At 44.6% G+C, this 57671-nt stretch carries 57 protein-coding genes and 1 riboswitch (2 of these 58 running past the window's edge); of the genes, 23 read left to right on the forward strand and 34 right to left on the reverse strand.

Annotated features, from left to right (window positions below; all coding sequences use genetic code 11):
• On the forward strand, window positions 1-15 hold the end of the coding sequence (locus C9I43_RS17405; RefSeq protein ID WP_181317927.1) for a hypothetical protein. The gene continues 342 nt to the left of window position 1, outside the view; 15 of the gene's 357 nt are visible here — the last part of the coding sequence; its start codon lies off the left edge, out of view; its stop codon occupies window positions 13-15.
• A gap of 174 nt (window positions 16-189) precedes the next feature.
• On the opposite strand, the gene C9I43_RS19125 is transcribed toward C9I43_RS17405, so the two are convergent.
• The 3 genes from C9I43_RS19125 to C9I43_RS17415 form a co-directional block, all read right to left on the reverse strand.
• Window positions 190-450: a hypothetical protein gene (locus tag C9I43_RS19125; RefSeq protein WP_258192026.1), complete on the reverse strand. Its 261-nt coding sequence runs from the start codon at window positions 448-450 to the stop codon at window positions 190-192.
• 17 nt (window positions 451-467) lie between these two features.
• A complete protein-coding gene (locus C9I43_RS19130; RefSeq protein WP_258192027.1) occupies window positions 468-707 on the reverse strand; it encodes a hypothetical protein in 240 nt (79 codons plus the stop codon).
• A gap of 130 nt (window positions 708-837) precedes the next feature.
• Complete coding sequence (locus tag C9I43_RS17415) at window positions 838-1656, reverse strand: hypothetical protein (protein WP_107884831.1); 819 nt, start codon at window positions 1654-1656, stop codon at window positions 838-840.
• A 345-nt stretch (window positions 1657-2001) separates the two neighbouring features.
• On the opposite strand from C9I43_RS17415, the gene C9I43_RS17420 reads away from it, so the two are divergent.
• From C9I43_RS17420 to C9I43_RS17430, 3 genes are all read left to right on the forward strand, one after another.
• Window positions 2002-3333, forward strand: a complete 1332-nt coding sequence (locus C9I43_RS17420) for a M16 family metallopeptidase (RefSeq protein WP_107884833.1) — start codon at window positions 2002-2004, stop codon at window positions 3331-3333.
• Window positions 3330-4808, forward strand: a complete 1479-nt coding sequence (locus C9I43_RS17425; RefSeq protein WP_107884835.1) for a M16 family metallopeptidase — start codon at window positions 3330-3332, stop codon at window positions 4806-4808. The genes C9I43_RS17420 and C9I43_RS17425 overlap by 4 nt, the downstream gene beginning before the upstream one ends.
• Before the next feature lie 123 nt (window positions 4809-4931).
• On the forward strand, window positions 4932-5513 hold the full coding sequence (locus tag C9I43_RS17430) for a hypothetical protein (RefSeq protein ID WP_107884837.1): 582 nt from the start codon (window positions 4932-4934) through the stop codon (window positions 5511-5513).
• A 44-nt stretch (window positions 5514-5557) separates the two neighbouring features.
• Here C9I43_RS17430 and trmL read toward each other — a convergent pair whose 3' ends face one another.
• Complete coding sequence (gene trmL, locus C9I43_RS17435) at window positions 5558-6022, reverse strand: tRNA (uridine(34)/cytosine(34)/5-carboxymethylaminomethyluridine(34)-2'-O)-methyltransferase TrmL (RefSeq protein WP_107884839.1); 465 nt, start codon at window positions 6020-6022, stop codon at window positions 5558-5560.
• A gap of 159 nt (window positions 6023-6181) precedes the next feature.
• Here trmL and C9I43_RS17440 point away from each other — a divergent pair, with 159 nt between their 5' ends.
• A complete protein-coding gene (locus tag C9I43_RS17440) occupies window positions 6182-7039 on the forward strand; it encodes a DMT family transporter (protein WP_076497227.1) in 858 nt (285 codons plus the stop codon).
• A 27-nt stretch (window positions 7040-7066) separates the two neighbouring features.
• On the forward strand, window positions 7067-8002 hold the full coding sequence (locus C9I43_RS17445) for a LysR family transcriptional regulator (RefSeq protein ID WP_107884841.1): 936 nt from the start codon (window positions 7067-7069) through the stop codon (window positions 8000-8002).
• 296 nt (window positions 8003-8298) lie between these two features.
• Here C9I43_RS17445 and C9I43_RS17450 read toward each other — a convergent pair whose 3' ends face one another.
• Complete coding sequence (locus C9I43_RS17450; RefSeq protein WP_107884843.1) at window positions 8299-9240, reverse strand: LysR family transcriptional regulator; 942 nt, start codon at window positions 9238-9240, stop codon at window positions 8299-8301.
• A 126-nt stretch (window positions 9241-9366) separates the two neighbouring features.
• Between C9I43_RS17450 and C9I43_RS17455 the strand changes: the two genes are divergently transcribed.
• Window positions 9367-11367: a ligand-gated channel protein gene (locus tag C9I43_RS17455; RefSeq protein WP_107884845.1), complete on the forward strand. Its 2001-nt coding sequence runs from the start codon at window positions 9367-9369 to the stop codon at window positions 11365-11367.
• Between the two features lie 79 nt (window positions 11368-11446).
• Here the strand turns inward: C9I43_RS17455 and C9I43_RS17460 are convergent, their stop codons facing one another.
• Window positions 11447-11692, reverse strand: a complete 246-nt coding sequence (locus tag C9I43_RS17460) for a hypothetical protein (RefSeq protein WP_107884847.1) — start codon at window positions 11690-11692, stop codon at window positions 11447-11449.
• 132 nt (window positions 11693-11824) lie between these two features.
• A complete protein-coding gene (locus tag C9I43_RS17465) occupies window positions 11825-13162 on the reverse strand; it encodes a coproporphyrinogen III oxidase family protein (protein ID WP_107884849.1) in 1338 nt (445 codons plus the stop codon).
• Between the two features lie 572 nt (window positions 13163-13734).
• Here C9I43_RS17465 and C9I43_RS17470 point away from each other — a divergent pair.
• On the forward strand, window positions 13735-14658 hold the full coding sequence (locus C9I43_RS17470) for a bile acid:sodium symporter family protein (RefSeq protein WP_181317935.1): 924 nt from the start codon (window positions 13735-13737) through the stop codon (window positions 14656-14658).
• A 128-nt stretch (window positions 14659-14786) separates the two neighbouring features.
• On the opposite strand, the gene C9I43_RS17475 is transcribed toward C9I43_RS17470, so the two are convergent.
• From C9I43_RS17475 to C9I43_RS17530, 12 genes are all read right to left on the reverse strand, one after another.
• On the reverse strand, window positions 14787-15764 hold the full coding sequence (locus C9I43_RS17475) for a formate dehydrogenase subunit gamma (protein WP_076497499.1): 978 nt from the start codon (window positions 15762-15764) through the stop codon (window positions 14787-14789).
• Window positions 15765-15840: 76 nt separating this feature from the next.
• A complete protein-coding gene (fdh3B, locus tag C9I43_RS17480) occupies window positions 15841-16410 on the reverse strand; it encodes a formate dehydrogenase FDH3 subunit beta (protein WP_076497220.1) in 570 nt (189 codons plus the stop codon).
• Between the two features lie 29 nt (window positions 16411-16439).
• Window positions 16440-19292 (reverse strand): molybdopterin-dependent oxidoreductase, encoded by a 2853-nt coding sequence (locus C9I43_RS17485; RefSeq protein WP_107884853.1) that lies wholly within the window; start codon window positions 19290-19292, stop codon window positions 16440-16442.
• Window positions 19293-19309: 17 nt separating this feature from the next.
• Window positions 19310-19510: a twin-arginine translocation signal domain-containing protein gene (locus tag C9I43_RS17490; protein WP_076497218.1), complete on the reverse strand. Its 201-nt coding sequence runs from the start codon at window positions 19508-19510 to the stop codon at window positions 19310-19312.
• Window positions 19511-19891: 381 nt separating this feature from the next.
• Complete coding sequence (locus C9I43_RS17495) at window positions 19892-20920, reverse strand: formate dehydrogenase subunit gamma (RefSeq protein WP_107884855.1); 1029 nt, start codon at window positions 20918-20920, stop codon at window positions 19892-19894.
• A 49-nt stretch (window positions 20921-20969) separates the two neighbouring features.
• The gene (fdh3B, locus tag C9I43_RS17500) at window positions 20970-21566 is read right to left on the reverse strand and encodes a formate dehydrogenase FDH3 subunit beta (protein ID WP_076497216.1); all 597 of its coding nucleotides are present in this window, start codon (window positions 21564-21566) and stop codon (window positions 20970-20972) included.
• 26 nt (window positions 21567-21592) lie between these two features.
• Window positions 21593-24445: a molybdopterin-dependent oxidoreductase gene (locus tag C9I43_RS17505; protein ID WP_076497215.1), complete on the reverse strand. Its 2853-nt coding sequence runs from the start codon at window positions 24443-24445 to the stop codon at window positions 21593-21595.
• A 15-nt stretch (window positions 24446-24460) separates the two neighbouring features.
• On the reverse strand, window positions 24461-24658 hold the full coding sequence (locus C9I43_RS17510; protein WP_076497214.1) for a twin-arginine translocation signal domain-containing protein: 198 nt from the start codon (window positions 24656-24658) through the stop codon (window positions 24461-24463).
• A 140-nt stretch (window positions 24659-24798) separates the two neighbouring features.
• The gene (locus C9I43_RS17515) at window positions 24799-25476 is read right to left on the reverse strand and encodes a TorD/DmsD family molecular chaperone (RefSeq protein ID WP_076497213.1); all 678 of its coding nucleotides are present in this window, start codon (window positions 25474-25476) and stop codon (window positions 24799-24801) included.
• A gap of 10 nt (window positions 25477-25486) precedes the next feature.
• Entirely contained in the window at window positions 25487-27148 is a 1662-nt protein-coding gene (locus C9I43_RS17520; protein WP_181317936.1) for a 4Fe-4S binding protein, read from the reverse strand.
• 189 nt (window positions 27149-27337) lie between these two features.
• Window positions 27338-28009: a DUF3306 domain-containing protein gene (locus C9I43_RS17525; protein ID WP_107884859.1), complete on the reverse strand. Its 672-nt coding sequence runs from the start codon at window positions 28007-28009 to the stop codon at window positions 27338-27340.
• Window positions 28009-28473 (reverse strand): DUF3305 domain-containing protein, encoded by a 465-nt coding sequence (locus C9I43_RS17530; protein ID WP_076497211.1) that lies wholly within the window; start codon window positions 28471-28473, stop codon window positions 28009-28011. Before C9I43_RS17530 ends, C9I43_RS17525 begins: the two co-directional genes overlap by 1 nt.
• Before the next feature lie 358 nt (window positions 28474-28831).
• On the opposite strand from C9I43_RS17530, the gene C9I43_RS17535 reads away from it, so the two are divergent.
• From C9I43_RS17535 to C9I43_RS17550, 4 genes are all read left to right on the forward strand, one after another.
• The gene (locus tag C9I43_RS17535) at window positions 28832-29704 is read left to right on the forward strand and encodes a formate dehydrogenase accessory sulfurtransferase FdhD (protein ID WP_107885211.1); all 873 of its coding nucleotides are present in this window, start codon (window positions 28832-28834) and stop codon (window positions 29702-29704) included.
• A 70-nt stretch (window positions 29705-29774) separates the two neighbouring features.
• Window positions 29775-30680 carry a substrate-binding domain-containing protein gene (locus C9I43_RS17540; RefSeq protein ID WP_076497210.1) on the forward strand — a complete coding sequence of 302 codons (906 nt, stop codon included), beginning with the start codon at window positions 29775-29777 and terminating at the stop codon, window positions 30678-30680.
• A 203-nt stretch (window positions 30681-30883) separates the two neighbouring features.
• A complete protein-coding gene (locus tag C9I43_RS17545) occupies window positions 30884-31396 on the forward strand; it encodes a DUF1993 domain-containing protein (RefSeq protein WP_076497209.1) in 513 nt (170 codons plus the stop codon).
• A gap of 380 nt (window positions 31397-31776) precedes the next feature.
• Complete coding sequence (locus C9I43_RS17550; protein WP_076497208.1) at window positions 31777-31986, forward strand: hypothetical protein; 210 nt, start codon at window positions 31777-31779, stop codon at window positions 31984-31986.
• A 66-nt stretch (window positions 31987-32052) separates the two neighbouring features.
• Here the strand turns inward: C9I43_RS17550 and C9I43_RS17555 are convergent, their stop codons facing one another.
• The 3 genes from C9I43_RS17555 to C9I43_RS17565 all read right to left on the reverse strand — a co-directional run bounded on the left by C9I43_RS17555 (window position 32053) and on the right by C9I43_RS17565 (window position 34730).
• Window positions 32053-32520 (reverse strand): GNAT family N-acetyltransferase, encoded by a 468-nt coding sequence (locus C9I43_RS17555; RefSeq protein ID WP_076497207.1) that lies wholly within the window; start codon window positions 32518-32520, stop codon window positions 32053-32055.
• Between the two features lie 160 nt (window positions 32521-32680).
• On the reverse strand, window positions 32681-34030 hold the full coding sequence (locus C9I43_RS17560; RefSeq protein ID WP_107884861.1) for an ATP-binding protein: 1350 nt from the start codon (window positions 34028-34030) through the stop codon (window positions 32681-32683).
• 13 nt (window positions 34031-34043) lie between these two features.
• Window positions 34044-34730 (reverse strand): response regulator, encoded by a 687-nt coding sequence (locus tag C9I43_RS17565; RefSeq protein WP_076497205.1) that lies wholly within the window; start codon window positions 34728-34730, stop codon window positions 34044-34046.
• Between the two features lie 291 nt (window positions 34731-35021).
• On the opposite strand from C9I43_RS17565, the gene C9I43_RS17570 reads away from it, so the two are divergent.
• The 4 genes from C9I43_RS17570 (at window position 35022) to C9I43_RS17585 (ending at window position 38065) form a co-directional block, all read left to right on the forward strand.
• Window positions 35022-35519, forward strand: a complete 498-nt coding sequence (locus C9I43_RS17570) for a Spy/CpxP family protein refolding chaperone (RefSeq protein ID WP_107884863.1) — start codon at window positions 35022-35024, stop codon at window positions 35517-35519.
• Window positions 35520-35570: 51 nt separating this feature from the next.
• The gene (fieF, locus tag C9I43_RS17575; protein ID WP_107884865.1) at window positions 35571-36449 is read left to right on the forward strand and encodes a cation efflux pump FieF; all 879 of its coding nucleotides are present in this window, start codon (window positions 35571-35573) and stop codon (window positions 36447-36449) included.
• Between the two features lie 62 nt (window positions 36450-36511).
• On the forward strand, window positions 36512-36862 hold the full coding sequence (locus C9I43_RS17580) for a hypothetical protein (RefSeq protein ID WP_107884867.1): 351 nt from the start codon (window positions 36512-36514) through the stop codon (window positions 36860-36862).
• 43 nt (window positions 36863-36905) lie between these two features.
• Window positions 36906-38065 (forward strand): IS3 family transposase gene (locus C9I43_RS17585; protein WP_107884330.1). Its coding sequence is split into 2 segments (ribosomal slippage): window positions 36906-37167 and window positions 37167-38065, totalling 1161 coding nucleotides; the frame shifts between segments, so codons are not numbered across the junction.
• A gap of 165 nt (window positions 38066-38230) precedes the next feature.
• Here C9I43_RS17585 and glnG read toward each other — a convergent pair.
• From glnG to ovoA, 9 genes are all read right to left on the reverse strand, one after another.
• Window positions 38231-39643 (reverse strand): nitrogen regulation protein NR(I), encoded by a 1413-nt coding sequence (glnG, locus tag C9I43_RS17590; RefSeq protein WP_107884869.1) that lies wholly within the window; start codon window positions 39641-39643, stop codon window positions 38231-38233.
• 38 nt (window positions 39644-39681) lie between these two features.
• Window positions 39682-40728 (reverse strand): nitrogen regulation protein NR(II), encoded by a 1047-nt coding sequence (gene glnL / locus C9I43_RS17595; protein ID WP_107884871.1) that lies wholly within the window; start codon window positions 40726-40728, stop codon window positions 39682-39684.
• Window positions 40729-40881: 153 nt separating this feature from the next.
• Window positions 40882-41388: a DUF4124 domain-containing protein gene (locus C9I43_RS17600; protein WP_107884873.1), complete on the reverse strand. Its 507-nt coding sequence runs from the start codon at window positions 41386-41388 to the stop codon at window positions 40882-40884.
• Between the two features lie 207 nt (window positions 41389-41595).
• Window positions 41596-42222, reverse strand: coding sequence for a glutathione S-transferase family protein (locus C9I43_RS17605; RefSeq protein ID WP_107884875.1), 627 nt, complete (start codon window positions 42220-42222; stop codon window positions 41596-41598).
• Between the two features lie 123 nt (window positions 42223-42345).
• Window positions 42346-43038, reverse strand: a complete 693-nt coding sequence (locus C9I43_RS17610) for a type 1 glutamine amidotransferase domain-containing protein (protein WP_107884877.1) — start codon at window positions 43036-43038, stop codon at window positions 42346-42348.
• Between the two features lie 72 nt (window positions 43039-43110).
• The gene (locus C9I43_RS17615) at window positions 43111-44262 is read right to left on the reverse strand and encodes an iron-containing alcohol dehydrogenase (RefSeq protein ID WP_107884879.1); all 1152 of its coding nucleotides are present in this window, start codon (window positions 44260-44262) and stop codon (window positions 43111-43113) included.
• Between the two features lie 153 nt (window positions 44263-44415).
• Window positions 44416-45000: a TetR/AcrR family transcriptional regulator gene (locus C9I43_RS17620; protein WP_076497195.1), complete on the reverse strand. Its 585-nt coding sequence runs from the start codon at window positions 44998-45000 to the stop codon at window positions 44416-44418.
• Between the two features lie 297 nt (window positions 45001-45297).
• A complete protein-coding gene (gene ppnP / locus C9I43_RS17625; protein WP_076497194.1) occupies window positions 45298-45609 on the reverse strand; it encodes a pyrimidine/purine nucleoside phosphorylase in 312 nt (103 codons plus the stop codon).
• Window positions 45610-45859: 250 nt separating this feature from the next.
• Window positions 45860-47974: a 5-histidylcysteine sulfoxide synthase gene (gene ovoA / locus C9I43_RS17630; protein ID WP_107884881.1), complete on the reverse strand. Its 2115-nt coding sequence runs from the start codon at window positions 47972-47974 to the stop codon at window positions 45860-45862.
• A gap of 383 nt (window positions 47975-48357) precedes the next feature.
• Here ovoA and C9I43_RS17635 point away from each other — a divergent pair, with 383 nt between their 5' ends.
• On the forward strand, window positions 48358-48753 hold the full coding sequence (locus C9I43_RS17635) for a hypothetical protein (RefSeq protein ID WP_107884883.1): 396 nt from the start codon (window positions 48358-48360) through the stop codon (window positions 48751-48753).
• A gap of 18 nt (window positions 48754-48771) precedes the next feature.
• Here C9I43_RS17635 and C9I43_RS17640 read toward each other — a convergent pair whose 3' ends face one another.
• The gene (locus C9I43_RS17640; protein ID WP_076497191.1) at window positions 48772-48954 is read right to left on the reverse strand and encodes a hypothetical protein; all 183 of its coding nucleotides are present in this window, start codon (window positions 48952-48954) and stop codon (window positions 48772-48774) included.
• A 349-nt stretch (window positions 48955-49303) separates the two neighbouring features.
• On the opposite strand from C9I43_RS17640, the gene C9I43_RS17645 reads away from it, so the two are divergent.
• From C9I43_RS17645 to C9I43_RS17655, 3 genes are all read left to right on the forward strand, one after another.
• Window positions 49304-50158 carry a PfkB family carbohydrate kinase gene (locus C9I43_RS17645; RefSeq protein WP_107884887.1) on the forward strand — a complete coding sequence of 285 codons (855 nt, stop codon included), beginning with the start codon at window positions 49304-49306 and terminating at the stop codon, window positions 50156-50158.
• Window positions 50159-50441: 283 nt separating this feature from the next.
• Window positions 50442-51134 carry an MOSC domain-containing protein gene (locus tag C9I43_RS17650; protein ID WP_107884889.1) on the forward strand — a complete coding sequence of 231 codons (693 nt, stop codon included), beginning with the start codon at window positions 50442-50444 and terminating at the stop codon, window positions 51132-51134.
• 40 nt (window positions 51135-51174) lie between these two features.
• Window positions 51175-51531 carry a DUF4870 domain-containing protein gene (locus tag C9I43_RS17655; RefSeq protein WP_076497188.1) on the forward strand — a complete coding sequence of 119 codons (357 nt, stop codon included), beginning with the start codon at window positions 51175-51177 and terminating at the stop codon, window positions 51529-51531.
• Window positions 51532-51616: 85 nt separating this feature from the next.
• Here the strand turns inward: C9I43_RS17655 and C9I43_RS17660 are convergent, their stop codons facing one another.
• Together C9I43_RS17660 and C9I43_RS17665 are read right to left on the reverse strand one after the other, a co-directional pair.
• On the reverse strand, window positions 51617-53533 hold the full coding sequence (locus C9I43_RS17660; protein ID WP_107884891.1) for a methyl-accepting chemotaxis protein: 1917 nt from the start codon (window positions 53531-53533) through the stop codon (window positions 51617-51619).
• Between the two features lie 345 nt (window positions 53534-53878).
• The gene (locus tag C9I43_RS17665; protein ID WP_107884893.1) at window positions 53879-55528 is read right to left on the reverse strand and encodes an electron transfer flavoprotein-ubiquinone oxidoreductase; all 1650 of its coding nucleotides are present in this window, start codon (window positions 55526-55528) and stop codon (window positions 53879-53881) included.
• Window positions 55529-55775: 247 nt separating this feature from the next.
• A riboswitch (molybdenum cofactor riboswitch) is annotated at window positions 55776-55909 on the forward strand.
• On the opposite strand from C9I43_RS17665, the gene moaA reads away from it, so the two are divergent.
• From moaA to moaD, 3 genes are all read left to right on the forward strand, one after another.
• Window positions 55897-56877, forward strand: a complete 981-nt coding sequence (gene moaA, locus C9I43_RS17670; protein ID WP_076497185.1) for a GTP 3',8-cyclase MoaA — start codon at window positions 55897-55899, stop codon at window positions 56875-56877. Its footprint overlaps the riboswitch before it by 13 nt.
• Window positions 56878-56974: 97 nt before the next feature.
• Window positions 56975-57451 carry a cyclic pyranopterin monophosphate synthase MoaC gene (moaC, locus tag C9I43_RS17675; protein WP_107884895.1) on the forward strand — a complete coding sequence of 159 codons (477 nt, stop codon included), beginning with the start codon at window positions 56975-56977 and terminating at the stop codon, window positions 57449-57451.
• Between the two features lie 23 nt (window positions 57452-57474).
• Window positions 57475-57671 carry the 5' portion of a molybdopterin synthase sulfur carrier subunit gene (gene moaD, locus C9I43_RS17680; protein ID WP_076497184.1) on the forward strand. 55 nt of this gene lie beyond the right edge of the window, so 197 of the gene's 252 nt are visible here — the first part of the coding sequence; it begins with the start codon at window positions 57475-57477; its stop codon lies off the right edge, out of view.

The raw sequence follows: 57671 nt of genomic DNA on the forward strand, positions 1-57671 counted from the left end.
ATTCCTAAACCGTAACTATCACGTATCGGGCACAAGAGCAGGCAGTATTTGTCAGTTCGTATTATAAAAGCCGTTGAGTCATATTGTTTTTTGCAACCACAACCTTTTAATTGCTCATGCATCACTATAGTTAGCGACTCTAATTATTGGTAAAACGTCTTAATTTTGCATAAATAGGCTATTAGCGAGCTAGTGCGATTGCTGTTTTTGATAACGTAGATATGTCGGTATCTGTAAATCATTTACATCGTAGTGATGTTGCGATGGCAAAATAAAAGGATAGGGTTCAGGTAATTGTGCCACCCGGCAAGCCCAATATAACCATGGATTTTCAGGATCGCTGGCTAATACTTTATCGGCCCGCTCAAAATAAGGCTGTAACTGTTGTAAGCTTTGCGGTGGCATCAGCTGGCTTGCACTGCGTTTCAATGTGGTGAGCGCCAATGCCATATGTTGATCCATCAAGTCTAGATTAAGGCCGCGCCAACAAGATTCAATCGACCAACCATAGGGCTTACTTCTGTTATCAAGACGTAACCCAAGGTGCCCATTTCATACATAGCTTTAAGATCACGCTGCACTGAGCGTTTACCTGCATCTTGGGTGCGGTTTACGAGCCGTTCGACTAATTCATTGACGGATATTTTTCGTGGTGCGCGCGGAATTAGGCTGAGTAAGGTGGCTTGACGCTGAAAATTAGGCTGCATATTAGGCCAATAGTCTGACAGGGATAGCAGTATGATAATCAAAAGCTGCGACAACATGTGTCGCAGATTTTTTATATTAGAAATTTAGTCATGGAAGAGGGGTAACGCTTTATCAGCATTTGAAGATTATTTATAGGGTGCTGACTTGAAGATCGGCCCACTTGGTGCCTGGTGCATTATGGTAAAGAGTCGCTAGAACATCGAACGCTCCATCAGACCAAGAACCAAACTGAGGCTCAAAATGTTGGTACATGCCCATACCGTGCGCTAACTCATGCATTACTGTTTGTGTGTTCCATTTGCAACCGTGGTTATTTCCCATATTGGTCCAAATCAGATTTTCTTTGCTGTAGGTATAACCGGTCTTGTCCCACAGGATTTGTAAAGCACCACTGAAAGGCGCTATGGATGAGTTAGCGCACATATTCTGGGCATTGTTGGAATATTGCTTATCATAGTAGCCAGAATCAATTGAAAGAATCATACCGCCTTCTGATAAGTTATTTTGTGCCATGAAAAAGGCTTTATCAAAAGTATCATTACCCATATTTTCATCGGACGCATTTGTGTCCCGATATTGCTGTACGTCCCAGGTCAGTAGTTTAAAATCGGTGAAAATATCACCTAAACGTGACTCTAATTGAGCGACACCATCAATCAATGTTTGAGGTGGATTAGCACCGTCAATGGAGACAAAGTATAAGGGGATTTGAGTTTCTGTAGACCAACGCAAAACACCATCACCTAGATAGTAAGTGACTGCCTCAGGTGTTTTCATTAACAGTTCATTGGTCGCACTGTCAGGGTAATTTTGATTGGCTGAATTTGTGTTCCTAGCCAATGAGAGTACCTGTTCAGTCGTTAGGTTCTCTGCATTATCATCGCCACCACCACAAGCTGTTAAGGCGATAATGGAGGCTGATAAAAAAGTTAGTGCTAATGGTTTCATTATTTTATTTCATGTCGTTCAATGATTAAGATGCGGGCAGTGTATATTTTTATTTTATAAAAACAAGTGGTTAGATTTTTTAAAGCTATCATTATAACTATTGTTGTTTTATAACAGCCTAATGATAATGTTCATTTTTTAGGCTGCACCTAAAATAGATGCTATCGATTACACCCATTTTTGTTAATGCTGCCTTCAAACCCTAGGTGAAAGATAAAGACCTCACTAGCTTGAGCTTACGAAAGCTTTAGCTTACAAAAAATCAGCTTGAGCTGAGCTATTTGTACTTGATTTGTTAAATGATTTGCTTTCATATGTGGATATTTACAGCAAGGAGCGAACAAGATGAAGCGCACGCTATCGGCTCTTGTATTGGCAATGGGACTTTTGAATCCCTTAAGCCAAGCACAGGCCACCACGGCAGAAGACATTAAGAGTTTCACGCTAGATAACGGCATGAAAATCATGGTGCTAGAAGATGCCTCAATTCCCAATGCCAACATGTATTTGTTTTGGAAAGTCGGTTCACGTAACGAAGCGCCCGGCATTACCGGTATTTCACATTTTTTCGAGCACATGATGTTTAACGGTTCAAAAAAGTATGGCCCGAAAATGTTCGACCGTACTATGGAAGCCGCAGGTGGCGCGAACAATGCGTATACCACTGAAGACATGACGGTTTATACCGATTGGTTCCCCGCTAATGCGCTCGAAACTATGTTCGATCTTGAAGCCGACCGTATCGCTAACTTAGATATCAACCAAACTATGGTCGATAGTGAGCGTGGCGTAGTGCAGTCTGAGCGTTCCACTGGTTTAGAAAACTCTAACTGGAATGCCCTTGAAGGCGAAATTAAAGGCGTGGCATTTTTAGCTCATCCTTATTCTTGGTCGGTGATCGGCCATGAGTCGGATATCGCCGCTTGGACGCTGGAAGATCTCGTGCAGTACCACAAAACCTATTACGCGCCGAATAATGCTGTGGTGGTGATTGCGGGTGATGTAAAGCTTGCCCAAGTTAAAGCTTTGGCCGACAAGTACTTTGCGCCTATTCCTGCACAAACTCCGCCTAAAGCGATTCGCACCGTTGAACCTGAGCAAAAGGGTGAGCGTCGTACTTTTGTGCAAAAGGCGTCGGTGAGCACACCTAATGTCATGTTGGCTTACCATATTCCGGCGGCGACTCACGCAGATTTTTATGCGTTGGATTTATTAAGCTCTATTTTAAGTCAAGGGAATAGCTCGCGTTTTTATCAATCACTGGTTGATAAACAAGTGGCCTTAGAAGCGCAAACCTACATGCCGATGTCGGTCGATCCTAACCTCTTCTATGTGATGGGCGTTGCCACGCCCGAGGTGAAAGCTTCGACATTGGAACGCGCGCTGATTGAACAAATTGATGCGATTGCGACGAATGGTGTTACTCAGCAAGAACTAGATAAAGTTAAAAATATCAAGTTGATGGATTTTTATCGTTCGATGGAAACCATTAATGGTAAGGCCAATACTATAGGCACCTATGAGATGTATTTTGGCAATTACGATAAGTTATTTAATGCGCCAGAAGCCTATAATCAGGTGACAAGCGCGGATATTCAACGTGTTGCCCAAACCTATTTACGTAAATCGAATCGCACTGTAGCTGTGCTGGCGGCAACCGAGGAGTCTTCTCAATGAAATCAACGTCAGCGAAATCGACAGCAATGAAATTACTTAAGATGGCATCACCTAGGAAACCCTCTAAGTTAATGGCCGCATTAGCCCTAGGCACAAGTTTAGCTTTAGCAGGTTGTGCTACGACATCGGCGCCAAAACGTGTTGATACTGGCAGCTTTGTGATGCCAAGTTATGACAAGTTCGTACTAGATAATGGCTTAACCGTGTATTTAATGCCGCAGCGCGAAGTACCATTAATTACTTTAAATGCCGTGGTGCGTGCGGGTGCTGTCAATGACACTACCGCAGGCGTAGCGCAAATGACGGCGGAAGGCTTACTGTTAGGTGCGGCGGGTAAATCTAAGGCAGATATCGAGCAACAAATAGATTTTCTCGGTGCAAGTTTAGGTGCTGAAGCGGATAAAGAAGGCAGCTATCTTAGCGCCGATTTTATGGCGAAAGATACTGATGTCATGCTGAGTTTATTTAGTGCGGCGATGTTAACGCCAGACTTTGATGTCGCCGAGTTTGATAAACTCAAACAGCGCGCCATTGCGGGTTTGCAGCAAGATAAAGAAAGCCCGCGTGCGGTGATTGGGCGTTACTTCGATAAGCTAGTGTTCGGCGCCCATCCTTATGGGAATGCGGCTTCGGGTAATAGTGAATCGCTTGAACAAGTAACAGTGTCGCAACTGCGTGCTTTCCATAAGAGTTACTACCAACCAGCCAATACTGCGATTACTGTGGTGGGGGACTTTGATATTGCCGCCATGAAGGCCAAGCTGACGCAAACCTTTGGTCAGTGGCAGGGCAGTGAAAAGCTAGTGCAGCCTGACTTAAACCAAGGCTTACCTCAGTTGACTACAGCTAAAGTTTTGCTGGTGGATAAACCCGATGCCATCGAAACCACGTTCGTGATCGGCGGTTTAGGTATTAGCCGTGACAACCCAGACTATGTGGGTTTAACCGTAGTGAACACTATTTTAGGTGGCCGTTTTACCTCTTGGCTTAACGATGAGCTGCGGGTGAATGCCGGGTTAACTTATGGTGCGCGCTCAGGTTTTACGCCGTATACCGATGCAGGTGTGTTTACTATTAGCACTTTCACTAAGACGGAAACCACCCAAGAAGCAATGGATTTAGCTTTAAAAACCTATGCTCGTTTGTGGGAGAAAGGCGTTGATCAAGCCACCTTAGATTCAGCTAAAGCTTATGTGAAAGGCCAGTTCCCACCTAAGTTTGAAACATCAGGCCAGCTGGCGGGACTCTTGTCAGGCATGTATCTGTATGGTTTTGATGATAAGTTTATCAATGAGTTTCAGGCTAAGGTCGATGGCTTGACCTTAGAAGAAACCCAAAGGTTAGTTAAGGCTTACTTTCCGCAAAAAAATCTACAATTTGTGTTGATTGGCAATGCCGCTAAAATAGCACCCATCGCCGCTAAATACGGCACAGTACATACAGTGGATATTAATGCCACAGGGTTTGGTCAGTAAACTAAAGCTGCGTGCGCAAAACTTAAGTCTTTGCCTTAGTTATCAATTTAAAAGGTCTGCATTGCAGACCTTTTACTTTTTGCCCATAGTAAGGATATTAACCATAGGCGTTTAGGTGGGGAAATGCGGTTTAAGCAAAAAGATGGTCCACAAAGGCGGCATTTAAAAATAAGTCATACAAGAATCAACATCTACTTAGGCGTAGCACTAACTCTTTTTGCCCTACTGCCGACTTCGGCTTTAGCGGCTAAGGTCAGTTTTAAGGATTTTTGCCCTCAATTTGTCGGACAGTGGGCGGGTGATTCTGCCAAAGTTGGGGAAATTCCTAAAAAAGTCACAGTCAATGGTTTTTGCTCCCAAGATCAGCGGCAGTTAATCTTATCTGTGAGTATTGGCACGAGGGCGCCTTTTAGCGAAACTTGGTGGTTTCGGGAACAAGGTTCACAAGTGCTGCTGACCTACTACGACGGTGTAGCAGAAGATAAACAGCAAGTGTTTAGCTTATATCGTCAAAATGGCGATTATTCACTGCTAGGAGAAGGGATTGTCAGCACACGACCCGCATTGATCCAACTACTCTTTGATACCAAAACGCCTGCTGGCGCATGGCTGTGGACGCAAAATATTCAGTATTTAGATGATGATATTGACCGCTACCAGCTATTTCGCGGCATAGAGATGACACCTGTCGCGCCATCTCCTTAATCGTTAATTCAGCTTACCCTCAATGGTATTTAACTGAAGTTTGCTTACAGTGCGCCTGTAAAATCTAGCTGACGCCAAGCTTCATAGCTGATAATCGCCACCGCATTAGAGAGGTTTAAACTACGACTCGTGGCGGCCATAGGGATACGTAATCTTTGTTCGGTAGGAATCGACTCGATAATGGCCATCGGTAAACCGCGGGTTTCTGGGCCAAATAGCAGTACATCATCTTTTGCAAAACGAAGTTCTGAATGTGGGCGACTTCCCTTAGTGGTACAGGCCATAATGCGCTTGCCCGCCATAGCATCGAGAAAGGCATCAAAGTTTTTATGCCGAGTGACGTTAGTTAAATCGGCATAATCTAAGCCGGCTCGACGTAATTTTTTTTCTTCTAAATCAAAACCTAAAGGTTCAATTAAATGCAGTTGGCAGCCATTGTTAGCGCATAAACGAATAATATTGCCTGTATTAGGTGCGATTTCTGGCTCATAGAGTGCGATATGGAACATGCTTGCCCGCCTGTAGAAAATGACGGCTGATTATACGGTAAACTACGCCCAAACGCAGTGTTTGTCATGCTTATGTTGTTAGGATTCAGACAATGCTTGCTAGTTTATTCGCCTCAAGATAACATATCTCTACATCAAGATACTTCTTAAAGACTCATTATGCCTTTTGTCATAGCCTTACTCGCCCCGGTATTTTGGGGTACGACTTATGCGTTAGTTAATTTGTATTTACAAGATATGTCGCCTTACTGGGTAGCCGTATGGCGCGCTTTACCCGCAGGGATTTTGCTGCTGATGCTGCGCCCTCGTTTGCCGACTCTGGCATGGTCAAAGTTATCTTTACTTTCTTTTTGTAATATCGGTGCCTTCTTTGCTTTGTTGTTTATTGGGGCTTATCGTTTACCTGGCGCAGTGGCGGGCACATTAGGTGCCACTCTGCCGTTAATTTTCATCATCTTAGCTTGGGTTATTGACAAAAAGCGTCCGGGAATGAAGTGGTTACTATTGGGGTTAATGGGACTTGGTGGGGTAATGTTACTGCTCAACCCTTCAGCGGATCTTGATCCTATCGGCGTGCTCTGCATGTTGGGGGCGACAACCCTAGTGGCTTTGTCATCCCGCTGGATGCAACGATGGGATGTGGGTGACTACTTAGTGCTGACCGCGTGGCAGTTATTCTTGGGGGGATTGATGTTAATTCCGCTGGCGTGGTTTATGTCTGGTGCGCCACAATTACCAGCGATGCACGTGGTGCCTTCACTTATCTGGTTAGTGATAGCCAACACCGCGCTAGCCTACTGGGCTTGGTTGTGGTCGATGCGACATTTAGGGCCAGACATTATGGGTATGGTGGCATTAGTTAACCCTGTGGTCGCGGTACTATTGGGGGTATTAATCGTCGGTGAAACCTTTGATTTTCGCCAATGGGCGGGGATTGGCGTAATTTTATTGTCGCTGGTGTTGATGAAGTTGCCGCCGAAGTTCAGCATCTACCCATTTAAAAAAAATCGTCCGTAGTAATATGTTGAGATAAATGAGAAGTAGATGTTAAAACGACTAGATCTGAATTTACTGCCCGTGCTTGAAATTCTACTAGAAGAGCGCAGTGTTACCGCTGCGGCAGCTCGTTTGCATTTAAGCCAATCGGCGGTGAGTAAACAGCTGACTCGTCTTAGGGAAGTATTTGATGATCCGTTGTTTGAGCGAACCGCCTATGGTCTTAAACCCACACCTAAGGCGTTATCCCTTGCGCCTGAGTTACGCCAATGCCTACAACAATTAGCCCAATTTACGCGGCCAGATAGTTTTGAACCCGCCTTAAGTCAGCGCCAATTTAGAATGCATTTAGTCGAAACGACTTACTCGCTCACTCTGCCTTATTTTATGCCTGAGTTGTTGGTACAAGCCCCGAGTGTGAGTATTAATTGCCAAACGTGGCGCCTTGATACTATGGACAGATTACTGCGTTGTGATATTGATTTGGCGATTGGTTGCCGTGAATGGGATGAGCGTTCGCCCATGCATGTGAATGATATATCAGACGATCTCTCTTATGTCGAATTAGTACAAGATTACTCAGTATGTTTAATGCGCCGCGATCATCCTGCGTTAAAACAGGAGTGGAATTTAGAAACTTTTTTGAGTTATCGTCAGTTACAAGTGGCTTTTGGTGGCCTAGAGCATTGGCTGCTGGATGATGTGTTGCAGCTTGAAGGGCGTAAGCGCGATATTGCAGTGAATATGACCGATTTTCAGAGTGCGCTCTCCTTATGTGAACAAAGCGATTTAATTCTCTGCGCGCCTTCCCGTTACGCCTTAGCCTTGATGAAATCCTTTGATCTGCAATATTTACCTTCGCCTATTCACTTAATCCCCGGCGCTTACTTGCTGATGTGGCATAAACATTTTGAACACGATCTGAGCCATAAATGGCTGCGAGAGTTGATCATTAGCCGAGTTCAGCAGTCACTTATCGTTTAGGCATAGTTAGTGTGTTAACTAACTCGAACTCGATAAGCCTTGCGACTCTACAGATTATTCCCTCTTTATTTGCATTAACGTTGCGACTACTCGCTCGCCATTAGTCGCAACGTTGTTTTGATAACGAAAAAATGACCTCTGAAGCATTAATTTTGTGGATAAGGCCATAAAGTTAATCAGTTACCACAGCCACAATTCCGAGTTTAGGTTAACTAGAGTAAGCACGAAGTTCGCGCCTAAATATTTCCTTTATGTTTTTACTAAAAAAATTAACTCAGCGTTTATGGTATTAAATCTTAAGCGGCGCCGCGTTTCACGGGTTGGCAAAAACCACTCTGACCAAAATATTGGCTGAGGGTGTTTAAAGCTTCTTTCACTTTTGCGGGCTGCTTATCCCGCGCCGATGTCACGCTGTAAACTTTATAGGTACTGAGTGACCATTCTGGTAATAGAGTCACAAGCTGGCCGCTTTTTAGGTATTTGTAAATTTCAGGCTCTGGCAGGGCGGCAAACCCTAGGCCATCAAGAGTGAACTGAATTAACGCCTGCATGTTGTTAACCGCAATTCGTGAGCTTGCAAGCTCAAAGCGCGCTTGGCTGTGATTATGGGTTAATATTTCGCTCTTAGTGCAGGCATGATTTACTCTGGCATAAGTATGGTTAACTCGATTAAAGGCTGCTAATTCAGTTGGATGGTGAATATTTTTATGCATGGGTAAGTAATCGGGTGAGACACACAGCAACATACGCCAATCAGCCAAATGGCGGGCAATTAAGTTGGAATCAGATAAAGGGCCGATGCAAATCGCCAAATCAATACCGTCGTTGACTATATCTATCGGGCCATCCTGTAGCAGTAAATTCAAACTAATTTGTGGATGGGCTGCTAACAGATACTTAAAGGGCTCGCTCAACAGGCCGCCGCCAAATCCTATGGGCGCGGCAATTTTCAATTCCCCCGAAGGGATCCCTTTCAAGTTATTAAGTTTCTGCTCTGTGGTTTCAACTATCGCGATAACTTTGCAGCAATTCTTATAGAACAAACTGCCAGCCTCAGTAAGCGTGAGGTTACGAGTATTACGGTGCAGCAGGCTGATCCCCATGTCCATTTCAAGTTTAGTCACCTGTTGGCTCACCGCTGACGAGCTAAGATTTAACTGCTGCGCTGCGGCGCTCATTGAGCCCCTTTCTACGATAGTCGTAAAAACGATCATCCCTTTAATCATGTTTTTATTCATTGTTAAGTCGCTCTTACAAGTGAATACCTAAAGTCTAACTTGAGCTGATTGTAACATAGGGATACATTGCCGTATTGAAAACTATTCTCATTTAAAAGATGTTAACTCAATGGAGACTTGTCGGTTATGTTGTTAAGTCGTAAGAAATACCTCGCCCAAATGATCACTGCTTTATGTTTGTTACCCGCAGTACCTGTAACAAGTGTCCTTGCCGATACCGCACCAGATAAAGAAAAGATGATGGAAAGAATCGTGGTGACCGCCTCGGGTTTTGAACAGCAAATTCGCGATGCACCCGCTTCTATCAGCGTGATCACCCGTGAGGATTTAGATAACCGTTTTTACCGCGACTTAACCGATGCCATGTTAGAAGTCCCTGGCGTGGTTATCACCGGCGGCGCTGACCGGCAGGATATTAGCCTGCGAGGTATGGGTAGCCAATATACGTTAATTTTAGTCGATGGTAAGCGTCAATCTTCGCGTGAAACACGGACTAATAGCGATGGCCCAGGCGTTGAAGGCGCTTGGACGCCGCCATTGGCGGCTATTGATAGAATTGAGGTTGTTCGTGGGCCAATGTCATCACTTTATGGTTCGGATGCGATTGGCGGTGTAATCAATATTATTACTCGCAAGGTACCCAATGAGTGGCAGGGGGAATTACGACTCGATACGACCTTGCAGGAAAAATCCACATCAGGCAACGTATACCAGAGTAATTTTTTTGTTAACGGTGGTGTGATTAAAGATCTGTTGGGGATGCAGCTCTACGGTCAATATACCCAACGTGAAGAAGATCAAATCTATGGTGGTTATCGTGGTCGTGATGCGACGAATCTGACAGCAAGATTTGCACTTACTCCTAACGAAAACCACGATATCATGTTTGAAATGGGCGTATCTAATCAAGAGCTTGATAGTAGCTTAGGTAAAACGGTCGCCCCCTTAGCACCTGGTGAAACCTGCGGTCGTAACGGTTGCCCCGCTTCTTCGACCACCGAATATGACAATAGTACGCTTTCGCTTTCACACACAGGGCGCTGGGATTTTGGTACGTCGGATACCTATATCAAGCATGAGGTATTTGATAACAAAACCCGCAAGATGAAAATCACTAACACAGATGCTCAATCTAGTTTGCTTACCACATTAGGCCAAAGCCATACCGCGACCTTTGGTGCGGCATTTAATCATCAGGATTTAACGGATAAGACAGGTAATAAGATTAGTGATTTAACTGATATTAGCCGTAACCAATGGTCAGTATTTTCTGAAGATGAATGGCGTATCGTCGATAATTTTGCGCTGACCATGGGACTGCGCTTTGATGATGATGAAAACTTTGGTAACCATGTTAGCCCGCGAGTTTACGGCGTGTGGGGATTAACCGACAGCACCACTTTAAAAGGTGGGGTATCGACGGGCTTTAAAGCACCGAGCTTACGCCAGACCGTGCGCGATTGGGGGCAAGTGAGTCGTGGCGGTAACATGTATGGTAATCCGGATTTACAGCCTGAAACGTCCATTAACTATGAGCTTGGCTTATATTCGGATCTTACAGAGAGCATTACTGCCAGTGCAGGGGTGTTCTATAACGAATTTAAAGATAAAATTACCCGCGTGGCGTGCCCTGCAACCCAATGTACCGATGGCCCTAATCAGTTTGGTTCCGACCCGACAACGTATGTGAATATTGACGATGCTGTAACTCAAGGGATTGAGTTGAGTGTTGACTACCGCATTCGCTCAAACTTGAGCTTAACGGGTAATTACACTTATACGGATTCGGAGCAAAAGACGGGTGCTTATAAAGGCAGTCCATTAAATCAATTGCCTAAGCATTTGATTCAAGCATCAGTGAACTATGAGCCTATTGATAATTTCAGCACTTGGCTGAGGGTGAATTACCGTGGCGAAGAAAGCCAGCCTACGACAGGGCCGTCGTCGAGGAGTTTAATTGCGCCTTCTTACACGTTACTGGATTTGGGTGCGAATTATCAATTGAACGATAGTGTGAAATTTAGTGCGGGTATTTATAACGCCTTTGATAAAGACATTACCGAAGAAGAATACGGCTATATCGAAGATGGTCGTCGTTATTGGTTAGGTATGACTTACAGTTTTTAAGCTGACACCTTTTTGCTAACACTTAAACTAGAGCCAGAGTGAATCACTCTGGCTTTTTATTAGCTGTATTTACCAATGACTATTTTACTAACGGGTGCGTGCGCGCAAGCTCAATGGCCGCACCTATGGCGTTCCGTGCTTGGGGGCTGTTTTTCCAGCACGTGGTGCGCAGCATACTGGCGACCAAGTTGGCAATATCATCGACTTCGTGTTGTGCTAATTGCTGTAGAGAATGGATACCAATTTCTTCAAAGCGCTGAATCACCGTCGGGCCTACGCCTTTAAGTGCCAGTAATGCTTGTTTTTCCTGTGAATTAAAACCCATAACCCATACTCCTTTATGATTGGGGATTACATTTTATCGTCAAATTAAGCCAAGATTACCTTTAAACCGAGTTAACAAAAAGGCCCTCTAAAGGGCCTATTGAATCTTCATTAACGCCAGCATCAATAAGTATTACATATCGCAAGGCTTGAGTGGTTTGCGTAATTGAGCACGCACGTTATCCATGCCTGAGTAAAACTCTTTCATCATTAATAAGCCCATCATCTTACCGTTGTCGGTCACGATCAAATTATCGGGATCCGTTGGGTCATTTTTGATCGCGCCAATTAACTTCATTGAGGTCATTTCTTTAAATAAGGCTGTATCTAAATTGACGCCAAAATTATCACGGAAATATTTACGTGATAAACGGCCAGAGAACATACCGAGCAAGAAGCGATACTGCATCACATCTTTTTTGCTGTAGTTCTTTTGCTGCTCAACGCCCATTTTCCCTGCGGCAACGCGCTCTTGGTACTTACGCAATGAGAAGGTATTGACGTAAAGGGTATCATTTAAAAAGCTGAATGAGCCAGAACCCACGCCTAAATATTCGTCGTAATCGATAACGTATTCGTCAAATCCTTCGTTATCGGTTTTACCAAATGCCCAGGCAGACAATTGATTATATTGGCCATTTAAACTATTTAATATTTGGCGATATTGGTTTGCCATCTCTCCTTGTGGTGCAGCCAGCTTACCTTTAACGCTCTTACGGGTCTGATGGGTGATCATCAATGGATAAGTGGTAATTTGTCTTGGGTCTAAACGCGATGCCATGTCGAGATCATGCTGGATCACTTCATCGGTTTGGCCACGGAAACCAAAAATCAGGTCGACGTTAATAATTGGGAACAGCTCTTTAGCACCCATGATTTTGTCGAAGGTTTGCTGACCTGTGCCGAATTTTTCCAGTCTGTCGGTCATCTTTAAAATATCATCATTAAAACTTTGCACGCCAATAGACATGCGATCGACTAAGCCTTTAAGTTGTTTAAACCCTGGGCTGTCTAAATGCTGCGGATCGGACTCGCAGGACACTTCTTTAATGCTGGGAAACAGCGTTTTAGCATGCTCAATAGTGCGGGCTAATTCATCTTCTAATACAGTGGTTGTGCCGCCGCCAATGTACATAGATTCAAAGTCATAACCTAATGCTTTGACCATATCCATTTCTTTACGCAACGAGATAAAGTAAGCGCGCGCCTTATCTTCCTTAAATATAAAACGGTGGAAGGTGCAGTAAGAACATAGGGTGTGACAGAAAGGAATATGCGCGTATAACATGTACTTTTTGCCTTCAACTGGCGCAGGCATCATTTCGGCAGAAATAGTATCAAGGCGAAGATTTTTGTCGACATAATACTGCATCACCCGTTCCATTGAGCTGAGCATCCAGTTAGGAACGGTAATATTAGCTTGATAAGGCTTAATGATAGCGCTGTTGGGCGTTTGGATAATTGAAGACATAACGATTCCTATCTGAGAGTGCTAACCGTAAATACCGGAATTGCTTTAGGTAATTCACGACCACCTAGCGTAATTAGACTAACGGGTATGTTGCCAATAAAACGTGAACTGGTTACAAGTTACGGCTTCCTAACATATAAATCACGGTGTTTTGTTAAGCAGATCATGTTTTAGTGATCTGCAATGCATTTTTAATGGCAAGTGGTTCAAAAGGGATGCTTAAAATGCGGTTAACCCTATTTTATTTAAGCTGAACTAGGGATAATGAGTGTCGAAAAATCTAAATTTAACAAACTAAATCAATGCTATAAATGATTATTTTGAAACGAAAAATCTATTTTCTGACTGAATCCGCAGATTTTTGTGCATATCAAGGCGCTCTGTCGTACGCCATAGCGAGCTATGGTTAGGCAGCGCAACGCAGAGAAGCCCGAAAAGATGTCGATTCAGCGGCTCTGCTTATCCCGATCGTAGGTTATTTAGTCTTAATCCCCCATAGCGGGCTTGTCTATCTAGATTGTGACTGTCATGATCTGAGCGTTAACATAACCTCTGCGGTAAAAAGGCTGGCTATATTGGTCAATATAAATCGATTCTTTCCACTGTTGGCATTGTGTGGTGCTGTGCTTGCTTATGTTATGCCCAATAGTTTTATTGAGTTTAAATCCGCCATTGTGCCGCTGCTGGTGGTCATCATGCTATCTATGGGGCTTACCTTAAATCTGTTCGATTTTGCTAATGCCTTCAAACAGAAGCGTGCGGTACTCACAGGGTTGGTGCTGCAATTCTCAATTATGCCGCTTAGCGCATTATTGATTAGCCAGCTATTGGGCTTAGATAGGGAGCTCACCATTGGCATGGTTTTGGTGGGTAGCGTTGCGGGTGGCACGGCTTCTAACGTCGTTTGTTACTTGGCAAAAGGTGATGTGGCGTTATCAATCACTATGACGGCACTGTCGACATTAGCGGGAGTGGTATTAACTCCGCTGATTATCAAGCTGCTGATTGGTGAGATGATCGATATCCCTTTTACCGATATGCTGCTGAGCTTGGTGAAAATCGTGTTAATTCCGGTCAGTGCTGGCGTGATTATCAATCATTTTTTTAAATCACAGGTAGCTAAAATCGCTCCGGTACTGCCACTCATTTCTATTTTAGCGATTGTAATGGCGATCACTATTATTGTGGCTCTAAACGCTGATCAGTTTGATAAGGTCGGCTCGATTATTTTGTTAGCTGTATTTTTACACAATGGTTTGGGCCTTGCCTTGGGCTACTTTTGCTGCCGCTTATTGGGCTTTAACCATACGGTTTGTAAGACCATATCTATTGAAGTCGGCCTACAAAATTCCGGCCTCGCTACGGCTTTGTGTATTAAGTTTTTTAGCCCTATTTCTGCTATCCCTAGCGCGATATTCTCGATATGGCATAACCTATCAGGCGCTATGTTGGCGGGATATTGGGCGAGTTTAGAGCAAAAAAAATCGGAAAAATAACAGGGTGTAACTGCACTTGTACAGTTTGATATTATCAAGAGAAGTGCGCTAGCAGTTGGCGGCTTTAAAGAAAAAGCCTCTGTAAGCAAACTCACAGAGGCTTTTTTTTATCGTTAAAGTAACAAGATTTATTCTTTGTACTTCAAGGTGCCGTTAGCTTTGATTTCGTCAAACCACAGGTTGTGATGTTGGCTTGCCCAGTTTTCATCACAGTAGCCCGATACCATACATTCCATCCCGCCTTCTGACATCACGGTTGCCATGAAGATGTGCACGATAGAGAAAGCACAGATCACGATAGCGCTTACAGAATGCAGCACGAGTGCTATCAAGCTCAATGTACGGCTAGGTTCAAATAGGTTAGGGAAGAGTAACAACATGCCCGAGGCCGAAATCACTAATCCAAACAGGGCAAAGGCCCAAAACCACATTTTTTCACCCGCGTTAGCAAAACCCGCATCTGGGTGCTTACCTTTGAATGGACCAAAGTTAATGTAGCCACCGACCACCATAAACCACTTTACGTCGTACATTTTTGGCAGTTGGTTTTTCGCCCATAATACGGTCATTAATGCCCAACCGATCATGAAAGGAAACGCCATTACGTCATGGATTTGTTTGGCACCGTAGACAAGGCCAGCCCAAAATCCTTCACCTAACCAAGGTTGGAAAAAGAATCGTCCAGCCAGTAAGGTTAAGCCCGTTAAAATCAACAATAAGCACGGGATCGCGCCTAACCAGTGGATTGAAACATCGAACTTAGACCAACGATGCACCAGCTTGCCAGAAAAACCATGGTGCAGCGTAGAAATGCCGTTCACCTTGATAAATAAGACAAAGATAATAATCATACCAAATAACGCTGCCATTAAGGCCGGCGCTAACCAGTCGCTGCGTAACGTTAATACCCGTAAATCATAGGTATTAATGGGTTGAGCGTGAAACTCACTTTGGGAGGTAGTGTATCCCGTGGCGCCATCTTTCAGTTGTGCCCACATTTGCGCATCAGACTGTTCAACTTGAGCCAGTTCACCACCATTAGCGAAGCACACAGCACTAAATAACAGTGCGATAGCTAACCCTATGTGCTTGAACCATTTATTTATCATATATCCTCTCTCACTCAGCTACACCTACCGAGATGGGCGTAGCCAAGTTGTGGACAGATCCTGTTGACCTGAATTAATTCCAAGCCGCGTCTTTAGCACCACGGTAAGCCACACGTTCACGGAAGATGCTCGAAATAATTTCCGCATCACCTGCTAGCAGGGCTTTAGTGGCGCACAGTTCTGCACACATGGGCAGTTTGCCTTCAGCAATACGGTTTGAGCCGTATTTTTGGCGTTCTGCGTCTGAGTGATTTTCTTCTGGGCCGCCGGCACAGAAAGTACATTTATCCATTTTACCGCGGCTACCAAAGGCACCTTTTTTCGGGAACTGTGGTGCGCCAAACGGACAGGCGTACAAGCAGTAACCGCAACCAATACAGGTATCTTTGTTATGTAGCACTATGCCGTCGTCGGTTCTGTAGAAGCAATTTGCTGGACAAACTGCCATGCAAGGTGCATCACTGCAATGCATACAGGCGACAGAGATTGAGGCTTCTCCACGTTGGCCATCGTTAATCGTTACTACGCGGCGGCGTTGAATTCCCCACTCAAGAGCGGAGTCGTTTTCGTTTTTACAGGCAGTGACACAACCGTTACATTCGATGCAGCGCTTGGTATCACACAAAAATTTCATTGTAGCCATAATGGCAATTCTCCTAGCTTAAGCTGCACTTACGCTTTAACGATCTGACAGAGTGACGCCTTGGTTTCCTGCATTTGGGTCACAGGATCATAGCCATAGGTCATCGCAGTGTTACAGGATTCACCTATAACATAAGGCACTGTGCCCTCTGGATAGTTAGGCGCTAAACTTTCTCCGTGCATCACACCGGCAAAGTGGTATGGCATAAAGGTTACGCCGGGTTTAACCCTTGGGGTCACCAGTGCTTGTACCTTAATACGGCCACCTTCGGCGCCTTCTAACCATACGTCTTCACCGTTGCGTATACCGCGATCGGCAGCATCGGCAGGGTTCATTTCAACAAACATTTCCTGTTGAAGTTCAGCTAGCCATGGGTTAGAACGAGATTCTTCACCACCCCCTTCATATTCCACTAAACGACCAGAGGTTAGCGCTAATGGGTATTTACCGCTGAAATCTTGGTCTTGAATTGACTTATAAAGTGTTGGTAGACGGTGCACTTGCATGTCGGCATAGGTTGGATATTTGCTTACCAAGTCACGACGCGGCGTGTATAACGGTTCACGGTGAATTGGCACTTGGTCTGGGAAAGTCCAAACAATACAACGAGCTTTAGCGTTACCAAAAGGAATACAACCATGCTTAATCGCCACGCGAACGATGCCGCCTGACAAGTCGGTCTTCCAGTTTTTGCCTTCAGCTTCTGCTTTTTCTTCGGCGGTTAGATCGTTCCACCACCCCAGCTGCTTAAGCATATCGGCGGTAAACTCTGGATAACCGTCTTGAATTTCAGCACCTTTTGAGTAGGACCCGTCTGCTAGAATGTTTTGACCGTTATATTCAACACCATAACGGGCGCGGAAGTTACCACCACCGTCTTTTACGTGTTTTGATTGGTTATACAGAATTTGGGTACCAGGGTGTTTCGCTTCTGGCGTGCCCCAACATGGCCAAGGTAAACCATAGGTTTCGCCCTTCGCTGGGCCGCCGGCCGCTTCGAGTGTTTTATTACTAAAAGTGCCCCAGTTTTGGGTATGCAATTTGATGCGCTCAGGGCTTTGCCCCGTCATTCCGATAGTCCACATACCGCGGTTAATTTCGCGGGTGATATCTTCAATCACAGGTAAGCCGTTTTCTTTAGCGATACGTTTAGTGTATTGCTCATCAATACCGAGCTTTTGCGCTAAACGGTACATGATTTCGATGTCAGTTTTAGACTCGAACAGTGGCTCTATGACTTTTTCACGCCATTGAATCGAGCGGCCAGAGTTTGATACTGAGCCTTCGGTTTCAAATTGCGTTGCAGCGGGTAATAGATACACACCATTCTTACGACGGTGCATTACGCCTGCCATAGTAGGGAATGGGTCGACAACAACGACGGTGTCCATCTTATCTAAGGCATCGCGCACGTCACGCTGGCGGGTTTCAGTGTTAACCGATTGTCCCCAGAAAAACGCCATACGGATATTGTCTTTCTGCGCTAATTTACTCTTTTCTTCTAACACACCATCGTGCCAGCGAGAACAAGGAATGCCCGGCGTGGTCATTGGGTCTTTGCCCAAATAAGGCGTTTGGTCGAAACGGTTTTTAACCCATTCCATATCCAAGTCCCACACGTGGGTCCAGTGAGTCCAAGCACCTGTTGTTAAGCCGTAGTAACCGGGTAAGTTATCAAATAACAAGCCTAAGTCTGTTGCGCCTTGGACGTTATCGTGACCACGGAAAATGTTAGTGCCGCCGCCAGAAACGCCCATATTGCCTAGCGCTAATTGCAGAATACAGTAAGCGCGGGTGTTGGCATTACCGACGTGATGTTGAGTACCACCCATGCACCAAATCACTGTGCCAGGACGGTTGTCGGCCATCAATTTGGCTGCTTGGTACACATCTGCTTCGCTTACGCCGGTGATGTTTTCCACTTCTTTAGGTGGGAACTTTTTCACTTCGGCGCGGATGCTTTCCATCTCGAAAACGCGTTGTTTGATAAAGGTCTTATCTTCCCAACCATTTTCAAAAATATGCCATAACATGCCGTAAATAAAAGGAATGTCAGTACCTGGACGGATAGCGCAATGTAAGTCTGAGTGCGCTGCAGTGCGGGAGAAACGTGGGTCAACCACAATAATCTTGGCGTGTTTTCTTTCTTTTGCGATCAGAATATGTTGCATTGCCACTGGGTGAGCTTCTGCTGGGTTTGCCCCAATCAGAAAGATAGCATTGGCATTTTGAATATCGTTAAAAGAGTTAGTTTGCGCACCGTAGCCCCAAGTGTTAGCAACACCGGCTACCGTGGTAGAGTGACAAATTCGAGCTGAATGGTCGACGTTGTTTGTGCCCCACATCGCCGCTAATTTGCGGTACATGTAGCAACCTTCGTTAGAAAACTTAGCGCTACCCATGAAGTACACTGAGTCTGGGCCGGATTCTTTACGAATGTTGAGCATTTGATCGCCCACTTCGTTAATCGCATCTTCCCAAGAAAGTTTTTTCCACTTGCCATCAACCAGTTTCATTGGATATTTCAGGCGTTTTTCACCGTGGCCATGTTCGCGCAATGCTGCACCTTTGGCGCAGTGACCACCGGCGTTAAACGGATGATCGAATGCAGGTTCTTGGCCTGTCCAGACGCCATTTTGCACTTCGGCATATAGACCACAACCGACCGCACAGGCACTACAAATAGTACGCTTTACTTCGATGGGGGCATCATGCGGCACTTCTTTGGCTTCGACGCGACGCATCATGCCAGTCCCCATGAGTGATGCTGCTGCAATACCGCCAGTAGCAATACCTGCGTGCTTCATAAATTGACGACGGCTAATGCCTAACGCCGGTTTGTCTGCCACTGGGGCAGTATTGGACTTGCGAGTTAACTTCATCGCTTACTTCTCCTAGATTAGCTGCGCAAGCTATCGTAATAGCTGCTGATATGCGCAGTTTCGTGGTAACCATTTGATTCTTTAGTGGTTACCTTGCTGCTCTCGCTGGCCTTTGCCACGCTTATGCCCGTTGCCGCAATCGTGGCACCTGCTACGCTGCCGACGGTGAGCGCTTTTAGCAAAGTTCGGCGAGATAAATCGCTGGGTTGCTGCTTCATGCTGACTCCTAAAATTAAGGTGTAGTGTTAAGTTCGCACGACTTTATTTTGGGTTATCTTGTTATCAAAAAGTGAAGCTCGATGGTGGGGAAGATAATGGAATCATCTTACTTACCATCAATCATCGCGCGTGGTGGTAATCTAGTCCGAAAGGGGTAGGTGATAGTTGATCTAGAACAGTTTGCGGCCTTGGAATGAAGAGCTGTTTTCTTAAAGCGTTAACTGGCTCATAGTTTGACAGACCCCTTGGGAGTCATGGGATAGCGACTTTTTTTACCTCGGCATTTTAGTTGTTAATTTTTCGTGTTTTTACGGCAATAATGAATAAAAAAACACCTCGCATTGCGAGGTGTTTTAAGGTCATAAAAGCTGCGGTTTAACTTAGTCTTTATAGGTTAAGCTACCGTTGGCTTTGATTTCGTCATACCAGAGATTATGGTGCTGGATGGCCCAGTTTTCATCACAATAACCCGACTTCATACACTCCATACCGCCTTCGCTAAGTACGGTCGCCATCCAAATATGCACTATGGTAAAGGCAATGAGGATAATCGCGCTGATAGAGTGGATCAGCAGTGCGGCCATTGAGGCCGTACGGGGTAGTTCTAAGCCAGGTAAGACCAACATGATGCCAGAAACACTGATGAATAAACCAAACAACATCAGCGTCCAAAACCACATTTTTTCACCAGCGTTGGCAAAACCACTGTCTGGGTGTTTACCTTTGAACGGACCAAAGTTGATATAACCACCCACCACTAAAAACCATTTTAAATCATACATTTTAAAGGTTTGTAGTGGCATCCATTTAACTACGCATACCGCCCAAGCCGCGATAAAGATGGGGCCAGCCCAATCGTGGATTGTTTTGCTACCGTAGATCAATGGCGCCCAAAGATCGGGCCCTAACATTGGCTGCACAACGTGCTTACCTAGCATAATGGTTAGACCGGTAAACATCAGTGCAATACAACTGCTTGCCATGATCCAGTGGATCCACAGATCCGCCTTAGACCAACGTGCGACCAACTTACCTGAAAAGCCTTTGCTCAGTTTTGATGGACCATTCACCAGATAAAATAATAAGAAAGCACCAAAAACACCGACCACGGCTAACGCCATGATTGGGGTCAGGTATTCGTTTCTCAGTTCTTTACCTTGGTTACCGGCAACGTTAATCAACACCCCAGTTTCTATGCCTTTAGCTGTGGTATAGCCGGCATCGCCTGCTTTTACCGCGCGCCAAAGATCGGCCTCACTGGTTTGCGCTGTCGCCTGTTGTTGACTCGATTGCTGATCACTTGCTTGTACTGGGGTTGCGCTCATGACTGAACCTAATCCCAATCCCGTGATGAGTACCAACAGAGCAAACAGACTGCGCAGTGATTTGTTTAACTGTTTGTTTAACATTTTCACTCCTTGCCAGAGGTTAGGGAAAACTCCCTAACCCTCGCTCTGCTTAGATAATCTCACCTGTCTTGGGGTTGTAGCCCCAAATCACGTTAGGATTGCCTCGAGAGGCCATACGTTGACGGTAGATGTTTGATACCACTTCCGCATCACCTGCGAGTAGCGCTTTAGTCGAACAAAGCTCTGCACACATAGGTAACTTGCCCTCAGCAATACGGTTTGCACCGTATTTTTTACGCTCGGCTTCGGAGAATGTTTCTTCTGGACCACCGGCACAGAAAGTACACTTATCCATCTTGCCACGACTACCAAAGGCTGTCTTTTTCGGGAATTGCGGTGCACCAAATGGGCAAGCATAGAAGCAATAACCACAACCGATACAGGTATCTTTGTTGTGTAGCACTATGCCGTCTTCGGTACGGTAGAAACAATCTGCCGGACATACAGCCATACAGGGAGCATCGGTACAGTGCATACATGCCACTGAAATAGATGCTTCGCCAGGTAGACCATCGTTAATCGTCACCACGCGGCGACGCTGAATTCCCCACTCGAGAGCGGAGTCGTTTTCGTTCTTACATGCCGTGACGCAACCGTTACACTCGATGCAGCGTTTGGTGTCACACAGAAATTTCATGACTGCCATAATGGCTTATCTCCTCATCAAGTAGGTTAGGCTTTGCTGATTTGGCACAAGCTGGACTTAGTTTCTTGCATCTGAGTCACAACGTCGTAGCCATAAGTTAAAATAGTGTTTGCGGATTCACCGATCACGTAAGGCACTGTGCCTTCGGGATAGTTTTTCGCGAGGCTTTCGCCTTCAAACACACCTGCAAAGTGGTATGGCATAAAACATTCACCGGCGATTACACGCGGTGTCACCATAGCCTTAACCGTAATCTTGGCGCCTTCTGGGCCATGTACAAAAACGTCATCGCCATCACGGATACCGCGATCTGCCGCATCGGCTGGGCTGATTTCAATGAACATTTCTTGTTGCAGTTCAGCAAGCCAAGGGTTAGAACGAGATTCTTCACCACCGCCTTCATATTCCACTAAGCGACCAGATGTCAGTGCCAGTGGGAAGTCTTTAGCAAAGTCTTTGTCCTGAATTGACTTATACAGGGTCGGCAGACGTGCAACCATACGGTCTTCGTAGGTTGGGTACTTGGCGACTAAGTCACGACGAGGAGTGTAAAGTGGCTCACGATGTTTCGGGATATCGTCTGGGAAGGTCCAAACAATACAACGCGCCTTAGCGTTGCCGTAAGGGATACAACCGTGTTTGATTGCCACACGTTGAATACCACCAGAAATATCGGTCTTCCAGTTTTTGCCTTCAGCGTGTTTTTTCTCGTTTTCGGTTAAGTCATCCCACCAACCCAATTGCTTGAGCATATCGGCGGTAAACTCAGGGAAACCATCTTGAATTTCACTGCCTTTAGAGAAAGAACCATCAGCAAGAATGTTGACGCCATCGTGTTCAACACCATAACGGGCACGGAAGTTACCGCCACCATCTTTAACGTGTTTTGATTGGTCGTAGAGGATTTGGGTACCAGGATGTTTCATCTCTGGCGTACCCCAACAAGGCCAAGGTAAACCATAAATTTCACCTTTGGCTGGGCCACCCGGTGCTTGTAAGCTGTTGACGTCAAAAGTGCCCCAGTTTTCTTGGTGCATTTTCAAACGTTCAGGGCTTTGACCTGTGTAACCCACTGTCCACATACCCGTGTTGAACTCGCGGGTAATGTCTTCAATTAAAGGTTCTTCGCCATTGACTTTGATGTGCTTAAACAGCTCTTGGTCAATACCGACTTTTTTAGCGAGTTTGTACATGATCACGTGATCAGGTAGCGACTCAAACAAAGGTTCGATAACCTTTGAACGCCATTGTAACGAGCGGTTAGTGGCAGAGACAGAACCGTAGGTTTCAAACTGCGTGGCCGCAGGCAGTAGGTATACACCGTCCTGACGCTGGTGCATAACGCCTGCCATCGTTGGGAATGGGTCGACGACCACAACTGTGTCCATCTTGTTCAGTGCTTCGCGCACTTCACGACCACGGGTTTCAGTGTTAACTGATTGCCCCCAAAAGAACGCTAGACGAATATTGTCTTTCTGCGCGATTTTAGCTTTATCTTCTAACACACCATCGTGCCAGCGAGAACAAGGGATACCTGCAGAGGTTTGTGGGCTTTGACCTAAGTATTCACCTTGGTCAAAACGGGCAGCAATCCATTTAGGATCCAGATCCCATACATTTGACCAGTGAGCCCAAGCGCCAGTGGTTAAACCGTAATAACCAGGTAAGTTATCGAATAACAAACCAAAGTCAGTTGCGCCTTGGACGTTATCGTGACCACGCAGAATGTTAGTACCGCCACCAGAAACGCCCATGTTGCCTAGGGCTAACTGTAAAATACAGTATGAACGAGTGTTGGCATTACCAACGTGGTGCTGGGTGCCACCCATACACCAAACGATAGTGCCAGGTTTGGTTTCGGCCAGCATTTTAGCGACACGGTACATTTGTGCCTTAGGTACGCCGACAACTAGCTCAACTTCTTCTGGGGTGTATTTTTTCACTTCTTCGCGGATACGTTCCATACCGTATACACGTTGTTTTAGGAACTCGGTGTCTTCCCAGCCATTTTCAAATATGTGCCATAACAGGCCATAAATGAATGGGATATCGGTACCTGGGCGGATATGCACGTACTCGTCAGATTTAGCTGCAGTACGGGTGAAACGTGGATCAACAACAATAATTTTTGCGCCGCGTTCTTTGGCGGTCAAAAAGTGCTGCATCGCTACTGGATGTGCTTCACTAGGGTTTGAACCTATAAACATGATGCATTTAGAGTTGCGAACATCATTTAAAGAGTTAGTTTGCGCACCATAGCCCCAAGTGTTAGCAACACCGGCTACCGTGGTAGAGTGACAGATACGAGCAGAATGGTCGACGTTGTTAGTGCCCCATAGTGCCGCTAATTTGCGATACAAATAAGCTTGTTCGTTAGAGAACTTGGCGCTACCCATAAAGTAAACGGAATCTGGTCCTGATTCTTGACGGATCGTGGCCATCTTGTCGCCGACTTCATTAATCGCTTGTTCCCAAGAGAGTCTTTTCCACTTACCGCCTTCTAACTTCATTGGATATTTTAGGCGTTTTTCGCCATGGCCATGCTCACGCAGTGCCGCACCTTTCGCGCAGTGTCCACCTTGGTTAAAGGGATGGTCAAATGCCGGTTCTTGGCCTGTCCACACGCCGTTTTGTACTTCTGCATAAACACCACAGCCAACGGCGCAGTGAGAACAGATAGTACGTTTAACTTCGGTGGGAACATTATGGTCTATGTCTTCTTGGGCCTGAGCTTTACGCATCATGCCTGTGCCTAGCATGGACGCCGCAGCGATTCCACCAGTGGCAAGACCTGCTGATTTCAAGAACTGACGACGGTTGAGACCCAGTGCTGACGCTGTAGAGCCGACAACCTGGTCTGTTTTGCGGGTTAATCGCATCACATTCTCCTTTGGTTAGTTGTTTAGCGAGGCATAATAATGACGAATATGCTCGGTTTCGCGGTAGTTCTCACTCTTTGGCTCTACGGTTTCAGCCGTTTTTGTCGAGGCGAGTGCCTGACTACTCACGGTAACCACAGCGCCTGCCGCACTGCCTAACGCTAATGCTTTAAGCAATTGACGACGACCGATATCGGAAGCTGGCTTCTTCATAGTGTCTCCTTGTTATTGAATTAAAATGGTACAAACATCGACCATTTCGGTATTGTGAAAGCCTAAGCTCTCGGTATTGCGATGAAAGTAAACATGGGCTTACCCTCATCGTTTGAACTTATGCAGCTCTTAGCTGAGTGCTAATTCACTAGATCTACTTTTTTCGCTAAATCGCTGGTGGCGGGTTGTAAGTCAGCACTGCCTGGGCAATTAACGGGAATATCTAAGCTCAATTGCTCAAAGGCATTGGCTTCCATCTCAAAAAAGGCCTTGGCTAGTTGTGCGACGGTTGCGTAAAAAGCCGCGCTTGGCGCTTTGGCTAAACTATCGCAGAAACGGCCAATCCAGCTACCCATATGGCGTTGGTAGAAGGCAAGTTGGCGATAACTGGGTGCTTCTAATAGCAGAACACCCATGACTTCACACAGGGCGGCAACGTGATCTTCGGGCTCTTTCACGTTATCTTCGCGTTCAAAACCCAGCTGCATAAGGTCTTGGCGCAGCAATGCCAGTGGTTTATCCATTAATGAGCCAGTCATAAACCAGCTACCGTAGGGCAGGATTTCACCGCAGCCTACGCCGAGAAATAGGTTAAAATACTCGTCTTCTAGCTGGTCACTACTGAACTGCTGGGCGGCGAGTTGGAGTGATAACCAAGCTTTGGTCATCTCGTTATCTTCGTTGTCATCGATTTCAAGTGTGATCAAAAACTGCAGCAGTTCAGGACTCGGCTGACGGCGCAACAGGGCGGCAAACAGTTGATAGATATCGGCTCTCAACTGATCGTTTTCTGAAACTTGTCTTACTGATTCGGTCATTGCGGATCTCTTATCGAAGTTGCTTTTCAGGATCTTGAAGAATGTCTTCAAACATGTCTTTTACCCGGCAGTCACCGCACATTTTCAAGCGTTCAATATTGGCAGAAAATGCACTGTGCGCGCCGACCATATCCAGCATCCGATGCACCATAGATTGGGTCGCAAAAGCAGAGCCGCAGCGAATACATTCGAAAGGGGCTTCTTCTTTTAGGGTGTGTTGTTGCTGACGAACGGTTTTATCAAAATTAATTTGTGGGGTTAGGCTAATCACTTTTTCAGGACAGGCCGCCTCACATAAACCGCATTGCACGCAGTTTTGTTCAATAAAATAGAGCGCAGGTTTGTCACCACCATCTTGTAATGCCACCGTGGGGCAAATTGCCACGCAGGACATACACAAGGTGCATTTTTCGACATTTACACTGACTTTGCCAAAGGGAATATTATTGAGGCTTAGGCAAGTATCGATTTCGCCCGCTTGGCTATTGAGGTGATCTATCGCTTCAAATAGCGTGTTGCGCTTAGTGGTCGATGCAAACGCTGCGGGCACAATTACTGGCCAATCTAAGCTGATATCGAGCATCGATGACAAGTCGTTAAGCATGCTTGGGTCGATAAGGCTGATGCGTTGTGGCTGGCCCATTTCATCTAAAATACTATTGGCTAATGAAAGCTCACCTTTAAGCATTTGAGTGAGTGTGGGGGCGGTGGCATCCGTATTAAGGATAAGCACTTGGCGCGCACCCCAAGCGAGTACCGACATCCAGTGATCTATGCTGGCAACGGTAATTTCTTCAAGGGCGACGGGGATAATATCTCCCGCTAAATTTTCAGTAATAAAATCAGCGCCGATAGCATTGTCGTGGAATAAAATCACGGGTGCTGTTTGAGCCTGTTCGCGAAAGCGGCTGACCACTTTGTTGAGGTATGAATACAGGGCTTGTGGCGTTGGTAAATCGTAACTAATGGCACCCGTTGGGCACGCACTGCTACAGCTGCCTGCACCGTGGCAAAGATACGGGTCTATTTCAATTTTTTTAGCAACGCTGCTGATAGCATCCGCTGGGCAAAAATTAAGGCAGCGATTACAACCATTGATACCGTTACGGTCATGGGCGCATAAATCTGCGTTGATTTTTACGTAACGGGGTTTATCAAATTGGCCGATAAAGTCTGGGATTTGTGCCAGTGCATCGTCGAGTTTTGCCGCATCTTGGCCGACATAGAAATACCCTGGTGGCAGCATTTCTAAATTCAAACAGGCGGTGCTACTTAAATCGAGCACGATATCAAAGTGGGGTTTACGAATCGACACCACGCTGAGTTCAGCTGCACCATCTTCATGTTCCACACTGACTTGAAATTGGCCTAAAAAGCCTTTTACGCCAATGAGTTTGTTGTAGTAACTTTCGACTTCAGTGGCTGCGGCCATCACGCGCTCAAGGTGGTCTTCATCTTGGCTAGTAATGGCTTCATTGGCCAAAATAACGCGCTGCGTCATCGTGGACAATTTGTCCGCCGCGAGGCGGGCTAAGTCTTCTGGGCCGATAACGAGGACATTGCCTTCGGTGGTGTAGCTGACGGTTGGCGGGATCAGATTCTGTAACATCTGAGTTTGCGCTAACACCTGTTGTCGCGTTTGTTTTAACGCTTCTTGGTTTTGATTGGTCATCAAATGGGTGCTCACATTGCGTTCCTGAACAGTACGTTGGCTGTTTCTTGTTTTACTGTATCTAGGCAGATTTAGGCGGTTGGTAATAACTAAGTCATTGCCTTTTCTGCTTTTATCTAAGCTTATCTAGTACTTAGTACAGCAATTCACATACCAAGGTTACGGACATTAAAATTAGCTAAACTGACGTTAAACAACTCTGTTATGAGCCTGAGCTTGCGGCTCTGGTTCATTTTGGGATAGGTCATCAGCCTTTCCATCCAAATTGTCCGTTATTGGCTCTGCAGCCAATTCAGTTTTGATTTCATTTGTTTTTACTTCGCTGACATCAAGATTAGCCGATTGTTCAGCGTCTGTAGCATGTTTTACTAAGGCGGATTCTTCATCCGCAGTTTCACTTTCTTGAGTGATATAGCGGAAAACTTTTTTCGCTAATTCGGCCGAGACTTCTGGGCTGAGTTTAGGTTGATTACTATAATCGAGCGCATATTCTAAAAGCCCATCTATCTCATTGAAATGCGGTTGTTTCCACAGTGCACGTAACGCTGCAGATTTAGCCGCAGGATCGACATTCTCCCCCATAAAACTGGCAAAGCTACCGCCAATTTCAATATCATCAGGATTAGGTAAATCCGCAGCGGTGAGCATACGATTAGGGTCGTCATTTTCTGCCGGATTAACATCTTCTGTTACCGCCTCTACAACTTGAGTCGGCTCTGCTGTGACGATCTCATCAACCCCGTTTGCCTGTTGAGGCATGGTTTCATTTTGTGTTGCTAATGCTTCTTCAGCCGCAACTTGTTCACGGCGTTGGTTCCAACGGCTTAATAATCCGCCAGTTTTCACAGTCGGCTCAGACATTAATTCCTCCGAAGTGGATCGCGACTAGGGCCTTGGTTTTTGCGCCCATCAACATGTTTACGGCGATGGGCGGCGATTTCAACTTCGCCGTGTTGAGTGATAAAGGCTTCTATCCAACAGGCGATGGCTCTTGGCATCAATAAGTTGATGACTGGTGTATTGCCTTCAAGGCAACCAGCGGCAACGTTTTGATCTGCAGATAATGCAGCTGGCACCCAAGTATTATCGGGCATTTCATCGCACACCAAGTACAGCATAGGATCATCTAAATCAATATTAAGACGGTAGCTAGCGCGTTCATCTTTATGCAATTCGAGTAACACTAAAGTTGCGCCATCGGGAGCTTGGTGGGTGGCGGGCAATAGATGTTCAATTTCCCATTGTACTGAGGGCCAGCGGCCAACTAATTTCTCTATTTTTCTGAGTGAAACGTACATGGGCCAAACACTTGTTGTATGTTGCATTATCTCTCCGTCTCAGCCGTGTTGATGGCGAACCGTTGCTTTTACGGATCCGCTGTAACCAACAAATTGCGATAAATAGTCACTGCAATATCGATGCCAGTAAATGAGGGGTATTAGTTTGAACTGGATCATCAAAAACCGACCTAAAACGGGACATATTGTCCAGACTTTGGTTTTGTTTGGGACATAAAGGTGCTAATCAAAAGTCAGTATTGCGGCAGATCACGCATTTAAAGCTGAGTTTTATACCTAGGTATAAATATTGCTATGCTCAGACCATCACTCGCTAAGCGATAACGCTATGATGTTGGAAAACAGCACTATGATCTCTGAAAACAGCTCTATTTCTGATAACAGTATGACCATCGATAACAAAATGGTGACAGATAATCCTATTCAGAAGCCTCAACATCACTGTTCTTTTGTGAGAACTCAAGCCGAAGTGCCGTTAACCATTGCCGTAAAAGCGATGAATGAAGCCGGTGAAGTATTGGATAAATTCGTTGCTTGTGAACGCCCGCTTACGGTGTACCTAAACTGGCGACCAATAGTGACACTGATGACACTCGGTGCTAAACCAGAATCGCTAGCGTTAGGGTATCTTAAAAATCAGGGGTTTATTTCGGATGTTAGTCTGCTTGATTCTGTGATTGTTGATTGGGATGTAAATTCTGCCGCAGTGGTCACCTGCGAGCAAACGGCTGATTTAGATGAAAAGTTATCTGAAAAAACAGTGACGTCAGGCTGTGGTCAGGGCACTGTATATGGCAGTTTTATGCAGGGTTTAGAGGATATCAAATTACCCACACCTAGCCTGAAACAAAGTACGCTTTACAGCTTATTAAAAAATATTAACGACTATAACGAAACCTATAAAAATGCTGGTGCGGTACATGGTTGTGGCTTATGTGAAGCTGATAAAATCATGGCCTTCGTCGAAGATGTGGGTCGACATAATGCAGTTGATACCTTGGCTGGGGATATGTGGTTAACACAGGATCGTGGTGATAATAAGATTTTTTATACTACGGGCCGTTTAACCTCGGAAATGGTGATAAAAGTCGCCAAGATGGGTATCCCACTCTTATTATCGCGAAGCGGTGTGACTCAGATGGGGTTAGCGTTGGCGCAGCAATTAGGGATTACCATTATTGCCCGTGCTAAAGGTCGACACTTTTTAGTGTATCACGGTAGTGAAAATCTTGAGTTTGACGTAAATACAACCGCTTAGATCTCGAAATTTACGAAAGTACGCGATGATGGTTTACACGCAGTAACGGATAATAAAACAAGGAAAGCAGATGAATTCTGGTGGCGAATTGGTCTACATGAGCGCAAAGCAAGTGGCCGAATATTTAGATCTGAATGAGAAAAAAGTCTACGCCATGGCTAATGACAGAGTGCTTCCGGCTACCAAGATAACTGGTAAATGGTTATTTCCAAAAGTGCTGATTGATCGCTGGGTAATGGACTCGTGCCATAGCGGCATGCTTACCGACCGTTTGTTAATTACCGGTAGTGACGACCCTTTATTATCGATGTTGGTAGCGCGCTTGATGGCGCAAGTGGGTAGCCGAGAATTAATCAGTTACAGTGCCACTGGCTCACGCCTTGGGCTTGAGTTACTTGCAAAAGGTTATGCGGATGTATGTACCTTGCACTGGGGCAGTATGGAAGATAGAAATATTCGTCATCCAGCATTATTGAAAGGTTACAACAATCATCAGCAGTGGATCATGGTGCACGGTTATTCCCGTCAACAGGGGTTAATTATGCGTGCTGATATGCACCACAGATGCCAAGAGGAAGACAAAGTTATTAGTCTACCTTGGCGTTGGGTTAGTCGTCAGGGCGGGGCGGGTAGCCAGCAACATTTAGAGCATTGGTTACTAAAACAAGGTGCTCGATTAGAACAACTTAATGTAGTGCTTACAGCCTATAGCGAGCGCGAGTTAGCGGGTTATATCGCCCGTGGTGATGCAGATATTGGTTTTGGTTGTCAATCGGTTGCGCTCGAAAGTGGTTTACATTTTGTGCCTTTGATCAAAGAGTCTTTTGATTTTGTTATGCCACAGAGCATTTACTTTCGTCGCCAGTTACAGCAGCTATTTACGATGCTCTCGACGGGGAATACGCGCCAAATGGCTGCGTTACTTGGGGGTTATGATTTGACCGATTGCGGCCAATTACTCTGGAGTGCGAGTTAATTATGAGCTATTTCATTATTTGTTAACATTATTGGGTGAGCATTAGCTATAAAATCAAGCCGTTTGATTTTATAGCCTAGCGCTAGCGTATATCAGCTCCATGCAATAAAACATAATTTGCTAAAGTGATTGAATTAGGTTTATTTGCCCCAAGATCGATTAAGTGCTGCAGTCTTGTAGCGTCCATTACTGAGGTCTATGTCATGCTTTATGATTTAACGGTTGTACAATTTAGCAAAATGCTGAAAAATTTAAGCGTTATTCTTGAAAAAGGCGAGTGTTTCGCAAACCTTAAGAAAGTGGATATGGCTGTTTTACTTAATTCACGTTTAGCGCCAGATCAGTTTAATCTTGCTCGCCAAGTACAGATTGCCTGCGATACCGCCAAAATCGGTGTTGCCCGCTTAACGGATAATTTGGATACAGTGCCTAAGCATGATGATAATGAAACGACATTAGCTGAATTACAGGAACGTATTAGCTCAGTGTTAGCGTATTTAGCCACTTTCAAAGCAGAAGATTTTGCCAATTCTGCCACGATTCATGTGTCACAACCACGCTGGGAGGGGAAATATCTTACCGGTTATGAGTTTGCTGTTGAGCATGCAATTCCAAATATTTACTTTCATATAACAACAGCCTACGCAATTTTACGTCACAATGGTGTCGAGGTTGGCAAGAAAGATTACCTAGGCGCTATGCCATATAAGTCGTAAACCTAGTCCAGATGTAGTACTGTTGCACAGCTTAAAAGTTGTGCAGCAGAGTTTGCCCCGCATATATTCGCTAACCCTTCTGCACAATTTAAGCGTTATTTTTAACAATAATATATCGCTCTGTCGCCAATAAATATTCGCTCGTTAGGTGCGTTGTTTATCGACAATGTTTCATTCTCTAAATATCACCATTTTAACGGATTAGTCGTAATACTTATTTGGTTAAATGGGATGAATGATAAACCGCTAGGTTAATAAATGGTTAATCTTAACGGGTTACTATCTTGTAGCGAATAGATTGATTGAAATAACCTGTGAAGTGTTTAAAACAGGGATTTACTGGAAGAACCGATTAATGGTTCGAATTAAAGGAGTTAGCTATGTCTGTCGAATTTCAAACTGTCGAAAGTCCAACCGATGCAACGACCATTGATTTACCGATTAAGAGTAAAAAAGCCAAAAAAACCGCTGCTGCTAGTGGCTTACGGCTCAAAGACAAGTTGGCTCAAGATACTCGCCGTCGAATTGAAATCTTGCATGAACAACGCCAATTATCCAACCGTTTCGGTATGGAAATAGAAATAGACTAGCGTTAACTGCTACCGTAAAAATAAAGGTAGCTTGCATGTACAGCTTCACGACGCCCGTCGTGGAGCTTATTTCATGAACTCATACTCCATTATCGTCACCATCCCGCCCTTATAATTTTCCCGCGAAATAATTGACCAGCCCAATGCTTGATAAAAATCGGCTTTGTCAGCGGTAAATAAATAGATTTTCTGTAAGCCAAGCGTCTTGGCATAATCAACGACAGCATTGACTAACAATTTTCCCAGCCCTTTATTGCGATGGCTTGCATTAACATACACATTGGCGAGCCAAGGGCTTAAATCAGTTCGGCTATCCATATCCTCAGCAATCAATGACGATGAGCCCGTTACTTGGTTTGCTTCTTCACCAATAAACATCTTCGGGATGACGGCATCAGTTAAATACTCACTCATTTGCGCTATCAATGTGCTGGCAGAGCTTTCTGGCGGACTCCAATGTGCCCATTCCTTATGATGCCATTGCGCTAATTGTGGGATATGTTGTGGCGCTAATTTTAGGTCAATAATTTGCATAGTCATCCCATGGCATTAACTTGCTGTATTTAATATTAAAAATAGAGTGAGTACTATTTAACTCATTGATGAATAAAAATCTGTATGTAACACTCGCGCTGATAAAGATCCCCGTGCTGATCCGCTACGATTAACCGTAGGCCTATTTATCCCGTTACGATTATTTTGGCAGGAAAATAGTAACTTTAAGACCAGTTGGAACACAATTTTCAGCTTTAATTTTGCCTTTATGCGCGGTAATGGCGGCTTCTGTTATTGCTAGTCCAAGTCCCCAGCCACCGCTTTCTCTTTGCCGTGCAGAGTCAGGGCGATAGAAGGGTTTGAAAATGGCATCGAGTTCGGCGGTATCTATGCCTGGTCCATCGTCTTTTATCGTGATTTTTACTTGATCAGCTGTTGCACTCGCCTGTAATTGAATGTCGCTTGCGGCATAGCGAATTGCATTACGCAGCAGATTTTCAATCGCGCGGGAAAGTGATTTAGGAAAATGTGCTAATTCAATTTCTTCATCAATATCGATAGTTATTCTTTTTCCCTGTTGCTCTGCTTCAAATTCCGCATCGTCTAACACTTGGCTTAGGGATTCTGCCAAACCTAAATAGACCTTGGTTTCGTTAGTGCTAAGCTTAACCCGTGAGAGTTCCAGTAATTCGCTGATGAGCTTTTCAAGCTGCTCGGCTTCATAGCCTATACGTTCCGTTTCGGTGGTCTGCTGGCCTTTTTTACGGGCGAGGGCAAGGGATAGCTGTAAGCGTGTTAAAGGAGTGCGCAGTTCATGGGAAATATCGCCCATCAGCCGTTGCTGATTATTGACCATAGTTTCGATGGAGTCGGCCATGCTGTTAAAAGCGCTGGCGAGTTGACCTATTTCGTCGTTGCGCTTGGTAGTGGCTTCATCAACACGATGCGTTAAATCGCCTTTGGCAAGCGCATTAGCACTTTTTTTAAGTGAATTTAATGCTTTACCTAAATGCCATGCCAGTAGACCGCATAATAATCCCGACAGAAAAATAGCCAGGCTCAAGGTGAGTAGCTTATTTTCGGCAAAGAAGAAAAACCAAGGCCGCGGATGGTTATCGGGTAGGCGACCGTAGAGTGAATAAGTTTCTGCGCCTAAATTAAATTGATAGGGGCCAAATACCAGTTCGTCTTTAAATTGATGACTAATAGGCTGTTTTTCTTCATCGGCCATCAGCATAAAACTGCGTACACCACGACTGACTCTGTGGGTGTTAATGACTTGTCCTTGGCTATTGGTTAAATAGATCCGCAGCGGTTTGCCTTCTATATCGCGATGTTTTTCTAAGCGGCGGATAAAATCAGTCGTTAATAAGGACGGATCCTGTTGAATACGCAGAGCTACGCTAGCAAGTACTCTTTCAAGATGGGGTGGCAAAGGCGCACGGTCATGATTCTGTTGCAGTAATGGCAGCAGGCCCACTAAGGCAATGATCAGTGAGCTACAAAACCAAAATCCAAGTAATAATTTGATAAATAAACGATTAGGCACAGTGATACCGCCGTTATGGGAGCCAGATATAACCTTTACCACGGATAGTTTTTACCCTTGGCCGAGCATCGCTACGCTCTGGTAGCTTTTTACGTAAATTCGACAAATGCATGTCTAAGCTGCGATCAAAGGGCATAAGTTTTTTGCCAAGCACTTTCTCGTTTAGATCTTCTTTATTCATCAACTCGCCAGCATGCAGTGCGAGGGTATGCAGTAGGGTGAATTCGGTGCCAGTGAGTATGATCAACTGATCGTTGCAGTAAGCCTCTTGGCGTGATGGGTCTAAACGTAAATCACCAAACTCTTGTACGGGTGTTGCATGGATTTCTTGAGTGGTTAAGTTCGAGCGGCGAATAATCGCGCGGATACGCGCAATTAACTCTCTATCGTTAAACGGCTTTGGCAGATAATCGTCAGCACCAATCTCAAGTCCGACCACGCGATCGATTTCATCACCACGCGCTGTCAGCATTAATACCGGTGTTTGCTTATGTTGGCGCAGTGCACGCAGTACTTCAAAACCATTTAATTTAGGTAACATGACATCGAGCAAAATCAGATCATAATCCGTAGCAAGCGCCAGTTCTAACCCTTGTTTACCCTCGTAGGCCAAAGTTAATTGAAACCCTTCTAACTCAAGCAGTTGCCCTAGGAGCTCTGATAAACCCAGATCGTCATCGATTAATAATATCCGATTCATACATTTCCTTAATCTTGACTGTATGGCCTTGTTAGCCCATTTATTCGCTGGCGTCTTAGCCTTCGGCTGAGTATACCTGTTTTGATGTCAATTGCTGTGTAGCAATGTAAGTCAAAGTAAAGAATAGAGAATTTGCTATTTATTGTCATAACTTTACAGTGATTTACCTGTGCCATATTCTCACTTACATAGGGAGAGTTAGACTGTAAGGGTCGAAAGTGACTTGGCTTTACTGGGTCGTCACTGTGTCTTATTACTTGTCTATTAAGTTGAACCACTGAGGTTAACACTATGAAAACACTATCACCTTTGAAAGCCAGTTTATTTGCACTTTTTGCCAGCTCAGCTGTTTTTGTAACGGCAGTTAATGCCGCACCTGCTGAGAGCGGTAAAGCTGAATACCATAAGGGCTACCACATGGAACATGGCGGCCGACATATGAATAAGGGCGGTATGCACAAAATGTTTGAAGGGCTGGATTTAACCGATGCTCAAAAAGCTGACGTTAAAAAACTGTTCGCTGAACAGAAAGCAGCCAGAACAGAGAGTCGCCCGACGAAAGAGGAGCGTTTAGCAAATCGTACTGAAATGCTAACATTATTAACCGCGCCTAACTTCGATGAAACGCAAGCCAAAGCCTTAATGAGCGCGCAGCAAGAACAGCGTCAAACCCAAATGATTGAACGTATGAAAATACAAAATCAAGTTTATAATCTGTTGACGCCTGAGCAGCAAACTAAATTTAAAGCGCGATTTGAAGCACATAGAGGTAAAGAACCTCGCGGTTAAATACGGCAGCTGATATACAATAGGGTCATTGCTTTCTAATAAAACTTCCCTATGAATCAAATTTCTCAATATGATTTTTGGGTCAAACTGGCTAGCCGCGCTTCAGTGGCTACCGCTTTGACCCTTATTGTTATCAAGATGTTTGCTTGGTTTTACTCTGGTTCTGCCAGTATGCTGGCATCCTTGACGGACTCTTTCGCCGACGCGCTCGCTTCTATTATCAACTTTATTGCTATTCGTTACGCTATTGTGCCTCCGGATCAAGACCACAGATATGGCCATGGTAAGGCAGAGCCTTTGGCTTCTTTGGCGCAATCAGCCTTCATCATGGGCTCGGCATTTCTATTGTTTTTCTACGGTGGAGAGCGCCTATTAACGCCAACGCCAGTCGATAATGCCGCCATCGGCGTGGTGGTTTCTGTTATTGCAATTGTACTAACCTTAGCATTAGTCATGTTACAGAAGCGCGCCTTAGCGGTGACCAAAAGCACAGTGGTAGAAGCCGATACCCTGCATTACAAATCAGACTTATTTCTCAATGCTGCAGTATTACTGGCATTAGTGCTAGCGCAATATGGCTGGTGGTGGGCGGATGGACTATTTGCCGTATTAATTGCATTTTATATTGGCCATCAAGCTTATGGTTTAGGCTATCGTTCAATTCAAGCCTTGTTAGACCGAGAGCTGGATGATGAAACCCGTCAACAGATTAAAAATATTGCTAAAGAAGATCCGCGCGTACAAGGGCTACATGACCTGCGGACTCGTCAGGCGGGAAAAACGATTTTTATTCAGTTTCATTTAGAGATCGATGGTAATTTGAGTTTAAATGAGGCGCACAGTATTGCTGATACAACAGGCTTACGGGTTAAAGCGGCCTTTGAAGATGCCGAGGTGATTATTCACCAAGATCCAGTACAGGTCACTTAAGTCTCTTTGATGTTAAATACATGGATGATAAAGCGGTGTTTATCGCTTAGGGATAGGGATATATGGCGTCATGGATAGAGCAACAAAGTCACCGATTAGATGACAACACTAAGCTTATTTGTCGTTATCATAGATTATCGACCCACTTTGAGTTGCTGTTACAGCAAAACAAAGATGCATTGATTTGTCAGGCGCAGCAAGTTCAATTAGAGATAGAAAAGATGCCGCCAACACCATGGTATAAACGGCATCTTTTTTATCTTCCAAAACATATAGAGCTTACTCATGGAGCGAGGCAATATCAGCTGAGAATTTTCCCTTTTCCCTTCTTTTGGCGTGCGCGTTTGCGTTGTGCTGTAACAAGTAACATTTTGATTGAGGAATGTTTGTGTAATGGTCTAATGAAACTGTAGAGATTTATAGCTTAAAATAAGCCAAATCTTAAAGGTATTTATTATGATTAGAAAATCGAAAGTCACTGTCAGCCCGCTGCAAAAATTAGAATATGCCAAGCTGATGGTCGAACAGGGTTACACCAACAAGCAAATTGAAGATATGTCTGGTGCAGGTAAATCTGCGGTGTCTCGATGGAAAATCCAGTACCAGGCTGAATTAGCGGGTAAAACCCCAGAAAATGCCAAAGCATTCACTGAAGAACAACGAAAAATTCAACTCTTAGAAGCTCAACTAAAACAAGCAATGAGGGATAATGACATCCTAAAAAAGGCTGCAGCTTTCTTCATTCGAGACAATCAAAACTTAAAATGATCCGCGAAGTAAAGAAAGCAAATCTAGGCTTTAGAATGAGTGAGTTGTGCCGAGTATTCGAGCTCAGTTGCAGTAGTTTATATTACAAACCGATCCCCCAAAGCGCTGAAAAGCAGGCACGGATACAATTAGTAGAACAAGCGTTCTCTGACTCAAATTCGACGTATGGTAAACGTCGAATACAGGTAGACTTAGTCGATTTAGATTGTAAGGTAGGGGTTTACGCTATTGCTAGCATAATGAAAAGTATGGGGTTAATAGCGATTAGGCCAAAGAAAAAGCATTACTATCCTAACTCAGGTGATGAGCAAGTTTACGCACCTAATTTGCTCAAGCGGCAGTTTAACCCTACGACGTATAATACTCATTGGGTGGGTGATATTACCTACATAAAATCCCATCAAGGGTGGAGTTATTTAGCTTGTGTGCTTGATTTAGGCACCAAAGAAATTGTTGGGTATGCCTTATCAAGCCAACCCAATGCAGCGTTAGCGACAGCGGCCTTAAATAACGCGCTACAACGCCAGAGGCCAAATACACAGGCGTTGATGTTTCACTCTGACCAAGGTTGCCAGTACTCGGCTAAGGTGTTCAGAGAAAAGCTAAGGGGCTTAGGTATTGAACAAAGTATGAGTCGTAGAGGAAATTGTTGGGATAATGCGGTGATGGAACGATTTTTTAGGAGCTTAAAGACTGAACGATTAAACCATTTAGCCTTTATCAATCACAGCTCTGTAGTGAGCGTGGTTGAGCAATATATCCAGTTTTACAATTACAAACGTAGGCATTCAGCAATAGATTATAAGACGCCACATCAAAAATATAATGAGTTAAAAAAAGCGGCTTAACATCCCTCCAGAAAAACTTGACCATTACATTGGTAGGCCGCAAGCGTAGAAGTATGGTGCGTGCCATTTATTTTAGCCTAATCAATTTGCTACGAGTCATGCTACAAGTGTTGACTTAACGAGTTTGGTGCAGGGAACTACTAAGGTGTGCTCCACCTTGTTGGTTTAATCCATCGATAGTTCTTTTAGTTTTCGCGTTAAGGTATTTCGTCCCCAACCTAAGCGTTTGGCCGCTTCTTGTTTATGGCCTTGAGTGTGACGCAGTGCTGTTTCTAGCAGTATGCGCTCGAAGGCCGGCTGTACCTCTGTAAGCAGGTCGTTGTTTCCTTCAGATAGTTTTTGATCTATCCATTCTGTCAGAGCTGATTGCCAATCTTGGCTACCTTTTGCCGTATGGGTGGTATTCACGGGCTCTTTTAGCAGTTCTGGCGGTAAATCTTGGGGTAATATTTCTTGCCCAGATGCCATGACGGTTAGCCAGCGGCAGGTGTTTTCGAGCTGCCGAACATTACCGGGCCAAGGTAGTTGGGAGAGTTTTATCGCGGTTTCCTTGGTCATTATCTTAGTTTCTACCCCAATTTCCTTAGCAGCTGAGGCGAGAAAATGTCTGGCCAGCTGAGGAATATCTTCCCGTCTTTGTGACAATGGCGGCAAGTGTACGCGGATTACATTAAGTCGATGGAATAGGTCTTCCCTAAACCCACCTTTTTGCACCAATAATTCAAGATCTTGGTGAGTCGCCGCAATAATTCGTACATCCACTTGCACAGGATTATGCCCTCCTACGCGGTAGAATTGGCCATCGGCGAGTACCCTAAGTAACCGCGTTTGTACGTCTAGCGGCATATCGCCGATTTCATCTAAAAATAGCGTGCCACCATTGGCTTGCTCGAAACGTCCTTGGCGTACATTAGCCGCGCCAGTGAAGGCGCCTTTTTCGTGGCCGAAAAGCTCAGACTCGATCAAATCCCGAGGAATAGCAGCCATATTCAAGGCGATAAAAGGTTTATCTTTACGTGGGCTGTGTTTGTGTAATGCCCCCGCGACTAATTCTTTACCCGTTCCCGATTGACCATTGATAAGCACACTAATGGATGAACGCGAGAGCCTGCCGATAGCGCGAAATACTTCCTGCATGGCTGGCGCTTCACCGATAATCTCCGGTGTTTTAACTTGGGCTTCTTTTACTGGTGCAGGACTTTGCTCTGTAGCATGGGTGATCGCGCGCTCGACTAGTGAGATAGCCTCATCGATGTCAAAGGGCTTAGGCAGATACTCAAATGCGCCTGCTTGGTAGGCGCTCACCGCACTGTCTAAATCCGAATGTGCGGTCATGATGATGACGGGAATATGAGGGTAATGCACCTGCAACCGCTCGAGCAGGCTTAAACCGCTGGTACCTGGCATACGAATATCCGACACGATTACGCATGGTTGCGATATTTCTAATGCCTGCCACAGGGATTCGGCGGCGGCAAAACTGGCGGTACTGAGCTTGGCACTTTGCAGTGCCTTTTCGAGCACCCAACGTATCGAGCTGTCATCGTCGAGGATCCATACTTGTTCACTAATTCGCATCTTGCTTCCTCATACGACATAGGCCGGTATTGTTGAAATTATTTAACGCTTAAAATCGGTAGTGAAATGGTGAATTCGGTATGCCCTGTGCTGGAAAGGCAATCGATTCTTCCCGAGTGTAAACGGGCAATATTATGGGCAATCGAGAGGCCTAAACCTGAACCTTGTTCACGGCCTGTCACCATGGGGTAAAATAATGTGTCTATTAGCTCAGGCGGTATGCCGGGACCGTTGTCGATAATCGATAGCGTTAGCACTAGCTTGTGGCGTTTGGCACCAATGGTGACTTGATGTTGGGTCCGCGTGCGGATTAAAATCTCCCCGCCTGTATGTTCAAGTGCCTGCAGCGCATTTTGCAAAATATTCAGTACCGCTTGCTGCATCTGCTCAGCATCTATTTCGATATCAGGAATTGATGGATCGTAATCCCGTTTAAGTCGTACGTTAGCAGGCAGCGCCACTTCTACTAACTTATAGACTTTTTGCACCACCTGATGAATGTTGTGCAGACTGTGCTGTGTCGGCCTTTGTGGTCCGAGTAGCCGGTCGACTAAATTACGCAGGCGATCTGCTTGCTCTATGATGAGCGTCGTGAATTCCTTCAATTCAGGGCTATCAAGTTCCCGTGATAATAGCTGCGCCGCGCCGCGAAGCCCGCCTAAAGGGTTTTTAATTTCATGGGCTAAATTACGCACCAAAAACTGCGCAGCTTGTTGCTGAGCATCTTGGTTGAGTTGTTGATGAATGCGTCTTTGTTGATCGACTTGGCGAAGCTCAAGCAGGCTCATTTTTGCAGTGTCATCGAGTGGGATCAATGTTAAATCAACAGTATGGTGTTGACCATCGAGGGTGACTAGCGTGGTGGTGTTTACCGTTAGCCCTTGGCTAGCTTTTACGGCGTCCATTAAAATGTGGTCTTCAACACCGAGTATTTGATAATGCTCAGACAAAGTCTGCTCTACCAATCTATGGCTACCTACGCCTAATAATTGCTCAGCCGCTGCATTGGCATAACAAGGCTTGAGATCTTGATCGATAACAAGCACTGCAGTAACTAAGTGATTGAGTAGAATCTCTTTATCCATTGACCGTTCCTAGAAATAAGGTTGCACCGTTATGTTGCACCAATTTGGTGCGAGCTGCAACTTGGCTTCATCAAACGGTTTAAGAGATGAATATTAATCTAACATTATGTATTTAAAGTCTTTACACTAGATTCAAACCCAATATTGCTCTGATTAACGCTTAGTTGCTTGATGAAGAAATATCTTTCTTGGTGGACTTGATGCAAAGACTTTGCCGTTTTGAGTCATGGCGTCAACGACTAAGGTATGTTGACCTCTGTCGATGTTTTTAAGTTGAAAAACATTGCCAATTTGCGGTTGACCAATAGGCTTGCCATCGAGTTTGATCGCCATTAAATATTGGCCTTTAAGCTCTGGTGTGATGGTTGCAACGACTTCAAAATCACCATTATTATTTCTAACGGTTTCCTCTTCACTCGGAGAAGTAATGTCGACTTGATATTGAATCGATTCAATTGCTTGATTAGCGTCATCCATATCTGTTTTTGGCAGAGGTAAGCTAATTTGATTTAAGGTTTTATCCTTTAACTCTACGATTTGAGCATTAGGCTGTAGTTCATCGGAGTAATGGACTTTACCATCTTTATCAACCCATTTATAAACCACTGCCTGAGCCAACATACTAAATAGCATTAAGCCGATAAGTGTAAGTGAGCGCATGCAAGATCCTTGTCGTGTTTAAATGGAGTTGATCAAGATTAGACTCTTTTCTACTAAAAATCATGATGTTTGTTTAGTTTCAGTGGTCGAGATTGTTGCTAGATAGAAGGTCTACAGCGGGTAGGAAAGGCGAGGCTAAAAGAGGTGGAATTGAATATTTTAAAGCACGGGCACTCATCTCTTATGCGCCCGAGCTTAACGCTGAAATTATATGCTTGCGTCGAGATCTTTCTCGATTTGACTCGCTTTAGTCCATGCGGCATGTTGTGATAATTGAGCGGCATAGCGTTGAATGTGTTCAAATTTCGAGAGGTCGCCACTGTTTGCTAATAGCTCTACTACGAAGGACATCATGATATCTGCCCCAGTGAGCTTATCTGCCACAAGGTAACTTTTACCTGCCAACATATCATTGAAGTAGTGGCTAATTTTGCTGACTTCTATCGCTGCATAACCTTCAAGGAAATTGGTTTTACAGCCGTCTTTTTGCACGAACATACGCAACAACAAAGGCAGCATGGCCGAGCTTTCGGCAAAGTGTAGCCATTGTAGATAATTGATGTAGTCTGCACTGTCTCTTGCTGGCGCTAAGCTATCAGCTGCAAATTTTTCAATCAGATACTCAGTGATTGCACCCGACTCGGCTATCACTTGGCCGTCGATTTCGATCACGGGTGACTTGCCTAATGGATGGATTTGCTTGAGTTCAGGTGGCGCGAGAAAAGTCTGGCTATCACGCTGATAACTCTTAATTTGATAAGGTTGACCCAGTTCTTCTAGCAACCAGATGATACGTTTAGATCGTGATTTATTAAGATGGTGCAAGGTGATCATGGGCTTCCCTTTTTATTGTGACAGTACATTTTAGTACTATCGCACTATTATGGTGCGATAGTATTTGGTAACACATTAAGTACACTTCCTTCATTTTGAGGGAAGTGTGTCGCATATTATTGCTTAGCCTCTAGCGTTCAGTTGCGCGACGATGGCTTCTGCAACCGCTTCTGATGATCCTGGATTTTGGCCGGTGATCAAATGAGCATCCGCAACAACAAAGCTTGTCCAATCGTCACCTTTAACATAAGTGCCGCCATTTTTTTGCAGCATGTCTTCGACTAAAAATGGCACGATATGCGTGAGCTGCACCGCTTCTTCTTCGGAGTTACTAAAACCAGTAACGCGTTTACCACTGACTAATGGTTTACCATCGCTGGTTTTAGGGTGCAGCAGTGCCGCGGGGGCGTGACATACCAACCCTAGCGGTTTATTGGCTTGATAAAACTGTTCTATCAAGGCGATAGAGTGTTTATCTTCGGCAAGATCCCACAGTGGGCCGTGGCCGCCTGGGTAGAAAACGGCGTCATAATCGGCAGCGTTGACTTCACTTAAGCGAGTGGTATTCGCTAACAGTGCTTGCGCTTCAGCATCTTTGCTAAAGCGTGCAGTGGCTTCGGTCTGAAAGTCAGGCTCATCACTTTTTGGATCGAGCGGTGGTTGACCGCCCAGTGGTGAGGCCAACGTAATGTTGAAACCTTTATCTTTAAAAGTATAAAAAGGTGAGGCAAACTCTTCGAGCCAAAAGCCTGTTTTAAGACCTGTGTCGCCGAGTTTTTCGTGTGATGTTAGTACCATTAATATATTCATTTTCATACCTTTACCTAAGTTGCTCACATCAATACGTGTGAACTTTGGGTTTAGTTCAGTTAAGGATACCGTTTGACGCTATAAAGCTAAGGTCAAAATGTCGCGGCTCATTGCGGAGTCGATATTGCCGTGTTCGCCGAGAGCGACCATGCCGTGTAGTTCAAGCTGCTTTATAACTGTTTCTACGTGGCTGGCATCAAGATCATAGGCAGATAAATGTGTCGCTATGCCCATCGCTTCAAAAAATGCTTTCGTTTTGGCAATAGCGGCATCGATACGCTCATCATCTGTACCTGTGCTGATGTGCCACACTCTGTCTGCATATTGGAGTAGCTTTTCGCGCTTGGCTTCTTTAGTACATTGCAGTAAAGCTGGCAGTACGATTGCTAGTGTGCGTGCGTGGTCGATATCGTAAAGCGCGGTCAGTTCATGGCCAATCATGTGGGTGGCCCAGTCATGGGGGACGCCTACACCAATCGTGCCATTAAGTGCCATTGTGGCTACCCACATTAAGTTAGCGCGAATGTCGTAATCCTCTGGCTGAACCAGTACCTTTGGCCCAAGCTCAATGAGAGTCTGCAATAAACCTTCGGCAAATCTGTCTTGTACGGCGGCGTTAACGGGGTAAGTCAAGTATTGCTCGGTAATATGCACAAAAGCATCGACCACACCGTTGGCCACTTGGCGCTCAGGCAGAGTGAAGGTTTTTGTTGGATCAAGTATTGAGAATTGTGGGTAAACTAAATCATTACGGAATGGCAGCTTAGCCTGTAGCGATTTACGGGTTACAACGCTGGCATTGTTCATCTCTGAACCGGTTGCAGGCAAGGTTAATACTGAACCAAAGGGCATCGCTTGCGTCACTTTTGCACCCATTAGAATATCCCACGGTTCACCGTCAAATACCGCTGCAGCGGCAACAAATTTAGTACCATCAATGACCGAACCACCACCTACTGCGAGGAGGAAGTCGATATTCTGCTCGCGTACTTGGGCAACGGCTTTCATTAAGGTTTCGTAGGTTGGGTTTGGCTCAATACCATCAAACTCGACGATGAAACGATTACCCAGCGATTGCTTTACTTCGTCTAATGTACCGGTTTTTCTGGCGCTGCTGCCGCCAAATAGGATCATAACCTTAGCATCGCTTGGCACTAAAGAGTCGATTTCAGCGATAGTATCTTTACCAAAACGAATACGAGTCGGGTTGTAATAGTTAAAATTTAGCATGGATGATGTAATCCCTATTATTAGGTTAATTAAGTTTTAAATTAGTAGACCAGTCGTCTATTTTGTAGTTATAAACGATGGATTCAATTTTAATTGCTGATTTGTATCAACAAATCTCTATTAGTAAAATTGTTTTTTTAATCTAGCAAGTTGCTATGGGTTTAAAATTGCTTTAGTGGTCACCAATGTCCGTTCAAGCGCGGTAGCGCTGTGGCCTAACTTATTCATTAAGCTGGCGCCTAACCACATGTGATACAACATTTCAGCGGTCGATTGCGGATCTTGTGTAGCGATAGAGCCATCGTTGATGCCAGTCTGAACGCAAGTCGTTAATCTCTCGATAATGCTCGCGGAGCCGTGAAGTAAGGCGACACGCATGGCTTCGGATAGGTCAGCCACTTCGGCGCTGAGTTTCACAACCAAACACTTCTGATCTATGCAGCCATCGGCTTGTACATGTAACCATTGTTGCCAGTACTGCATTAAGCGTTGATAGCCCGTCAGTGTTGAGTCATTAAACAATGTGTCTAATGCTAACTGATATTTATCAAAATAATCAGTAATCAGCGCTTCGCCAAATTGTTCTTTGGATTTGAAGTAATGATAAAACGAGCCTTTAGGCACTTCAGCGGCTTGCAGCAGTAGGGATAAGCCGACGCTGGAGAAGCCTTTTCTGACGATTAGCTTATAGCCAATATCGAGAATATGTTGTCGAGTAGATTGAGTTTCAATTTTCATGGGGCTTACAATAAACTAAATTAGACCGGTCGTCTAGTGCCGTTTTAAGTAATGATATCAGTGTATGTTTATTGAGGATGTGCCGAGCGAGATTTCAGCATAGCGGTAAATCTTGTAAGGAAAGTGCTTTAACCGTTGGGCTAAACAATTACTCTTAATGATTAATTTTTAACATATTCATTAGGTTATAAGTTAAGGTTTATTATACCGATCAGATTGGCTATGTTTGCTCTATTTTTACTCGCTGTGTGTCGTCAACCTGAGCGGTATTATGTCTCGAATATGTGCATTTTGTGCTTAGAGATAACTGCAACAATATTCAGCAATAGCAGTATTGCGAATTTTAAAGCTAACATTCGCGCTAAGTTCAAACTGTGTTCCTTGGTTAAATTCTTGCCATGTAGTCGTATCTGGTAGTAAAACCTCAAAACGGCCGCTTGTTACTGCCATAATTTCACCTTGAGAAGTCGAAAACTCATATTCTCCTGGTTGTACTACGCCTAAGGTTTGCTTGCTGCCATCGGCAAAAAACACGCTACGACTGGCAACCTTACCATCAAAATAAATATTAGCTTTTTTAGCTACAGATACGTTCTCGAGCAAACTCATAATTAATCCTCTACAAATAAATGTTAACTGAATTTATATGCATATTTAGTAAATATCCATACATTATTTTGGCCGACTAAAAATACATGCTGAGTAGCAAGCTAGATTTAGTGCCGATTGGTCGTTTATTTTATACGGTTGTGATGGGGTGATTTACGGTAAAAATCAGTTGATAAAGAGTAAGCATCTGCCAGCAATAAATTACTGACAGATGTTTATTTATATTACTTATTTAGTGACAAAATAAGGATTAACGCTTACGCCAAATGGTCATTTCTGAAATCGAATGTTGGAATTTACGTTTAGTCTCGCGGATCACAAACGGGATCTCCTTCACTGCAACCAGTTCAAATTGACCAATTAAGGTTTCAGTTAACCCATCTAACGTGGTGAAGTTCTCACCTTTCACTTTTACGCCACCAAGCCATTTATCCTTGGGGGTATAGTCTTCTAACCAAGTGTACGGCGAGGCAATGACAAGGTATCCAGCTTGATTAATCCGCTGGGCAATGCTGGTTAAAAAGTGCTTAGGATCGTTAAGCCTATCGATAAGATTTGAGGCGTAAACCAAGTCATAACCTGTGTAAATAGGCTTCAAATTGCAGGCATCGCCCTGCATAAAGTTCACTTTTTTAACTTCTGGGCCATAACCTAATTTGGCTAAGTTTGCGCTCTTAAACTCCTGTAAGTCGCCCTCGGTACGAATGGTATAACGTTTCTCACCTTGCTCTGTGAGTGTATACGCTTGTTGAATAAAGCGTGCCGAGAAGTCGATTCCATCGACGTGTTGAAACACTTTTGCTAGCTCAAAACTCGCTCGGCCAACGGAGCAGCCAATATCCAACGCTTTACTTGTGTGAGTGAGTTGGATTTCAGCCAGCGCTTGTTGTACGCCATTAACGCAGAAATTAGGCACACCGAAATATTCGGCGCCATAGTGGAACTCAAGGTATTGGGAGATCAGTTCATCGGTTTCGTACACATTGACCTCGGCCATTTGGGTAGGGTTTTGCGTGGATTCCACATAGCGGAAACCAGCATGTTGATAAAAATGTCGACGAAATGCATAACGCGACGAGGCAATGGCTTCATTGCCTGTGGAAATCCACGAACCACCTTTAATGAGGTTGTGCTTACCATCAAAGGTTGGCGTGGAGAAATCATCATAGAGAGGGTGTACGGCAAAGCCATTAAAGCCGTCTATTGCGGTTTCTGTCCACTGCCAAACATTGCCGACGATATCGAAAAAACCATTATGTGCAAAGCGATTTACAGGACAAGAAGATGCGTAATAAGCCAAAGAGATATTGCCCGGTGCTTCCTGCCAATCGGGTGCATCAGTAGGGATATTTTCGCGTAAAATCGACCATTCCGCTTCAGTTAGCAGACGGATATTGCTTTGCGTTTGTTCCGCTTTCCAATTGCAAAAAGCTTTGGCTTCCAGCTGATTAACCTCAACTGGCCAATTTAACGGCAGTGGGATTTCTTCCGTTAAATTACGTTGCCACCATTTATCTTGCTGTAATCGCCAAAAACGCGGCATTTTCGCTTGGGTGTAAGCGAGCCAAGCTTGACCTTCTTCATTCCAGAATTGCGGTGATTGATAGCCTTCCGCTTCGACGAACGCTAAATACTCTTGGTTCGAGACTAAAAACTGTGAGGCTTTAAAGTCAGCAACATTAAATGTTTTATTACCGTATTCGTTATCCCAGCCATAGGTCTGGTCTTGCTCTAGTTTACCTAAGGTAATTTTTTTACCTTTCACGGCAATTAAGCGGTTTGTCTCGGCGCTACCTACGTCTTGGCATGCTGGCCAAAGCTGGCTTGTGGCAATATATTCTAGCGGCAGTTGGCGAATAATTACTGATGAAGTCTCTAAGTGAATACGCTCATGCTCAATACCCATCAAAATGATCCAAGCGGGGCTATCTTGCGTGATTGGCAGCGTCAGTGGCATTTCATCAATAACGCGATTGACCACTGCGTTAACTTGTTGACGATAGGCGTGCACTTGCGCCACTTGCGGCCATGGGTAATGTTGCTCGTTCAGGTCATCCCAAGACATTTCATCGACACCAATGGCAAACATGGATTCGAAGTGATCATTGACCCGTTCATCGAGAAACTTTCCGAGCTTGAGCTTGTTAATGTAAAAAGTGGCCGTGTGACCAAAATAAAAGATTAACGGATGGCGCAGTGGTTCGGCTTTAAGATAATAGGCGCTATCTTCTTTGATTAAATCAAACAGTGACTCATATAGAGCCCATGTTTGATTAAAATAACGTTTAAGCTCTTGACGCTTTGTCGCCTCATTTTCACCCATTAGTTTTAGGGTTTGAGGGGCTTGCGTTATAGGCTTATCCATAGGCAAGTAAACTCCGTATATATCGGCCTGCGGTGCAAGCGTGGGACATTAATCTATCGTGTGTGACGCTAATACGCGATTACTGGGCTCAGGATCACTTTGCTGGCTTATATGTTGATTCAATGCTCATGATAAAGCACGCGAACAGCTGCTTTGAAAATTTATCGGTGCATTCTGTGAACCCTGTACGGGTCCTATTCTAAATGTCTACGATTGATATGACCTCTTTATATTGGTTTTTCTTGCAAAAAAACGCTTCATTCAAGTTTGCTATACCATTCTTTATTGAGATTAAGATTATTTTATCCTTGGAGAGTATTTTCTCTGACGGGGTTAAGGCAGAATGAACCCGTCCGTAAAATTATTATGCAGGATATAACGGGATGACAATTAACGCATTATGGATACCCGCTTGGTATGAGCTTGATCCGTCGATCGTAGTGGGGATTGCTGAGGAGTTTGTTTTTCAGCAGGCTGTCGCAAACGAGGCGTTAAAGTTTTATAGCGGTAAAGAGGGCAGCGATGCCGTTAAGGCAACGGGGACGATCTCGGTTATTCATCACAATGTCTTGGGGGACATTGAGAGTGTCGATGCGCAGGGGCTCGATTATACGCTGGTGCTGCGAGATGGACGTCGCTTACTAGTGAATGCCGAGGAAAACCCTGGCTTGATTTATGAGTGGGTGGATGACAGTTGGCAGCCTTCTGATATGGTTATTACCGATTGGCAATTAACCGTAAAATTTGCGGCTTTATCACCATTAATGCCAATAAAGTAATTGAATATTTAAGTGCAGCTAACGCTCTGATATTGGCGTTGGCTGCACTTTTACTATTTCAGTCAGTTGTTGATAGTCTTGCTTAATCTGTGCGACATAGTTGTCATAAAAATCTAGCGCTGCAAACTCCTCTAAACAGAGCTGATAACGTCGTAGCTGCTCTGTTCTCTCCTCAATTGTCTCCCATTTTTCCACTAGCATAGCGTTTGATTCCATTCAAAACGTCAAAAATACAATTGATACATATGTTAACTTTTTTGCTTTTATTTAATTGTACTAAATTCTTATTTAGTTTGAATAAATTACAAGGCAGATCAATTTGTTTTTTAAATTCAATATAAACAAATGCTTGCTATTTTAGTGCTGTAATATACCGCATGGTGTGTAATATTTTCCCTCATCTTATATGGGACAAATACTTACACGCGTATGCAGCGACATTCTTATTCTATTTCTATCGTAACGATTGGATTGTACCCATACGTATTTTGTTTTAGATTGAGGGACTTTAATTCTCTGGCGTGGTGTTTCTTGCCCTTGGAGTCATGTAATGGCGAATATTTTGTTAGTAGCCAATCTGAATTGTGATCGGATTTTACTACTTGATAAACCTTTAAAAACCGGTGGACGTTTCCATTACCAAGATGGTGGGCAACGGCTCGGCGGTGGCGGTGCAAATACGGGATTAGGTTTAGTATGGGCCGGACATAGCGTTGCACTTGTTAGCCAAGTTGGTCGTGATGATATGGGAGATTGGCTGATTGCAGAGGCTAGTACTCAGGGCCTCGACTGCCGTTTAGTGCAGCGCCGCATGGGTAATACCTGCGAAATGCTGCTCGTGATGACACCCGATGGTGAGCGCACAATTATTCGACCACAAAGACCCGTATTTGAGTTGTCGGTACCACCAAAATGGCAACCATGGGATGCATTGTATTTTAATACCTCAGCCGAAGGTTCTGTTAGCTGGGCGAAAACAGCTTTAGAACATTGTCTTGTCGTGGCGCAACTGGCTAAGGACGACAGGCCAAGGCCTTGCCATATTTTATTGGCATCGGTGAGTGATATGCTGGGGCGTTGTGATGCCGCATCTTGGGAATATGGCGTGGGTATTGGTGGCAACGCATTGCGTTATTTCGTGGTTACCGATGGCATCAATGGCGCTAAAGTGTATACCCAGGATAATGTACAACATGTTGCCGCAGTCCCTGCAAACGTCGTTGATACCACAGGCGCCGGTGATGCCTATGCGGCAGGACTTATCCATAGTCTATGTAGCGGTGAGTCGATTACTCAGGCTATGACCGAAGGCGCCGTGTGGGCTGCTTTTGCGGTAGCGACAGATAGCTCTGTTCCGGGAGATGCGCTGAAACAGTATTTAGCGAGCAAGGAAACGGCATCATAAATTTGTTGCGTTCTGTTTGAACCATTTTCTGCCATCAACATTTGCTGTGCCATACATGACTTATGCTTTGTTGTGCTTTGCCTATTTGTGCATGCATATGTTTTGCCTCGTTTCCCCAGCGGGGCATTTTTTACTCAAAATAAAGTTATCCTATTCTTAAAATAGGTTATTGACTGAAATATTATGCGCTTATAACGTAATCCTATTTAAGTTATTTCATATAAATCAATTTGCTTGGTTAAAAGAGAATCGTGCTGGATAGGCCATAGACAGGGAGTAGTAGATGTCAATATTGCTGATTAATAGGTTGTCAGGATTGTACTTAGGGGCAGAGCTTGAAATGATCGCCGGTGTAACTAGCGGTATTAATAGCAAGCAATCCGCCCAACAATTGTTAGTGCATAGTGGGCATGTTGAGGGTGATGTTCAGGCTGACCCTAAACACCACGGCGGGCTTGATCGGGTGCTACATCATTTCCCCCGTGAGCATTATGGCCAGTATCGACGTTGGGACTTAATCACCCAGCTCGAAGATGCGCCCACTATGGGAGAAAATATCAGTACAGTAGGGCTTAACGAAACTCAGGTTAATATTGGCGATATCTTGCAAGTTGGCGCAGTAACAGTGCAGTTGACCCAGCCTCGCTCACCTTGTTTTAAGCTCAATTTGCAGTTTGGTCATAGAGAGTTCGCCCTCGCCATGCAGCAGAGCCAGTTATGCGGTTGGTTTTATCGCATACTCAGCCCTGGAGTAATCGGTATAAACGATAAAATTGAATTAGTTGAGCGTCGCACCGATATAAGTGTCGCAGAAGCGATGTCACTTTATTTTTCACCCACTTTTAATGCCGCTGCCTATGAACGTTTAGCTTGCTGCGAGGGTTTAGCGCAGAGTTGGGTTAATAGCTTGCAACGTCGTTTAGCGGCACAAACAGTAGAAGATTGGCAGATGCGTTTATACGGGCATAATGCTTAATAAGTAATGATATTTAACATGATAAAGTAGAGACGATTTCATGACAGAGCCTGTGACAAAAAGCGATAAGGATTTTGGTTTATTGGTGTATGCCTCAAGTTTTGTGGGCTATCTCGTACCGTTAGGATCGATACTTGGGCCATTAATTATCTGGTTAATGAAGCGCGAAGAGTCGACATTTGTCGATCAATGTGGCCGTAGTTGCTTGAACTTTAAATTGAGCCTGCTGGTTTATGTGATCATCAGTGCTGTATTAGCGTTTGTCGGTATTGGTTTTATTTTTTTAGCCATACTGGGCATATTAGATTTGATATGTACTGTGTTGGCGATAATTAAGGCCAGTGAAGGTAAAGTATATAAATACCCACTGACGATTAAATTTATTTCAATGGATTAATAGCGTTATTACGTGAAGGGAAAACGCCTTAGATATTGCTATCTAAGGCGTTTTTTATGCAGCAAGAATAGGCAAGTGTTAGGTATTACACCTTAAACTTTGCCACTAGAGAATCCAAGCGATGAGACAGTTGATTCAAGGCCAAACTCGCTTGCGCTGCAGCTTGTGCTGTATCTGCCGTACGCTGAGTAATGTCGTTGATTTCAGTGACGTTACGGTTAATATCTTCAACAACGGTCGATTGCTCTTCTGTCGCGGCAGCAACTTGGATATTCATGTCACTAATCAGGCCAATTCTATCGCTAATACCAATCAAAGATTGGCTCGCTTCATCAACGGCAACTACACCTTCATGTGAGCGGGTGCGGCTTTGAGACATCGCATTTACAGCGCGGCTCGCTTCCGATTGCAGCTTGTCGATCATACCTTGCACTTCGTTGGTTGATGCTGCAGTTCGTGACGCTAAGTTACGTACTTCATCGGCAACAACGGCAAACCCGCGTCCTGCCTCACCCGCGCGCGCCGCTTCAATGGCTGCGTTGAGAGCGAGTAAGTTAGTTTGTTCAGAGATGGCACGGATCACATCTAAAATGCCTCCGATGGATTTAGTGTGCGTCGCGAGCGACTCGATCACTTCACCCACTTGGCCAACATCCTTTGATAATTGGTTAATGGTATCTCGAGCGCGTGTCACAACAGCCTGGCCACTACTGGCTTCTGTGTCGGCATCTCTAGCAGCTACCGCAGCTTGGGCAGCATTGCTAGCAATTTCGTTAACCGTTGCGCCCATTTCATTAATGGCAGTCACTACCATAACAGTGCGATCTTTCTGCTCGTTGCTGTCGTCCAGCGTTTGCTGCGCTTGGTTAGACACATCTTTAGCTGAAAAACCGAGCTGTTCGCTTGTTTCGGCAACTTCAATTACAGTCTCTTGGATTTTGCTGATGAAGCTATTAAATCCTTTTGCTAGTTGAGCTATTTCATCTTCACCATTAACGGGTAAGCGTTGGCGTAAGTCACCTTCGCCTTCACCGATATCACGGAACATTGCGGCAATTTGGGTGATAGGGCGGCTAACCGAGCCTGCAACTAATACGGCCAGTGCAATAAAGCCTACAGCAATTAACAGTGTCCACATTAAAATTTGGTAGGCGGCGTCAGTTAGTAGTGCAAAGACTTCTGCCTTAGGCACTTGCGCAACCAGATACCAATCCATTGACGCGATATAACTGCTGGCGACCAACATATCTTCGCCATTGATTGTGGTATTAATTAGGTTGAAATCACTGCGACTTAATAACGAACTTGAATTATCTCCTTTATATAGACTGTTTAAATTGCTCTTACCGATTTGGCTCGGATCGGGATGGAGTTTAACGTCTCCCTTAGCATCAACTAAATAGACAAAGCCGGTCTTTTCAATTTTAAAGGAGTTAAGCAAACTCACCATATCATCGAGTGATTTCGCAAGCCCGACTAACCCGCGACCATTAGGCTGCTGATAGTTAATAAAAAGCTTAACCTCGCCATTGGCCTCAGTGAATACGTTTAACATTCGCTCTTGACCGCTATCGCGATAACCAAAAAACCAATCGTCCTGCCCTGGGATGAGTACACGCAAAAAACCATCTTGAGTGTAGTAGGCTGCGGTTTGTTTATCGGCGTAGGAGGTTTGCACTAAGTTATATTGGCGAGAAATATCTTTCAGCTGGGCAACGACAATTGCCTCTTTATCCTGTGGTCGACCTTCTTCTAGCCATTGCAGTAACATACGGCTGTTTGCTAGTTGTTCTGCAGCATTCATTAAGGTAGAAATATCGAGATCGATCTTATTACGGATCTGCATCATTAAACTCGGCAGTTCCGAACCCAACATACGTTGCTGGACCACATTTTTAGCACTGCGCTGGCTTAATACGCCGACAAGTATGGTCGACAGCAGTACCGCAAATGTGACGGTAAGCAGAATTTTCTGCTTAATGGTGAGGTTATTAAATATCATAAATATCAATATGCCTTTGTTGGACTATTTTAAGTTATCGGTCGACGCACCGTGTACGATAATGATTATCGGACAATAATGTTAAAAGTTAACTTTAGTCTAGATTGATTGGCTAATAAAACAGCGTTAGCGAGGCTTATTTGGCCTAACCTGTTGCTCTTGCGATAGATCTTATTATGTAGAGTATAGACTGAAATGCAGATGTGTTTAGAACGGACTCTTTTTGTGCTGTGATTGTGGCTAATGTAGTGAGCAAGGGCAAGCTAAAATAGTCAATTATTTGTATTTTAGGTAAAAAAAAGGCGTCATTTAAGACGCCTTAGTTCACATATTTACAATAATTTACTACATATTAGGGTAGTTGGGGCCACCACCACCTTCGGGGGTTACCCAAGTAATATTTTGGCTTGGGTCCTTAATGTCGCAGGTTTTACAGTGAATACAGTTTTGTGCATTGATCACAAATTTGGGCTGACCCGCTTCTTCGACGATTTCATACACACCTGCAGGGCAATAGCGTTGTGCAGGTTCATTAAATTGACTGAGGTTAATGCCTAGCGGAATACTGCTGTCTTTTAGGTGTAAATGGCAGGGCTGGTCTTCTTCATGGTAGGTGCTCGATAGATAAACTGAAGACAGTTTGTCAAAACTAAGCTTGCCATCTGGTTTCGGATAATCAATCTTGTTGTAACTGCTGACCGGCGCCATTTGTGCATAATCAGGCAGTTCATCACGCAATGTTATTGGGAATCTTCCACCAAACCAGTTTTGATCAATATAGTTGAAGGCGCCGCCTAAGTAAGTGCCAAACTTGTGCATAGCTGGGCCAAAATTACGCGATTTATATAATTCGTCATGCAGCCAACTTTCTTCTATATGGGTTTGGAAACAATCAAGATCTTTACCGCCTTCAACCCCCGCCATCATCGCTTTACCTAAGGTTTCAGCTGCCACAATACCGCTCTTCATCGCAGTATGAGTACCCTTGATTTTTGCAAAGTTTAAGGTACCAGCATTACAACCTATGATAAGGCCTCCGGGGAAACTCATCTTAGGTAGTGAGTTTAAACCACCTTTAGTGATTGCGCGTGCGCCATAGCTAAGACGTTCGCCACCGGTTAAATATTTGGCAATCACAGGGTGAGTTTTGTAACGCTGAAATTCATCAAAGGGGCTGAGATGCGGATTCTTATAATTCAAATCGATAATAAGCCCAACCGCAATTTGGTTGTCTTCCATATGATAAAGGAAGCCGCCGCCAGATGACCCCTCGGTTAATGGCCAGCCTCCAGTATGAACCACTTTACCTAGCTCATGTTGTTCGGCTGGGACCTTCCAAATTTCTTTGAACCCTAAGCCATAATGTTGCGGTGTTTTACCATTATCTAAATGATATTTTTCGATCAGTTGTTTACCTAAGTGACCACGGCAACCTTCAGAAAAAACAGTGTATTTTGCATGTAACTCCATACCCGGCATATAACTGTCTTTCGGTTTGCCATCGGCGCCTATGCCCATATCGCCAATCAAAATACCTTTAACACTGTTATCGTCGTTAAACAGTAATTCACTCGCCGCAAACCCTGGGAATATTTCAACGCCTAGCTCTTCTGCACGGCCTGCAAGCCAGCGGGACAGGTTGCCAACACTGATAATAAAATTACCCTCGTTGTGCATCGTTTTTGGTACAAAAGCATTAGGCATGACTCGGCCATCGGTGGCAGAGTTCAATAAATAGATTTCGTCTTGGGTGACTGCGGTGTTTACTGGGGCATCTTTTTCGCGCCAGTCGCTAAACAGCTCACTAAGCACTTTGGGTTCGAACACTGCGCCAGACAGGATATGCGCACCCACTTCGGAGCCTTTTTCAACTACACAGACGGTAATTTCTTTACCTGAATCCTGTGAAATTTGCATTAATCGACACGCAGTTGCTAAGCCCGCTGGACCTGCACCTACGATCACAACATCGAATTCCATTGATTCGCGTTCCATCAGTTCACCTCTTCCTTTACGTTTCCCCGATTTCTATCGAGTGTTGTCGTTTGTAAACGGGCGTTTTATTGTTTGTACCACCTTACCTTAAAATAAGATAAGGTCACAGTGGATTAAGCCAATGTTGAGCCTACTTGAGTACAAATCTTTAGGTGAGGGCTGTCACAGATTATTAACGCGAGTAAAGTTTTGGTAAATAAATACCTGTTTAGGGGTATAGCTAGTGAGTACTTTCGGCCTATAATCAGCGGCGACGGTTCTCCGAGCTTGCCTGCCTAAGTTGAAAAATATGGCGGTGTAGCCGTGGTAATAATGCCACCGGGGCGGGATAAGAAATGCTCTCGCCTCCCACACTTGGAAAGGTGATCATGTCTCAATTACAAGACAGCTTTGGTCGAAAGTTTCACTATTTACGCATGTCAGTCACTGACGTTTGTAACTTCAAATGCAGCTATTGCCTCCCCGACGGTTATCATCCAGATGGTAAGCCGCAATTTTTATCTCTTAATGAGATAGAAAATCTCGTTTCTGCATTCGGTCAAGTTGGTACCCAAAAAATTCGTATTACCGGTGGTGAACCTACCCTACGTAAAGACTTCACCGATATTATTCGTGTGGTAGCTGACAACCCTCATATTAAAAATATTGCTACCACGACTAACGGTTATCGCCTCGAAAAACATGCCCAAGAATGGTTTGATGCGGGTCTACGCCGTATCAATGTTTCTGTGGACAGTTTAGATCCTAAAATGTTTTATCAGATCACCGGCGAAAATAAATTCGACGAAGTAATGCGGGGCATTGATGCCGCTCTGACGGCGGGTTTTGAGCGAGTAAAAATTAACGCTGTACTGCTTAAAGGCTTAAATGATAAAGATTTACCACGTTTTTTGCAGTGGATTAAAAATACGCCTATCGATTTACGTTTTATCGAGTTGATGGAAACGGGTCTTGGCCGTGAGTATTTTGAAGCCCACCATTTAGCGGGAGCAGATATCAAAGCTCAGTTACTGGCAGATGGTTGGCATTTAGATACGCCAAGCGCCGATGATGGTCCTGCGCAAAATTTTAGTCGCAGCGACTATAAGGGGCGTATTGGTTTGATCATGCCCTATGCCAATAATTTCTGTGCGACTTGTAATCGTCTGCGAGTCTCGGCTAAGGGCAAGTTACATTTATGCCTCTTTACCGAATCGGGTGTCGATTTACGTGATTTGTTGCAGCACTCCAGTCAACAAGCTGAATTGATCGAGCGTTTGCACGGTCAATTAGCCCAGAAGAAAGAAACCCACTACTTGCATCAAGGTATCACGGGTGTGACTCAGCATCTCGCCTCTATTGGCGGTTAGATAGAGCGATATTCTCACTCTTATCACCATCGATTGAGTGTGTGCATTGGTTAGTTTTTCTTGCACTTTGTTTTACCCCACATAAAGGATCGCTCCAATGAGCAATGTATTTACTCATATCAATGCCGATGGCAATGCCCATATGGTTGATGTAACCGAAAAAGCGGTCACCGAGCGTGAAGCCCGTGCTGAAGCTTTTATTGAGATGGCAAGCACTACCCTAGAAATGATTATGAGCGGTAGTCACCATAAGGGTGATGTGTTTGCGACCGCGCGTATTGCGGGTATCCAAGCTGCTAAAAAAACCTCAGATCTTATTCCTCTATGTCATCCACTCATGTTGACTAAGGTTGAGGTTGATTTAGAAGCGGAGCCTGAACATAACCGCGTGCGCATTACTAGTCTATGCAAATTATCCGGTAAAACCGGCGTAGAAATGGAAGCCTTAACCGCGGCCTCTGTGGCGGCGTTAACTATCTACGATATGTGCAAAGCGGTGCAAAAAGATATGGTTATTTCCCAAGTGCGCTTACTGGAAAAACGTGGTGGAAAATCTGGACATTTTAAGGTTTAGCGGATCAAAAACGAGAGAAAATTATGATTAACGTGTTGTTTTTTGCTCAAGTTCGAGAATTATTGGGCACGGCCAAGTTAAGTGTCGATGCGAGTGAGCAAACGCAAACCGCCGAAGCACTTCGCGCAATGCTAGCGACTACCGATGAAAAATGGGCAAAAGTATTAACGTCAGACAAATTGCTGGTGGCAGTAAACCAGACCATGAGCCAGTGGGATGC

Origin of the sequence: Shewanella morhuae (assembly GCF_003028295.1) — a bacterium.
In the GTDB taxonomy this organism is placed as follows: Bacteria; Pseudomonadota; Gammaproteobacteria; order Enterobacterales; family Shewanellaceae; genus Shewanella; species Shewanella morhuae.

Coding starts and splice junctions, on each gene's coding strand:
- C9I43_RS17510 (WP_076497214.1), bottom strand. CDS start 24,658: ATGAAGAAGCCAGCTTCCGATATCGGTCGTCGTCAATTGCTTAAAGCA.
- C9I43_RS17600 (WP_107884873.1), bottom strand. CDS start 41,388: ATGCGCTCACTTACACTTATCGGCTTAATGCTATTTAGTATGTTGGCT.
- C9I43_RS17485 (WP_107884853.1), bottom strand. CDS start 19,292: ATGAAGTTAACTCGCAAGTCCAATACTGCCCCAGTGGCAGACAAACCG.
- C9I43_RS17505 (WP_076497215.1), bottom strand. CDS start 24,445: ATGCGATTAACCCGCAAAACAGACCAGGTTGTCGGCTCTACAGCGTCA.
- C9I43_RS17430 (WP_107884837.1), top strand. CDS start 4,932: ATGCGGTTTAAGCAAAAAGATGGTCCACAAAGGCGGCATTTAAAAATA.
- C9I43_RS19130 (WP_258192027.1), bottom strand. CDS start 707: ATGCAGCCTAATTTTCAGCGTCAAGCCACCTTACTCAGCCTAATTCCG.
- C9I43_RS17655 (WP_076497188.1), top strand. CDS start 51,175: ATGACAGAGCCTGTGACAAAAAGCGATAAGGATTTTGGTTTATTGGTG.
- trmL (WP_107884839.1), bottom strand. CDS start 6,022: ATGTTCCATATCGCACTCTATGAGCCAGAAATCGCACCTAATACAGGC.
- C9I43_RS17570 (WP_107884863.1), top strand. CDS start 35,022: ATGAAAACACTATCACCTTTGAAAGCCAGTTTATTTGCACTTTTTGCC.
- C9I43_RS17580 (WP_107884867.1), top strand. CDS start 36,512: ATGGCGTCATGGATAGAGCAACAAAGTCACCGATTAGATGACAACACT.
- fieF (WP_107884865.1), top strand. CDS start 35,571: ATGAATCAAATTTCTCAATATGATTTTTGGGTCAAACTGGCTAGCCGC.
- C9I43_RS17530 (WP_076497211.1), bottom strand. CDS start 28,473: ATGCAACATACAACAAGTGTTTGGCCCATGTACGTTTCACTCAGAAAA.
- C9I43_RS17540 (WP_076497210.1), top strand. CDS start 29,775: ATGAATTCTGGTGGCGAATTGGTCTACATGAGCGCAAAGCAAGTGGCC.
- C9I43_RS17440 (WP_076497227.1), top strand. CDS start 6,182: ATGCCTTTTGTCATAGCCTTACTCGCCCCGGTATTTTGGGGTACGACT.
- C9I43_RS17635 (WP_107884883.1), top strand. CDS start 48,358: ATGACAATTAACGCATTATGGATACCCGCTTGGTATGAGCTTGATCCG.
- C9I43_RS17610 (WP_107884877.1), bottom strand. CDS start 43,038: ATGAAAATGAATATATTAATGGTACTAACATCACACGAAAAACTCGGC.
- moaA (WP_076497185.1), top strand. CDS start 55,897: ATGTCTCAATTACAAGACAGCTTTGGTCGAAAGTTTCACTATTTACGC.
- C9I43_RS19125 (WP_258192026.1), bottom strand. CDS start 450: ATGGCATTGGCGCTCACCACATTGAAACGCAGTGCAAGCCAGCTGATG.
- C9I43_RS17555 (WP_076497207.1), bottom strand. CDS start 32,520: ATGCAAATTATTGACCTAAAATTAGCGCCACAACATATCCCACAATTA.
- C9I43_RS17455 (WP_107884845.1), top strand. CDS start 9,367: ATGTTGTTAAGTCGTAAGAAATACCTCGCCCAAATGATCACTGCTTTA.
- fdh3B (WP_076497216.1), bottom strand. CDS start 21,566: ATGGCAGTCATGAAATTTCTGTGTGACACCAAACGCTGCATCGAGTGT.
- ovoA (WP_107884881.1), bottom strand. CDS start 47,974: ATGGATAAGCCTATAACGCAAGCCCCTCAAACCCTAAAACTAATGGGT.
- C9I43_RS17445 (WP_107884841.1), top strand. CDS start 7,067: ATGTTAAAACGACTAGATCTGAATTTACTGCCCGTGCTTGAAATTCTA.
- C9I43_RS17535 (WP_107885211.1), top strand. CDS start 28,832: ATGACCATCGATAACAAAATGGTGACAGATAATCCTATTCAGAAGCCT.
- C9I43_RS17620 (WP_076497195.1), bottom strand. CDS start 45,000: ATGAAAATTGAAACTCAATCTACTCGACAACATATTCTCGATATTGGC.
- C9I43_RS17650 (WP_107884889.1), top strand. CDS start 50,442: ATGTCAATATTGCTGATTAATAGGTTGTCAGGATTGTACTTAGGGGCA.
- C9I43_RS17660 (WP_107884891.1), bottom strand. CDS start 53,533: ATGATATTTAATAACCTCACCATTAAGCAGAAAATTCTGCTTACCGTC.
- C9I43_RS17665 (WP_107884893.1), bottom strand. CDS start 55,528: ATGGAACGCGAATCAATGGAATTCGATGTTGTGATCGTAGGTGCAGGT.
- C9I43_RS17525 (WP_107884859.1), bottom strand. CDS start 28,009: ATGTCTGAGCCGACTGTGAAAACTGGCGGATTATTAAGCCGTTGGAAC.
- glnG (WP_107884869.1), bottom strand. CDS start 39,643: ATGCGAATTAGTGAACAAGTATGGATCCTCGACGATGACAGCTCGATA.
- fdh3B (WP_076497220.1), bottom strand. CDS start 16,410: ATGGCTACAATGAAATTTTTGTGTGATACCAAGCGCTGCATCGAATGT.
- ppnP (WP_076497194.1), bottom strand. CDS start 45,609: ATGAGTTTGCTCGAGAACGTATCTGTAGCTAAAAAAGCTAATATTTAT.
- moaC (WP_107884895.1), top strand. CDS start 56,975: ATGAGCAATGTATTTACTCATATCAATGCCGATGGCAATGCCCATATG.
- C9I43_RS17615 (WP_107884879.1), bottom strand. CDS start 44,262: ATGCTAAATTTTAACTATTACAACCCGACTCGTATTCGTTTTGGTAAA.
- C9I43_RS17415 (WP_107884831.1), bottom strand. CDS start 1,656: ATGAAACCATTAGCACTAACTTTTTTATCAGCCTCCATTATCGCCTTA.
- C9I43_RS17515 (WP_076497213.1), bottom strand. CDS start 25,476: ATGACCGAATCAGTAAGACAAGTTTCAGAAAACGATCAGTTGAGAGCC.
- C9I43_RS17465 (WP_107884849.1), bottom strand. CDS start 13,162: ATGTCTTCAATTATCCAAACGCCCAACAGCGCTATCATTAAGCCTTAT.
- C9I43_RS17640 (WP_076497191.1), bottom strand. CDS start 48,954: ATGCTAGTGGAAAAATGGGAGACAATTGAGGAGAGAACAGAGCAGCTA.
- C9I43_RS17495 (WP_107884855.1), bottom strand. CDS start 20,920: ATGTTAAACAAACAGTTAAACAAATCACTGCGCAGTCTGTTTGCTCTG.
- C9I43_RS17550 (WP_076497208.1), top strand. CDS start 31,777: ATGTCTGTCGAATTTCAAACTGTCGAAAGTCCAACCGATGCAACGACC.
- C9I43_RS17545 (WP_076497209.1), top strand. CDS start 30,884: ATGCTTTATGATTTAACGGTTGTACAATTTAGCAAAATGCTGAAAAAT.
- C9I43_RS17520 (WP_181317936.1), bottom strand. CDS start 27,148: ATGACCAATCAAAACCAAGAAGCGTTAAAACAAACGCGACAACAGGTG.
- C9I43_RS17450 (WP_107884843.1), bottom strand. CDS start 9,240: ATGAATAAAAACATGATTAAAGGGATGATCGTTTTTACGACTATCGTA.
- C9I43_RS17605 (WP_107884875.1), bottom strand. CDS start 42,222: ATGATCACCTTGCACCATCTTAATAAATCACGATCTAAACGTATCATC.
- C9I43_RS17460 (WP_107884847.1), bottom strand. CDS start 11,692: ATGGGTTTTAATTCACAGGAAAAACAAGCATTACTGGCACTTAAAGGC.
- C9I43_RS17645 (WP_107884887.1), top strand. CDS start 49,304: ATGGCGAATATTTTGTTAGTAGCCAATCTGAATTGTGATCGGATTTTA.
- C9I43_RS17425 (WP_107884835.1), top strand. CDS start 3,330: ATGAAATCAACGTCAGCGAAATCGACAGCAATGAAATTACTTAAGATG.
- glnL (WP_107884871.1), bottom strand. CDS start 40,728: ATGGATAAAGAGATTCTACTCAATCACTTAGTTACTGCAGTGCTTGTT.
- C9I43_RS17420 (WP_107884833.1), top strand. CDS start 2,002: ATGAAGCGCACGCTATCGGCTCTTGTATTGGCAATGGGACTTTTGAAT.
- C9I43_RS17490 (WP_076497218.1), bottom strand. CDS start 19,510: ATGAAGCAGCAACCCAGCGATTTATCTCGCCGAACTTTGCTAAAAGCG.
- C9I43_RS17565 (WP_076497205.1), bottom strand. CDS start 34,730: ATGAATCGGATATTATTAATCGATGACGATCTGGGTTTATCAGAGCTC.